Genomic DNA, 54,883 nt, shown 5'->3' with positions numbered 1-54,883 from the left:
CGCACTATTCGCTGGAGATCATCGACAAGGGCACTGCCGCGGGTCGGAATGTGGTCGGGACTTGCGAGGGCGGAACCAAGGAGATCGTCTACAAGCGTGGGTGATCTTTCGGGCCTCATCGCTGGCAAGCGGCGCTCCGCTTGCCAGCGATAGCGGTCTATTGCTCTAGCACGGTTTGCGCCAGCAACTCATACGACCGCACCCGGTCGGCATGCTCGTACAGGTCACAGGTGAAGATCAGCTCGTCGGCCTGAGTCTGCTCCAGCAACACCTCCAGCTTCGCTTTCACTTTCTGCGGGCTGCCAATCATCGCCAGGCCCAGGAAGTCGCCCACCGCCTCGCGTTCATGGGGCAGCCACAGGCCGCTCATGCTCTCCACCGGCGGTTTCTGCATCAGGCTCTGGCCACGCATCAGCGCGAGGATGCGCTGGTACACCGAAGTGGCCAGGTACTCGGCCTGTTCGTCGGTATCGGCCACGACCATCGGCACACCCAGCATCACGTACGGCTTGTCGAGCACCGCCGAGGGCTGGAAGTGGTTGCGGTAGACGCGGATCGCCTCGTGCATGTAGCGCGGTGCGAAGTGCGAGGCGAAGGCATAGGGCAAGCCGCGCTGGCCGGCGAGCTGGGCACTGAACAGGCTGGAGCCGAGCAGCCAGATCGGCACTTCGGTGCCATGGCCCGGTACGGCGATCACTTTTTGATCAGGTGTCCGTGGGCCCAGGTAGCGCACCAGTTCGGCGACGTCCTCGGGGAAGTCGTCGGCGCTGCCGGAACGCTCGCGGCGCAGGGCGCGGGCGGTCATCTGGTCGGAACCGGGGGCGCGGCCCAGGCCCAGGTCGATCCGGCCGGGATAGAGGCTGGCGAGGGTACCGAACTGTTCGGCGATCACCAGCGGCGCGTGGTTGGGCAGCATCACGCCGCCTGAGCCGACGCGGATGCTCGAGGTGCCGCCAGCAAGATAGGCCAGCAACACCGACGTCGCGGAACTGGCGATGCCGTCCATGTTGTGGTGCTCGGCCACCCAGAAGCGGTGATAACCGAAGCGCTCGACGTTCTGCGCCAGGTCCAGGGAGTTGCGCAGTGATTGTGCCGGGCCGCTGTCCTGGCGCACGGGCACCAGGTCGAGGGTGGAAATCTTGATATCCGCGAGTCGCGTCATGGGGTCTCCTGAGCAAGCGTGAGCCGCCGGGAAACGGCAGCCTTTGTTGCTCTGTTGGGGCGCTTGCCCCGGGAATCAATACCGGATGTGGCAAACGGTCTGAACTTGGCTGCAGGTGGGGCCTCTGAATTCAGTGACGGCGCAGCTCGCGCCGACCGACCACGGAGGCTCCATGAAAAAGACAGCATCGGCCGTTTGGCAAGGTGGCCTGAAGGATGGCAAAGGCCAGATCTCCACGGAAAGCGGCGCGCTCAAGGAGGCGCCCTATGGCTTCAATACCCGCTTCGAAGGTACGCCGGGCACCAACCCGGAAGAGCTGATCGGCGCTGCCCACGCCGGGTGTTTCTCCATGGCGTTGTCGATGATCCTCGGTGAAGCCGGGCTTACTCCCGAGCGCATCGACACCACCGCCGAAGTCACTCTCGACAAGCAGCCCGATGGCTTTGCCATCACCGCGGTGCACCTGATCCTCAAGGCCAAGGTGCCCGGCGCGAGCCAGCAGCAGTTCCTGGAGCTGGCGAGCAAGGCCAAGGCCGGTTGCCCGGTGTCGAAGGTGCTGAACGCGAACATCAGCCTGGACGCCACGCTGGTGCAGTGAGCGGCGGGTAGCAGAACCATGGCATGCTCCTTCCTGTCCAACGGATGTTGGCGCACAGGTCTTTTTGCCACGAGGAACTGCTCATGATCCGTATCGCAATCGCCACGCTGGCTTCGCTACTGGCCTTCAATGCCTCTGCCGCGATCAAGTCGTGCGAGGAATTGAAGGCCGAGATCGAAGCCAAGATCCAGGCCCGTGGGGTGACGTCCTACACCCTGGAAATCGTGCCCAACAGCGATGCCCACGACCAGAACATGGTCGTGGGCAGTTGCGAGGGCGGCACCAAGAAGATCATTTACCAGCGCAACGACAAATGATCCGTCAGGGAATGCAGTGGATCAGCCGCTCCTGCGCCACTTCCTTGCGCTCGGCGTCGTACAGCACGGCGCTGGGTTGCATGGCCATGGCGCGGGCTTCCAGCCGATAGCGCTGGCCTGCTTCGAAACCATCGTATTCGAGGGTCAGGTAGCAGGTGCGCTCGGTCGGGTCGGTGGTGAAGATGCCGGTCACGAGTTCGTAGTCAAAACGCACGACCAGTTCGTGCTTGCCAGGGGGCATCTGGAAGTAGCGGCCATCGTTGAGGCGTTTGCCGTCCAGCCTGTCGGCCATGATGACTCTGCCCGGCGTGGTGGTGTAGAGATCGACCCAGGCCTGCTTGTGATCCACCGGGGGCATGGGCGTGGTACAGGCGCCCAGGGTACTGAAAGCGAGGAACATCGCTGGCTGGCGCATGTTCGGCTCTCCAGAAAGGTAACAGAACGTAAGCATAGCGCCATCAGCGGGCTTCAGCTGCGCTGACAGCCCGCCGGTATGCCGTTTCCGACTACTTTCTGCTGTTCGTCATAGAGTTTTGCCCAGGGGCGCAAGCCAATGCTGCCGGCTTGCACACGGTATTTCTGACCGGCGCTGAAGTCCTTGAACTTGAGGTTGAGCTGGCAATCGCGCCACAGCGGTTCGGCGCCGGGGCCGATATTGGTCGGGTCTACCGCGAACAGATAGCGCACGGTGAGCTGGTGGTTACCGGGGCTGACCTGGAAATAGCGGGTGTCGTCCCAGGCCCGATCGTCCACTTCGAGGGCGTGCAGGGACTGGTCCTGAGCGGGCGCGAGATCCACCCAGGCCTGATTGGGATCAGGGTCGGGCAGACTGGCGCAACCGGTGAGCGCCAGAAGGGCGCTGGCAGCGAGCATCGTTCGCATGGCAAAACTCCGGGCGGGCAGGATAGTCTTGATGGCAATGGACTTGAGCGGGACCACCCCACGCATGATTCGAATTCTTCTTCTGCTGCGCTCAAGCTCCGGGCAACTCGACCGCGTTTTGCGCCGCTTGGTTCCCTTGTTGGCGTTTGGCCTGCTGAACGGTTGCGCCAGCGTCGGCTATTACGGGCAACTGGCCAGCGGCCAACTGCAGTTGCTGCAGGCCCGCGAGCCGGTGGCGCAGGTGATCGCCAACCCGGCCACCGACCCGAAGCTGCGCCAGCAGCTTGAACAGTCCCAGCGCGCCCGCACCTTCGCCGTCGAACGGCTGAAACTGCCGGACAATCGCAGCTACCGCGTGTACGCCGATATTGGCCGGCCCTATGTGGTGTGGAATGTGTTCGCCACCCCGGAGTTTTCCCTTGCGCCGCAAACCCATTGCTTCCCCATCGCCGGGTGCGTGGCCTATCGCGGTTATTACAGCCAGGGCGCTGCGCGCGGGGCCGCGGCGATCCAGAAGCTGGAGGGCATGGACGTCTACATCGGCGGCGTCGAGGCCTACTCGACGCTGGGCTGGTTCGACGATCCGATCCTCAATTCGATGATGAACTGGGGCGATGAGCGCCTGGCGACGGTGATCTTTCACGAACTGGCGCACCAGCGTTTCTATGTGAAGGACGACACCGCCTTCAACGAATCCTTCGCCACCTTCGTCGAGCAGGAAGGCACCCGGCAATGGCGCGCGGCTCGCGGCCTGGCGGCGGCTTCGCAGGAAACGGGCAAGCAGCGCGACCAGTTCGTGGCCCTGGTGCTGGCCTGCCGTGAACGGCTCAAGGTGCTGTACGCGAAACCACTGGCACCGCAGGCGATGCGAGCGGCCAAGCAGGCGGAGTTCGAGCGCTTGCGGCGCGAGTATCGGCAACTGCGGGACAGCGAATGGGGCGGGGTCGGCCGCTTCGATGCCTGGATCAATGCGCCGATGAACAACGCCAAGCTCCTGCCTTTCGGGCTGTACGACCAGTGGGTGCCGGCGTTTGCGGCGGTGTTTGCCGAGGTGGGTGGCGATTGGCAGCGGTTCTATCAGCGGGTGGAAGAGATTGGGCGGTTGCCGGCCGATGCGCGGCAGTTGGCTCTGCGAAAACTGGCCAAGCCCTGATGGCCTCATCGCTGCGTGGGTAGCTACTGCAATCTTCGTAGGAGCGGCTTCAGCCGCGATCGGCGGCGTAGCCGTCGTAGAACCTGAATCCGCGGTTTTTCTGGAGTATCGGGGATACAGATTTCATGGCCGCTGCGCGGCCAATCGCGGCTGAAGCCGCTCCTACCAGGGGCCCCCCTAATTCAGGGCCTCATGAAGGCCTCATGCATCTCCCGCACCGTCGTGAAGTGGTACTCCGGCGCCTGCGCCGTCAGTTCTTCATGGCTGCCAAACCCATACCCCACCGCCACCGCTTCCAGACCATTGCTCCGCGCCCCGATCAGGTCGTGCTTGCGGTCGCCGATCATCAGGGTCTGGGCCGGATCCAGCTGTTCTTCGGCCAGCAGGTGGGCGATCAGCTCGACCTTGTTGGTCCGCGTACCGTCCAGCTCGCTGCCGTAGATCACCTTGAAATGCTTGTCGAAGGCAAAGTGCCGGGCGATCTCGCGGGCAAATACCCACGGCTTGGACGTGGCGACGTAGAGCGTCCGGCCCTGCCCCTGCAACTCGCCGAGCAGGTCGACGACACCGTCGAACACGCGGTTCTCATACAGCCCGGTGACCTTGAAGCGCTCACGGTAGAAGTTCACCGCTTCCCAGGCCTTCGCCTCGTCGAAGGCGTAGAACTGCATGAACGCCTGCAGCAGCGGCGGGCCGATGAAGTGTTCCAGGCGGGTCAGGTCGGGCTCGTCGATGCCGAGTTTGGCCAGGGCGTACTGGATGGAGCGGGTGATGCCTTCGCGCGGGTCGGTCAGGGTGCCGTCGAGGTCGAAGAGGATGTTCTGCTGGTGCATGGTGGTCTCGGAAAAAGGGCTGTGGATAAGTTCACTCGGGCTGGTCGTAACCTTCGGCCAGGTGCTGATCCTTGAGCCGGACATAGTTGGCGGCGCTGTAGGGGAAGAATGCACGCTCCTTGTCGGTCAGGGGGCGGGCCTGTTTCACCGGGCTGCCGACGTAGAGAAACCCGCTTTCCAGACGCTTGCCCGGCGGTACCAGGCTGCCGGCACCGATGATCACCTCGTCTTCGACGATAGCGCCGTCCATGATGGTGCTGCCCATGCCCACCAGGATCCGGTTGCCGAGGGTGCAGCCGTGAAGCATGACCTTGTGGCCGATGGTCACGTCGTCGCCGATCAGCAGCGGGAAGCCGTCCGGGTTGAAGGGGCCGGCGTGGGTGATGTGCAGCACGCTGGCATCCTGCACGCTGGTGCGGGCGCCGATGCGGATACGGTGCATGTCGCCGCGGATCACCGTCAGCGGCCAGACCGAGCTGTCGTCGCCGATCTCGACGTCACCGATGACCACCGCGCTGCGGTCGACGAAGGCGCGTTCGCCCAGGCGGGGCGTTTGCTGCTGGTAAGTGCGGATGGCCATGGATAGGGATCCTCTCTTGGGCTAATTAGCTGCGGTCGGCGCCGATTGTAATTAAGATGGGCCGGTGTTTCTTCTGCCAAGGTGTCCAACCGTGAGTGCGAACAACCCGCTTCTGCAGTCCTACGACCTGCCGCCCTTCTCGGCGATCCGCGCCGAGCATGTGCTGCCGGCGATTGAACAGATCCTGGCCGACAACCGCAAAGCCATTGCTGCCATCCTCAAGGACCAGGGCCAGAACCCGAGCTGGGCCGGCCTGGTATTGGCCATGGACGAACTCAACGACCGCCTGGGCGCGGCGTGGAGCCCGGTCAGCCACCTCAATGCCGTGTGCAACAGCGCCGAACTGCGCGAAGCCTATGAAGCCTGCCTGCCCGCCCTGAGCGCCTACGCCACCGAGCTGGGCCAGAACCGCGAGCTGTTCCAGGCGTACGAGGCGCTGGCCGCCAGCCCCGAAGCCGCCGGCTTCGACGTGGCGCAAAAGACCATCATCGAGCATGCCCTGCGCGACTTCCGCCTGTCGGGCATCGACTTGCCGCCCGAGCAGCAGAAGCGCTATGCCGAGGTGCAGAGCAAGCTGTCCGAGCTGGGCAGCGGCTTCTCCAACCAGTTGCTCGACGCCACCCAGGCCTGGACCAAGCACGTCACCGACGAAGCGGCCCTCGCCGGCCTGACCGACTCGGCCAAGGCGCAGATGGCCGCTGCCGCCCAGGCCAAGGGCCTCGACGGCTGGCTGATCAGCCTGGAATTCCCCAGCTACTACGCGGTGATGACCTACGCCACCGACCGCGCCCTGCGTGAAGAAATCTACGCGGCCTACTGCACCCGTGCCTCCGATCAGGGCCCGAATGCCGGCCAGTTCGACAACGGCCCGGTGATGCGCGAGATCCTCGACCTGCGTCAGGAACTGGCCGGGCTGCTGGGCTTCGCCAACTTCGCCGAGCTGAGCCTGGCGACCAAGATGGCTGAGTCCAGCGACCAGGTGCTGAGCTTCCTGCGTGACCTGGCCAAGCGCAGCAAACCCTTCGCCGCCCAGGACCTGCAGCAGCTCAAGGCCTACGCCGCCGAGCAGGGCTGCCCGGACCTGAGCAGCTGGGACAGCGGCTACTACGGCGAGAAGCTGCGTGAGCAGCGCTACAGCGTGTCCCAGGAAACCCTGCGCGCCTACTTCCCGATCGACAAGGTGCTGTCGGGCCTGTTCGCCATCGTCCAGCGCCTGTACGGCATCGAGATCGCCGAGCAGAAGGGCTTCGATACCTGGCACCCGGACGTTCGCCTGTTCGAGATCAAGGAAAACGGCCAGCACGTGGGCCGCTTCTTCTTCGACCTTTATGCCCGCGCCAACAAGCGCGGCGGTGCCTGGATGGATGGCGCCCGCGACCGTCGTCGCACCGCCGACGGCGAGCTGCAGAGCCCTGTCGCCAACCTGGTGTGCAACTTCACCCCGGCCGCGCCCGGCAAGCCGGCGCTGCTGACCCACGATGAAGTCACCACCCTGTTCCACGAATTCGGTCACGGTTTGCACCACCTGCTGACCCGCATCGAGCATGCCGGCGTGTCCGGTATCAACGGCGTGGCGTGGGATGCGGTCGAGCTGCCGAGCCAGTTCATGGAGAACTGGTGCTGGGAGCCGGAAGGCCTGGCGCTGATCTCCGGTCACTACGAGAGCGGCGAGCCGCTGCCGAAGGACCTGCTGGACAAGATGCTGGCCGCCAAGAACTTCCAGTCGGGCCTGATGATGGTTCGCCAGTTGGAGTTCTCGCTGTTCGACTTCGAGCTGCATGCCCGCCACGGCGACGGTCGCAGCGTGCTGGAGGTGCTCGAAGGCGTGCGCGACGAGGTGTCGGTCATGCGTCCGCCGGCGTACAACCGCTTCCCCAACAGCTTCGCGCACATCTTCGCCGGTGGTTACGCGGCGGGTTACTACAGCTACAAGTGGGCTGAAGTGCTGTCGGCCGACGCCTTCTCGCGGTTTGAGGAAGAAGGTGTGCTCAACGCCGAGACCGGCCGCGCCTTCCGCGAGGCGATCCTGGCCCGTGGCGGTTCCCAGGCGCCGATGCTGCTGTTCGTCGATTTCCGTGGCCGCGAGCCGTCCATCGATGCGCTGCTGCGCCACAGCGGCCTGAGCGAGGACCTGGCAGCATGAGCACGACCAAGAAGCGCTTCATCGCCGGGGCCGTCTGCCCGGCGTGCAGCGAGCCGGACAAACTGATGATGTGGAGCGTCGATGGCACGCCGCATCGCGAGTGCGTCAACTGCGGTTTCTCCGACACCCTCAACGAGCAAGGGCTGTCAGTGCCGAAGGAATTGGGTACGCGGGTCAACCAGGCTGAGCCGAAAGCGGCGAAACCTGCGGTGCAGACGGTGCAGTTCTTCCCCAATCCGAAGCTGAAGAAACCGACGGAGTAAGCCGGCCCGCCAAGCGGCACTGGCAAATGCGCGTGCACCTCGATACTGTATGAATAAACAGTATCGAGGTGAACGCCATGGCCGCTCCAACGCCGGTGCGCGGTCGCGGGACCGCGCACAACCCGCACAACCGTTTCGCCCCGAACCGCTCGGTGGCCGAGGACGATGGCTGGTATCAGGAAGTGCCGATGACCCAAGGCACCGAGGTCCGTATCGAGACCGCCAAGACCATCATCACCCGCAACAACTCCCCCGACCTGCCCTTCGACCGCTCCATCAATCCCTATCGCGGTTGCGAGCACGGCTGCATCTACTGCTATGCGCGGCCCAGCCATGCCTACTGGGATATGTCTCCCGGTCTGGATTTCGAAACCCGGCTGATCGCCAAGACCAATGCGGCGGCGGTGCTGGAGCAGCAACTGTCCAGACCCGGTTATGTCTGCGCGCCGATCAACCTCGGCTCCAACACCGACCCTTACCAGCCGATCGAGCGCGAGCACCAGCTCACCCGGCGCCTGCTGGAAGTGCTGCTGCGCTATCGGCATCCGGTGACCATTGTCACCAAGGGCTCGCTGATCCTGCGTGATCTCGACCTGCTCAGCGAGCTGGCAAAGCAGCGCCTGGTGTCGGTGATGATCAGCCTCACCACCCTCGACGACGAACTCAAGCGCACCCTTGAGCCCCGCGCCGCCGCGCCCAAGGCGCGCCTGCGGGCGATCCGGGTGATGCGCGAAGCGGGAATTCCCGTGGGCGTGCTGTGCTCGCCGATGATCCCGATGATCAACGACATCGAGCTTGAGCGGTTGCTGGAAGCGGCCGGTGAGGCCGGTGCCCTGAGCGCGGCCTACATGCTGCTGCGCCTGCCGCTGGAGGTGGCGCCGCTGTTCGAGCAATGGCTGCACGACCATTACCCGCAGCGCGCTGCCCATGTGCTCAGCCTGGTTCGCCAGAGTCGCGGCGGCGAGCTGTACGACAGCCGTTTCGGCGCGCGGATGCGTGGCGAGGGCGTGTTCGCCGATCTGCTGGCGCAGCGTTTCGACAAGGCGATACGGCGTTACGGGCTCAATCGTCGCGGGGGCTATTCGCTGGACTGCACGGCCTTCTGTCCGCCGGGCGGTCAGATGTCTTTGTTGTAAAAACAATAATGGCCATTGGCAATCGATGTTTTTTTGATACTATCGAAGGCCCGCCAATATCATCTGGAACCCTTGTTCTAGAGCCTTCCGAATTCAGTTTCAGTTAAGTTTCGACACGTAGCGTAGGAATTCACGCAGCCAAATATGTGATTTGTTGACTACATCTGTAATCCAAGTGACGTATGCCTGCGTGAACCCCAACCCGGTAAACTGGACTTACCTTCGAACCTGTCAAAGAGGATCAATCAATGTCGAACAAGGAACCCTCTCCGACCGGCCCGGCTGCTTCTGAAGCCGAGACTGCCGATGGCGCCCTGAAACATATCGTCGATGGCTTCCTGCGTTTCCATCACGAGGTTTTCCCTGAACAGGAAGAGCTGTTCAAGAAGCTCGCCACGGCCCAGAAGCCGCGAGCGATGTTCATTACCTGCGCCGACTCGCGGATCGTTCCCGAACTGATTACCCAGAGCTCGCCCGGCGACCTGTTCGTTACCCGTAACGTCGGTAACGTGGTTCCGCCCTACGGCCAGATGAACGGTGGCGTGTCGACCGCCATCGAATATGCGGTGATGGCGCTGGGCGTCCACCACATCATCATCTGCGGCCACTCCGACTGTGGCGCGATGCGTGCGGTACTCAACCCGCACACCCTGGAGAAGATGCCGACCGTCAGGGCCTGGCTGCGCCACGCCGAAGTTGCCCGCACCGTTGTCGAAGACAACTGCCAGTGCGGCAGCGAGCACGAGAACATGCAGGTGTTGACCAAGGAAAACGTCATCGCCCAGCTGCACCACTTGCGTACCCATCCGTCGGTGGCCTCGCGTCTGGCGGCGGGCCAGTTGTATATCCACGGCTGGATCTACGACATCGAAACCAGCGAAATCTCCGCCTACGACGCAGCCAGCGACGCCTTCCTGCCGCTCAAGCGCGGCGAGCCGATTCCAAGCGCCACCCCCAAAGGCCGTTTCTAGGCCTTATCGCGACACGCACTCCTGCTGACTGCTCCACCACAGGCCGCCCGCGCGGCCCGTGGATGGGCGTCGGCTGCCTTTGAAAACGCTTTGATGCCTTGCCGCAGTGTCGGCGGCTTGCGGCTGCCCGGAATTCGGGCGGCAGGCCGGCGCCTGCGCAAAACCTGGCCAGAGGAATGGCCTGAAAAAGGAGAACAGGATGAATATGACGCAACTCAAAGCGGCCTTGCCGCGTGATCTGTTGGCCTCGGTGGTGGTGTTCCTGGTGGCGTTGCCGCTGTGCATGGGCATCGCCATCGCTTCGGGCATGCCGCCCGCCAAGGGACTGATCACCGGGATCGTCGGTGGCCTGCTGGTGGGCTGGCTGGCGGGTTCGCCCTTGCAGGTCAGCGGACCGGCGGCAGGTCTGGCTGTGCTGGTGTTCGAGCTGGTGCGCCAGCACGGCATGGCCATGCTCGGGCCGATCCTGCTGCTGGCCGGCCTGCTGCAACTGCTGGCCGGGCGCTTTCGCCTTGGCTGCTGGTTCAGGGTCACGGCGCCAGCGGTGGTCTACGGGATGCTCGCGGGTATCGGCGTGCTGATCGTGCTGTCCCAGGTGCATGTGATGTTCGACCGCTCGCCGCTGCCCTCGGGGCTGGAAAACCTGCTGGGCTTTCCTGCCGTGATCGGCGAGGCGTTACCGCTGGAGAACGCGGGCAACGGCTGGCACGCCGCGGCATTGGGCCTCGGCACCATCGCGGTGATGTGGGCCTGGGAACGCTGGAAGCCAGGCAAACTGCGCTTCGTGCCGGGTGCGCTGCTTGGGGTGAGCCTGATGACGCTGCTGAGCATCGGTCTGGGCCTGTCGGTGAACCGCGTGCAGGTGCCGGACGACCTCAGCCAGGCCATCGACTGGCTGCGCCCCGCCGACCTGCTGGCGTTGGCCGACCCGACGCTGCTGGTGGCGGCCTTCGCCCTCGCCTTCATCGCCAGTGCCGAAACCCTGCTGTCGGCGGCGGCGGTGGACCGCATGCACAGCGGTCAGCGTTCGGACTTCGACCGCGAACTGTCGGCGCAAGGCGTCGGCAACATGATCTGCGGCGTGCTGGGCGCACTGCCGATGACCGGGGTGATCGTGCGCAGTTCGGCCAACGTCCAGGCTGGCGCGAAGACGCGGCTGTCGGCGATCTTCCACGGCGTCTGGCTGCTGGCCTTCGTGGTGTTGCTGGGGAGCGTGCTGCAGCAGATTCCGGTGGCGAGCCTGGCCGGCGTGCTGGTGTTCACCGGCATCAAGCTGGTGGACCTGAAAGCCTTCCGCGGTTTGGGGCGCTACGGGCGGATGCCGATGTTCACCTATGCGGCCACTGCGCTGGCGATCGTCTTCACCGACCTGCTCACCGGCGTGCTGCTGGGCTTCGCCCTGACGCTGCTGAAACTGGCGTTCAAGGCCGCGCGGCTGAAGATCAGCGTCAGCAGCCTGCAACAGGATGGGCATATGGAGCTGCGCTTGAGCGGCGCGGCAACCTTCCTCAAGGTGCCGGCCCTGACCCAGGCGCTGGACAGCATTCCACCGGGCACCACCCTGCACGTGCCGCTGGCGAACCTGAGCTACATCGACCACTCCTGCCTGGAATTGCTGGAGGACTGGGCACGGGCGAACGCGGGCAACGATTCGACGCTGGTGATCGAGTCGCAACGCTTGAGGCGGCGGGTCGAGGGACGGGTGCGGACCACCGTGGGGCTCGGCGCGTAAGCCTGCTCTGAAGAAACGGCACCTGCTGCAAATGCAAGGGCACATTGCAGCGGGTGCCATCACTGCCCTACTATCAAGAATCAATACCATTTGCATCCTTGCATGCACGGATTCTCGATGCCTTCCCCTGCCCAGACCCTTTACGTTCGACACTCACCCTGGCTGTTGGTGTTTCTGCGCCGCCGCCTGGGCAACGGCTGGGATGCCGCGGACCTGTTGCATGACACCTTCCTGCGAGTACTGCGCCGACCTGTCGAGTTCGACAGCCAGACCGGCGAACGCTCTTATCTGGCCACCGTCGCCAAGGGCCTGTGCATCGATCACTGGCGGCGTGCGCAGATCGAGCGGGCCTGGCGCGAGACGCTGGCAGCCTGCCCGGAGCCGACCCAGCCCTCGGCGGAACACACGGCGCTGATCGTCGAGACCCTGCTCGAAGTCGATGCCATGCTCCTGCGCCTGCCGGCCAAGGTGCGCGAGGCGTTTCTCATGGCGCAGGTCGAGGGCATGACCTACGGAGTGATCGCCGCGCAGCTGGAGGTCAGCGAGCGCATGGTGAAGAAGTACATGGCGCAGGCGTTCCTGCACTGCGCGGTGCTCGAAGCCGAACTCGACGGCCTGCTGGTGGAGTGATGCGATGAGCGCAGCCCGGGAAACACTCAGCCACGCCAGCCTCGAACACGCCGCCCAGTGGTACGTGCGGCTGCTGGAAGACGGCGACCAGGCCGGGGTCCGCGAGCAGTGGCAGCGCTGGTTCGACCAGCACGCCGAGCATCAGGCCGCCTGGCGCTACATGGAGCGGGTGGGCGAACGCTTCGCGCCGCTGCGGGCCGAAGGCGAGCGGGCCGGGCGCCTCCTGCGTGAGCGGGTGCCGGTGCGTCTGGGGCGGCGCCAGACGGTCAAGTCGCTGCTGGTGCTGGCGGTCGGTTCGATGGCCGGCTTCGGCGGCTGGCAGGCGGCATCGCGCAGCGGCTGGACCGCCGACCTGCACACCGGCACCGGCGAAAACCGCGAGGTCGCCCTGGCCGATGGCAGTACCTTGTGGCTGGGCGCCCGTACCGCCGTCGATACCCGCTTCGATGAGCGGCAGCGCCGGCTCGACCTGCGGTTCGGCGAAATCCTTTTGCAGTCGTCGTTGCGGGACCGTCGCCCGCTGCTGCTGGAAACCGGTGCCGGGCTGCTGCAGATGGCCTCGACGCCGATCCGCCTGGCGCTGCGCTACAACGACGGCAATGCCCGGCTCAATGTGTATCAGGGACAGGTGGAGATCTTCACGCGTACCGGCAGTCGTGCCCTGATCGAGGCTGGCCAGCGTGTCGACTTCACATCACTGGCGGTGTCGGCACCGGCTCCGGCGCAGGTGGCGGGCGAGTCCTGGTTGCGCAACCGGCTGACTGCCGAAGCCATGCCCCTGGAAGAACTGATCGACGCACTGGGCCGGTATAGACCGGGGCATCTGGGCGTGCACCCGGACCTCGCGCATCTGGCGGTAATGGGCACGTTCCCCCTCGACGACACCGACCACGCCCTGCGTTTGCTGGAGGCGGCGCTGCCGGTACGGATCAAGCGGCTGACCGACTGGTGGGTGACGGTGGAGCCGGCCTGAAATTTTTTCAGCGAGCGCTTCCCCTTTCCGTTTCTCGCCCGGTTCAACAGCAGAACCCTCCCCTTGAACCCATGAAACAACAGGGACTGCCATGTCGTCGCCCCGCTCCTGCGTGTTGGCCCTCGTGCCGATGACCCTCCTCAGCTTCGCCCCGCTCGCGCTCCTGCCCGCCGCCGTCCAGGCCGCGCAGGCCAGTGCCCGGCTCCAGACCTTCCACGTCGCGGCCGGCAGTCTGAGCAGCGTGCTCAATGAATTCAGCAGCCAGGCCGGCATTTACCTGGCCGGCAGCGACAGCCTCGCCGCGGGCAAGCGCAGCGCCGGGCTGGACGGTGAATACAGCGTCGAGCAGGCGCTGGCGCTGTTGCTGGGCGGCACCGGCCTGGTCGCCATTCCACAGGGCGCAGGCGGTTATGTGCTGCAGCCCGCCGCCGAAGGTGGCGCGGTGCAACTGGATGCGACCTCGATCAACAGCCAGGGGCTCGCCAGCAGCAACGGCCAGGAAGACAAAGGTTACCGCGCCACCCATTCGGCGACGGCGAGCAAGACCAGTACCGCGCTGGCCGACACCCCGCGTTCGGTGTCGGTGGTCACCCGCCAACGCATGGAAGACCAGCAGTCCCAAAGCCTCACCGAGGTGCTGGGCTACGTTCCGGGCATCTTTGCCCCGCCCTTCGCCGCCGGCGATGGCCAGGCGGGCGACCTGTTCTTCATTCGCGGTTTCAACGCCACCGACTACGGTTACGGCCTGTTGCGCGACGGCCTGCGGGTGCAGGGCAACCGCTACGACACCAGCAGCGAGCCTTATGGCCTTGAGCGGATCGAAGTGTTCCGCGGGCCGACCTCGATCCTCTACGGCGAGAACGCGCCGGGCGGCGTGGTCAACCTGGTGAGCAAGCGTCCGACCGCCCAGCCTCGCGGTGAAATCCAGCTCAGCTATGGCTCCAACGACCGCCGCCAGCTTGGCATCGACGTTTCCGGTCCGCTGGCGGACAACCCCAAGGTGCTGGGCCGCCTGGTGGTGCTCGGACGCAAGTCGGGCACCCAGGTCGATCACCAGCCGGACGACCGGATGTACGTGGCGCCGTCGCTGACCCTGAACTTCGACGAGGCCAATGACCTGACCCTGCTGGCGTCCTACCAGCGCGACCGCACCCTGATGGAGCTGGGCTATCCGGCTGCCGGCACGCTGCTCCATAACCCCAACGGCAAGATCAGCAAGCACACGCTGCTGGGCAATCCGGACTGGGACAACTTCGAGCGTGAAACCTGGACCCTGGGCTACGAGTTCCACCACCAGTTCAATGATGGCTGGCAATACCGGCAGAACTCCCGCTACCTGCAGTCGCGCATCGACCGCCAGGAAATCTGGCCGGGCAACCTCAACAACGCAGGCTTCGGCACCACGCTGAACAATACCGCCTACGACCGTTACAACAAGTCCATCGCCTACTCGCTGGACAATCAGGTCGAAGGCCACTTCGCCTTCGGCGCGCTGGAAAACACCCTGCTGGTGGGCGCCAGCCTCGACCGCACCTCGTTCAACCAGGACTGGAACGCTGGCTTCGGCGGCACCGTCAACGTGTTCAACCCGGTCTACAGCGGCGACCCGGTGACCTCGACGCGGGTTCAGGATGCGCTGCTGGAGCAGACGATGTACGGCGTCTACAGCCAGATCCAGAGCCGTCTCGACAACTGGGTGCTGCTGCTGGGCGGGCGTTACGACCGGGTCAACAGCGAGTACCGTAACCGCCGTGGCACCCTCAATGCGGCGGCCGACCTCGACTATTGGGACGGCCAGTTCACCTGGCAGACCGGCTTGATGTACCAGTTCGACAATGGCGTCTCGCCGTATGTCAGCTACTCCACCGCCTACAACCCGACCCAGCAGGTGTCGAGCGCTTCCGGCCCGCTGGACCCGACCCTGAGCGAGCAATATGAAGTCGGTGTGAAGTACGAACCAAAGGGCTGGAACACACTGATCAGCGCATCGGTCTACGACCTGCGCAAGAAGGACGACTCGCTGTATGACAACGGCGATTACCGCAACGTCGGTCGCAGCCGTGCCAAGGGCGTGGAGCTGGAGCTCAACAGCGACATCACTGAAAACATCAACGTGACGGCGGCCTACACCTACACCGACTCGCGGGTGACCAAGGATGTGGCCGGCTCGCTGCTGGAAGACCACCAGATCACTGGCGTGCCGCGCAACCAGGCCTCGGTGTGGAGCAGCTACCGCTTCCTCGATGGCCAGTTGAAAGGGCTGCGGTTGGGGGCGGGTGTCCGGCATTTCGACAGCACCTTCGCGTACACCAGCCCGTCGCTGTACGGCAAGCTGGACACCGGCGACGTAACGCTGGTGGATGCGGCGATCGGTTATCAGCTGAATGCGCACTGGTCGGCCGAGGTCAACGCGCGCAACCTGTTCGACCAGGAATACGTGGCGGGCTGCAACAACGCCGGGCGTTGCTACTGGGGTGAAGAGCGGACGGTGCTGGGGACGGTGAGTTACAACTGGTAGGGCGTTTTTAGCAGGATCCGCCCTGCCGAGCCTGCCGGCCTCATCGCCGGCAAGCCGGCTCCCACTGGGTGGTGGGAGTCCAGGGCTTTTGTGGGCGCTGGCTTGTCGGGGCGCCGAACCGCAGCGATGAGGCCAGCAGCAATCAGGCCGTCTGCTGCTGGTTCAGCTCCAGGCCAACCCCCAACTGCCGCGACAGGCACGGCCAGCGCTTCCACGCCGCACCCGTCTCCGGGCTGCTCAGTTTGTCGCGGTAGGCTTCGACCGATTCCAGGGCGAAGCTCTCGTCGTCGAGCATCAGGTCCAGCGAGTGGTGCGCCACTTCGTCCAGCTGGTTGGCGAATGCCTCGCCGATCAACTGGTGCGCGATCAGGTTGGCGACCGTGGTATCCAGCGGGATCAGCGGCTGCTGGAAGTGCTTGATGTACAGGTCGTTGACTTCCTCCACCAGGCGATGCGCCAGGTAGGCTTCATCCAGCAGGCAATCCAGGCCCACCTGGCCGTCGACGATCTGCGGAGGGGTGATGAAATACTCCTCGGCGATTTTCAGCACCGGTTTGATCTGCGATTCGATCCCGGCTTCGCGGGCGACTTCGTTGGCGGCTTCCAGCAGTTCGGGGACTTGCTCGATGTAGGCGGTAACGAAACGGTTCAACGCACCCTGCGCGTCCTGCTCGGGCAACTGAATCAAGGGATGCAGATGAGGCAACTGCTGCTCGAGGCGCGCCTTCAACTGGCCGGTTTCGGCTTCGTGAAGGTGAGCTCGGGCTATCTGCTCGCGCAAAGCGGCAATCTTCATGACAACTCCAGGGACAAGCGGTGACAAACGGAAGACACTAAATTAGTCCTATTTTGCTATTGGCTAAGATCCATTTCTCATAACTATTATGCCCTTTTGCGGCGCAGGGTTATATCAAGGTGCCATCATTGTTGTAAGTCGATGTCCTACAAGGATTTTCGGCAATCGCTGAACGTCGCGAAGCGCTTTTCCGCCGCGTCATTGCGCGGTCCGGACCCCTGTCTATACTCCGCTGTGAAAGAGATTTGGCTGATGAGGCCCGCCTGATGTGCAGCGGGGGGCCGCCGTCGAAGTCCGCAGTCTTGACGCCGTGCCCCCTTCCGCAGGTCCCGCCTCCGGGATAACAAGAACGATAAGGGGAACCCGCAATGATGCGACATCCACACGTCTGGATGGGCCTCCTGTTGTGGTCGCTAATCACGCCAGCGCACGCCGCCTGGACCGTGAACATGGCGCCGGGGGCGACCGAAGTCAGCAATGCCGTGTTCGACCTGCACATGACCATCTTCTGGATCTGCGTGGTGATCGGCCTCGTGGTATTCGGCGCGATGTTCTGGTCGATGATCATCCACCGCCGCTCCACCGGCCAGCAGCCGGCGCATTTCCACGAACACACCTGGGTGGAAATCCTCTGGACCGTGGTGCCCTTCCTGATCCTCGTGGCCATGGCCATTCCCGCGACCAAGACCCTGATCGAGATCTACGACGCCAGTGAGTCGGACGTGGATATCCAGGTCACCGGCTACCAGTGGAAATGGCACTACAAGTACCTGGGCCAGGACGTCGAGTTCTTCAGCAACCTGGCAACCCCGGCGGACCAGATCCACAACAAGGCGCCCAAGGACGAACACTACCTGCTCGAAGTCGACCAGCCGCTGGTGCTGCCGGTAGGCGCGAAGGTGCGCTTTCTGGTCACTGCGGCCGACGTCATCCATTCCTGGTGGGTGCCGGCCTTCGCGGTCAAGCGCGACGCCATTCCCGGTTTCGTCAACGAAGCCTGGACCCGCATCGAGAAACCCGGCATCTACCGCGGCCAGTGCACCGAGCTGTGCGGCAAGGACCACGGCTTCATGCCGGTGGTGGTGGAGGTCAAGTCGAAAGAGGACTACGACGCCTGGCTTGGCGAGCGCAAGGCCGAGGCGGCCAAGCTCAAGGAACTGACCAGCAAGGAATGGACGCTGCAGGAACTGGTCGAGCGCGGCGACAAGGTCTACCACACCACCTGCGTGGCCTGTCACCAGGCCGAGGGCCAGGGCCTGCCGCCGATGTTCCCGGCGCTGAAGGGCTCGAAGATCGCCACGGGGCCAAAGGAAGATCACCTGAGCATCGTGTTCCACGGCAAGCCCGGCACCGCCATGGCCGCGTTCGGCAAGCAGCTCTCGGAAGTCGACATCGCTGCCGTCGTCACCTACGAACGCAACGCCTGGGGCAACAACAAGGGCGACATGGTCACGCCGAAAGACGTGCTGGCGATCAAACAGGCGGAAAGCAAATGAGCCGGTTTTCAGGAGACAGGACATGAGCACAGTGATCGACGACCACGGTCATGCCGGGCATGACCACGCCCATGGCCCGGCCAAGGGCCTGATGCGCTGGGTGCTGACGACCAACCATAAAGACATCGGCTCGATGTACCTGTGGTTCGCCTTCTGCGCCTTCCTGCTGGGCGGCTCGTTCGCCATGGTGATCCGCGCCGAGCTGTTCCAGCCCGGCCTGCAGATCGTCCAGCCGGAATTCTTCAACCAGATGACCACCATGCACGGCCTGGTGATGGTCTTCGGCGCGGTGATGCCGGCCTTCGTCGGCCTGGCCAACTGGATGATCCCGCTGATGATCGGCGCGCCGGACATGGCCCTGCCACGGATGAACAACTTCAGCTTCTGGCTGCTGCCGGCGGCCTTCCTGCTGCTGGTGTCCACCCTGTTCATGCCCGGTGGCGGGCCGAACTTCGGCTGGACCTTCTACGCCCCGCTGTCGACCACCTACGCGCCGGAAAGCGTGACCTTCTTTATCTTCGCCATTCACCTCATGGGCATCAGTTCGATCATGGGGGCGATCAACGTCATCGCCACCATCCTCAACCTGCGCGCCCCCGGCATGACCCTGATGAAGATGCCGCTGTTCGTCTGGACCTGGCTGATCACCGCGTTCCTGCTGATCGCGGTAATGCCGGTGCTGGCGGGCGTTGTGACCATGATGCTGATGGATATCCACTTCGGCACCAGCTTCTTCAGTGCCGCCGGCGGCGGTGACCCGGTGCTGTTCCAGCATGTGTTCTGGTTCTTCGGTCACCCCGAGGTGTACATCATGATCCTGCCGGCGTTCGGTGCGGTCAGCTCGATCATCCCGGCGTTCTCGCGCAAGCCGCTGTTCGGCTACACCTCGATGGTCTACGCCACCGGCGCCATCGCCTTCCTGTCGTTCATCGTCTGGGCGCACCACATGTTCGTGGTGGGCATCCCGGTGGTGGGCGAGCTGTTCTTCATGTACGCCACCATGCTGATTGCCGTGCCCACCGGGGTGAAGGTGTTCAACTGGGTGAGCACCATGTGGGAAGGCTCGCTGACCTTCGAGACGCCGATGCTGTTCGCCATTGCCTTCGTCATCCTGTTCACCATCGGTGGCTTCTCCGGGCTGATGCTGGCCATCGCCCCGGCGGACTTCCAGTACCACGACACCTATTTCGTGGTGGCGCACTTCCACTACGTGCTGGTGCCGGGGGCGATCTTCGGGATCTTCGCCTCGGCCTATTACTGGCTGCCGAAGTGGACCGGGCACATGTACGACGAAACACTCGGCAAGCTGCATTTCTGGCTGTCGTTCGTCGGCATGAACCTGGCCTTCTTCCCGATGCACTTCGTGGGCCTGGCAGGCATGCCGCGGCGGATTCCGGACTACAACCTGCAGTTCGCCGACTTCAACATGATCAGTTCCATCGGCGCCTTCATGTTCGGCACCACCCAGCTGCTTTTCCTGTTCATCGTCATCAAGTGCATCCGTGGCGGCGAGCCGGCACCGGCCAAGCCATGGGATGGCGCCGACGGGCTGGAGTGGACGATTCCGTCGCCGGCGCCGTACCACACCTTCCAGACACCGCCGGACGTGAAGTGAACGGGGGAGTGCGGTCATGAGCGAGGGCCTCTCGATCAAGCGCCTGGTCACCCGCCTGCTGATGCTGGCGGTGGTGATGTTCGCCTTCGGCTTTGCCCTGGTGCCGATCTACGACGTGATGTGCCGGGCCTTCGGCATCAACGGCAAGACCGGCGGCCAGTACGAGGGTAGCCAGATAGTGGACCCGGCGCGCTCGGTGAAGGTGCAGTTCCTGTCCACCAATGCCATCGACATGGTCTGGGACTTCTACTCCACCGCCGACCAGATCGACGTCAATCCGGGGGCGGTGAACCAGATGATCTTTGTCGCCCACAACCCCACCGACAAACCCATGACCGCCCAGGCCATCCCGAGCATTTCGCCGGCCGAGGCGGCGGCGTATTTCCACAAGACCGAATGCTTCTGCTTCAGCCAGCAGGTGCTGCAGCCGGGTGAGCGCATCGAAATGCCGGTGCGTTTCATCGTCGACCGCGACCTGCCCAGGGATGTGAAGCACCTGACGCTCGCCTACACGCTGTTCGACATCACCGCTCGCCAGCCGCCGGTCGCCCATGTGGCCAGCCAGAACCCGCAGAGCGCCCGATAAGGAGAACAATTCATGGCCTCTCACGAGCATTACTACGTACCGGCGCAAAGCAAGTGGCCGATCATCGCCACCCTCGGCATGTTCATCACGGTGTTCGGCCTCGGCACCTGGTTCAACGACCTCAAGGCCGGGCGCGACTCCCACGGGCCGCTGATCTTCTTCGTTGGCGCGCTGTTTCTGGCCTACATGCTGTTCGGCTGGTTCGGCGCGGTGATCAAGGAGAGCCGTGCCGGGCTCTACAGCCCGCAGATGGACCGCTCGTTCCGCTGGGGCATGTCGTGGTTCATTTTTTCCGAGGTGATGTTCTTCATCGCCTTCTTCGGTGCGCTGTTCTACGTGCGCCATCTGGCCGGGCCCTGGCTCGGTGGTGAAGGCGCCAAGGGCGTGGCGCACATGCTCTGGCCGAACTTCGAGTTCACCTGGCCGCTGCTGCACACGCCGGACCCGAAACTGTTCCCGCCGCCCAAGGAGGTCATCGATCCGTGGCACCTGCCGCTGATCAACACCATCCTGCTGGTCAGCTCCAGCGTGACCATCACCATCGCCCACCACGCGCTGCGCAAAAACCATCGCGGCCCGCTGAAATTCTGGCTGGCGCTGACTGTGGTGCTCGGCATCGCCTTCCTCATCCTGCAGGCCTACGAGTACCACGAGGCGTACACCAAGCTGGGCCTGACCCTGGGTTCGGGCATCTACGGCGCGACCTTCTTCATGCTCACGGGCTTCCACGGCGCCCACGTGACCATGGGCACCCTGATTCTGTTCGTGATGCTGATGCGGGTCCTGAAAGGGCATTTCAACGCCGACAAGCACTTCGGTTTCGAGGCGGCCAGCTGGTACTGGCACTTCGTCGATGTGGTCTGGGTCGGGCTGTTCATCTTCGTTTATGTGCTGTAGCGGGAGGGCTTACCAGGGGGCGTGAGAGACCAGCTGGCCGCTGTAGAAACCCCAGGTGATCAGGCCAAGGGTGAGGGCGGCCAGGCTGACGCGAACGGTCAGGGCCTTGAGCAGGCGGGTGGAGTGCTCGTCGTCCTTGACCAGAAACACCAGGCCGCTGAACAGACTGGCGATGGTAGCCAGCAACAACACGACGATCGCGGCTTTGAGCATGGCGAAAACTCCGGGGGACGTGATGACTTTGAGTATAGCGGGGGCCCGATGAGGCCCTTTCGTCCTGGCGTGGTGCCAACGCTGGTGGTGCTGATGCTGCTGCCGGTACTGGTCGGCCTGGGTCTCTGGCAGCTCGGCCGCGCCAATGAAAAGCGCGCGCTGCTTGAGGTTTATGCCGAGCGGGAAGTGGCGGCGCCGCTGACCGGCGAACGGATGCTCAACGAAACCGACCCCGCCTACCGTCGCGTGCAACTGCGCGGCCACTTCGATGCCGGGCACAGCCTGCTGGCCGACAGCCGCATGCGCGACGGCCACGCCGGCGTCGAAGTGTTGCAGCCGTTCTTCGACGAGCCGAGCCAGCGCTGGTGGCTGGTCAACCGTGGCTGGTTGCCATGGCCGGACCGCCGGGTGCCGGTGGCCTTCGACACTCCGCAGCAGACGCTGAACCTGACAGCCTGGGTCTACATCGCCCCTGGCGCCAGCTTCCTGCTGCGCGCCGATGCGCCGGGCGATGCCTGGCCGCAACTGGTCAACAGCATCGAGCCGGCCCACCTCTGGCAACAACTGGACCGTGACGGCTACGCCCACGAGCTGCGGCTGGAGCCGGGCCCGGCGAGTTTGCGGGTGGACTGGCCGGTGGTCGCCCTCGGCCCGGAAAAACATTTGGGCTATGCCGTGCAGTGGTTCGCCCTGGCGACGGCCCTGATCGCGCTTTATCTCTATTTCGGCTGGCATCGACACAATAAAAAGGAGAAAGACCATGGGAGTCGCCACAGGTCCGCTCGACATGTCTGAAGGCAAGGCGCCGCGGGGGCGCGCCAAAGGACGCCTGCAACTGATCCTGATCCTGCTGGTGGTGCTGGGGCCGATGATGCTCGCCACCGGCATGTACAAACTCAATTTCTGGGTGCCGGATGGGCGCAGCTACCACGGCGAGATGATCGGCGATGGCCGCAGCCTCGCCGACCTGGGCGTGCAGTCCGAGGAGCACCGCTGGCAACTGCTGGTCAGCGCGCCGAAGGACTGCGCGGTGGACTGTCAGCAACTGGTCTATCTGGCCCGGCAGATCAATATCGGTCTGGGCCGCGACGCCAGCCGCGCCGGGCACGCCGTGGCCAGCGTCGAGCCGTTGAGCGGCGCGTACCTGGACAAGGTCGAGCGCGAGTATCCGCAGCTCCAGCGCTATGGGCTGGACGCCATGCGCTACGGCGCAGTCAGCCCGAACCGCAGCGAGGCGCAACTGTGGATCGTCGACCCCCACGGCAACCTGGTGCTGCGCTACGACGCCCGGGTCAAGGGCAAGGACGTGCTCAACGACCTACGCCACCTGCTCAAGCTGTCCAATATCGGTTAGGAGCGCGCCATGACTCGTCCTGGATATCGCCTCGCCATTTTCGCCACCGGGCTGGCGCTGCTGGTGGTGCTGCTCGGCGCCTACACCCGCCTGACCCACGCCGGCCTCGGCTGCCCCGACTGGCCGGGTTGCTACGGCTTCATCAGCGTGCCCAAGACCGAAGCCCAGCTCGCCCATGCCGAGCTGCACTTCCCGGATTCGCCGGTGGAGGCGCACAAGGGCCGCAACGAGATGGTCCATCGCTATTTCGCCGGCACCCTGGCGCTGGTCATCGCCATGCTCGCGGTGCAGGCGCTGCGCCGCCACGGCCGTGACGGCCAGCCGTATCGCCTGCCGTTGCTGGTGCTGGGCGTGGTGTTCCTGCAGGCAGCGTTCGGCATGTGGACGGTGACCTTGCAGTTGTGGCCGCAGGTGGTCACGGCGCACCTGCTCGGCGGCTTCGCCACCTTGAGCCTGCTGTTTTTGCTCAGCTTGCGCCTGTCACGGGCCTACATGCCGTTGCCGGGACTGCCGCGACGGGTGCGCCGGCTGGCGGCGGTGGCGCTGTTGCTGGTGATCGGGCAGATCGCCCTGGGCGGTTGGGTCAGTGCCAACTATGCGGCGGTGGCCTGCATCGACCTGCCCACCTGCCACGGCGAGTGGTGGCCGCAAGCGGACTTCGCCAATGGTTTTCACCTCACCCAGCACATCGGCCCCAACTACCTCGGCGGCCAGCTCGACAGCGACGCCCGCACCGCCATCCACATGACCCACCGCCTCGGCGCGCTGATCGTCACCCTGGTGACGCTGACCCTGGCCTGGCAACTGCACCGGGTTGGCCTGCGGCGCCTGGCCAAGCTGGTGCTGGCGGCGCTGTGCCTGCAGATCGGCCTGGGCATCAGCAATGTGCTGTTCCATCTGCCGCTGGCGGTTGCCGTGGCGCACAACGCCGGCGGTGCCGGGCTGCTGCTGACCATGGTCCTGGTCAACTACCGTACCCGTCTGGCGATGCAGCCGCGGGCCCGTCGCGTCAGCCCTGGCTGGCGCCTCACGCCGCTGCGGCTGGCGGGTGATCTTCATTATCTGGGAGACAATCCATGGCAGCGCTTCTGAGCGAACGCGAGGTCCGCGCAGGCTGGCGGGACTATCTGGAACTGACCAAGCCGAAGGTGGTGGTGCTGATGCTCATCACCTCGTTGGTGGGCATGTTCCTCGCCACCCGCGCCGGCGTGCCCTGGACGGTGCTGGTGTTCGGCAACCTCGGCATCGGGCTCTGCGCGGGCGCGGCAGCGGCGGTCAATCATGTGGTGGACCGGCGCATCGACGCGCTGATGGCCCGTACCCACAAACGGCCGCTGGCCGAAGGCCGGGTCGGGCCGCTGCCGGCGCTGCTGTTCGCCCTGCTGCTGGCGCTGTCCGGGATGGCGCTGCTGCTGAGCTTCACCAACGCCCTCACCGCCTGGCTGACCCTGGCTTCGCTGCTGGGCTATGCGGTGATCTACACCGGCTTTCTCAAGCGCGCCACACCGCAGAACATCGTGATCGGCGGCCTGGCCGGTGCCGCGCCGCCGCTGCTGGGCTGGGTCGCGGTGAGCGGTCACCTGAGTGCCGAGCCGCTGCTGCTGGTGCTGATCATCTTCGCCTGGACCCCGCCGCACTTCTGGGCCCTGGCCATCCATCGCAAGGCCGAATACGCCAAGGCCGACATCCCCATGCTGCCGGTGACCCACGGCGAGCACTACACCAAGGTGCATATCCTGCTCTACACCTGTGTATTGCTCGCGGTGAGTCTGCTGCCCTACGCCATCCATATGAGTGGGCCGCTCTACCTCGCCTGCGCCGTGCTGCTGGGGGCGCGCTTCCTGCAGTGGGCCTGGGTGTTGTACCGTGGCGTTCGGCCGCACGCTGCGATCAAGACCTTCAAGTACTCTGTCTGGTACCTGTTCCTGCTCTTTATCGCGCTGCTTGTAGACCACTACCTGTTGTTGAATCTATGACTCGAACCCAGAAAACCGTCTTCATCCTCGTCGCCCTGGTCGCATTGATTCTCGGGCTTACCATCAACAAGGTGATCAATGGCCGCAGCCAGGGCAACCCGGCCGAGCTGATCGATGCCGGCATCATTCTGCTGCCCCAGAGCCGCACCGTGCCGGAACTGGAAATGAACGACGAGAACGGCCAGCCCGTGCGGGTCGACCAGCTCAAGGGCAAGTGGTCGCTGGTGTTCTTCGGCTACACCTTCTGCCCGGACATCTGCCCGACCACCCTGGCGCAGTTGCGTCAGGTGAAGAGCGAACTGCCGAAAGAGGCGATGGAGCGGATGCAAGTGGTGCTGGTCAGCGTCGACCCGAACCGCGACACGCCGGCGCAGCTCAAGCAGTACCTGGGGTATTTCGACAAGGACTTCCGCGGCCTGACCGGCTCGCTGGACGCTACCCAGAAACTGGCCAATGCCTTGAGCATTCCGTTCATTCCGGCCGATACCAGCAAGCCTGGCTACACCGTGGATCACAGCGGCAACCTGGCGTTGATCGGCCCGGACGGGGCGCAGCGGGGGTTCATTCGGGCGCCGTTCAACAACCAGAAGCTGGTGGCGCAATTGCCGGGGTTGGTGAAGCGGGATTGAGGCGGGGATTTGAGGGCCTCATCGCCGGCAACGCCGGCTCTCACAGATATCGAGGACACCCCGGAACCTTGTGGGAGCTGGCATTGCCAGCGATGAGGCCTTCAGCAGCGATAGAGAGCTATCAGAACGCCGGGATTACCGCGCCCTTGTACTTCTCGAGAATGAACTGCTTCACCTCTGGCGAGTGCAGGGCACCGACCAGTTTCTTCAGTGCGTCCATGTCCTTGTTGTCAGGACGGGCAACCAGGATGTTCACGTAAGGCGAGTCGCTGCCTTCGATGATCAGTGCGTCTTTCTCAGGGTTCAGCTTGGCTTCCAGCGCGTAGTTGGTGTTGATCAGCGCCAGGTCGACCTGGGTCAGTACGCGCGGCAGGGTGGCCGCTTCCAGCTCGCGGATTTTCAGGCCTTTCGGGTTTTCGGCGATGTCCTTGGGCGTCGACAGGATGTTGGCCTTGTCCTTCAGGGTGATCAGACCCGCCTTCTGCAGCAGCAACAGGGCGCGACCGCCGTTGGTGGCATCGTTCGGGATGACTACGTTGGCGCCCGACGGGATCTCTTCCAGGGTCTTGAACTTGCTCGAGTACGCGCCCAGTGGCTCCAGGTGCACGCCAGCGACGCTGACCAGGTTGGTGCCCTTGCCCTTGTTGAACTCATCCAGGTACGGCTGGTGCTGGAAGAAGTTGGCGTCCAGACGCTTTTCGGCAACCTGCACGTTCGGCTGGATGTAGTCGGTGAAGACCTTCACTTTCAGGTCCACGCCTTCCTTGGCCAGGGTTGGCTTGACGAATTCGAGGATCTCGGCGTGCGGCACGGCGGTGGCCGCGACGCTCAGGGTTTCCGCCGCGTTGGCGGAGAGGGCCGCGAAGGCGGCGACAGCAGCAAGCAGTTTTTTCATTCCATCACTCCTTGAGGGGGCCGTGGCAGACCCCCGATGTGTCGGTCACGCCGACCCTTACTTACGGGAAAAATGCACAACCAGTTTGTCGCCGACGCTCTGCAGAACTTGAACCAGGATCAGCAGCAGGACCACGGTGACGATCATCACGTCGGTCTGGAAACGCTGGTAGCCGAAGCGGATCGCCAGGTCGCCAAGGCCGCCGGCCCCGACCACACCGGCCATCGCGGTGTAGGACACCAGGGTGATGGCGGTGACGGTGATGGCGGCGAAGATGCCCGGCCGCGCTTCCGGCAGCAGGGCGTTCATGATGATCTGGCGGGTGGTGGCGCCCATCGACTGGGTCGCCTCGATGATGCCGCGGTCCACCTCGCGCAGCGCGGTTTCCACCAGGCGGGCGAAGAAAGGCGTGGCGCCGACCACCAGCGGCGGGATGGCACCGGCCACACCCAGCGAGGTGCCGGTGATCAACACGGTGATCGGGATCATCACGATCAGCAGGATGATGAACGGCAGCGAGCGCAGGATGTTCACCACCAGCGACAGCAGCGCGTAGACACCCTTCTGTTCGAACATCTGCCGTGGCCCGCAGAGGAACAGCAGCACGCCAAGCGGCAGGCCCAGCAATACGGTGAACAGCAGCGAGCCGAACAGCATGATCATGGTGTCGCCGGTGGCCAGCCAGATCTCGGACCAGTCGACGTTGGCGAAGAAATTCAGGGCGTCCATCAGCGCAATACCTCCATATGAACGTCAGCCGCGGTGAAGCGGGCGAAGGCCGCTTCCATGTCGCCGCCGGTGACGGCCAGGGTCAGTTGCCCGTACGGAGTGTCCTTGATGCGGTCGATGCGACCGGCCAGGATGCTGTAGTCCACGCCCGTCTCGCGGGCCACGGTGCCCAGCAGCGGCGCGTAGGTGGCATCGCCCTGGAAGGTCAGGCGCACGATGCGGCCTGGCACGTGGGCGAAGTCGTCGCGCTGCTCGGCTTCGTCGACCTGCTCGTCTTCCTGGACAAAGCGCTTGGTGGTCGGGTGCTTCGGATGCAGGAACACCTCGGCCACCGAGCCCTGCTCGACGATCTGCCCGGCGTCCATCACCGCGACCCGGTCGCAGACGCGGCGGATCACGTCCATTTCATGGGTGATGAGGACGATGGTCAGCTTCAGCTCGCGGTTGATTTCGGCCAGCAGTTGCAGCACCGAGGCGGTGGTCTGGGGGTCGAGGGCACTGGTGGCCTCGTCGCACAGCAGGATCTTCGGCTGGGTCGACAGGGCGCGGGCGATGCCGACGCGCTGCTTCTGCCCGCCGGAAAGCTGGGCCGGGTACTTTTTCGCGTGCTCGGACAGGCCGACCCGCGCCAGCAGCTCGCTGACCCGTGCGTCGATTTCCTTGCGCGACAGCTCGCCGGCCAGGGTCAGTGGCAGGGCGACGTTGTCGGCCACGGTCTTGGAGGCGAGCAGGTTGAAGTGCTGGAAGATCATCCCGACCTGCTGGCGGAAACGGCGCAGGTGGCTGGCATCGAAGGCGGTGACGTCTTCGCCATCGACGATGATCTTGCCGCCGCTGGGCTCTTCCAGGCGGTTGATCAGGCGCAGCAGCGTACTTTTGCCGGCACCGGAATGGCCGATCAGGCCGAACACCTGGCCGTTGTCGATGCAGAGGCTGGTGGGGTGCAGCGCGGGAATGTCCCTACCGGCGACGCGGTAGGTCTTGTGGACTTGTTGAAACTCGATCACGTAGCGAACCTTGTGGGGCGCATGAAATGGGGTCAGCGGTTAGCCGGTCGCGCATTTTAGCCTGTTCGTTTAGTTGTTCTTAGCATTTATTTCGTAATCGTCCAATGCCGTGGGAATAACGCGATCAGCGGTCGGCACATCCGATTGAACGCCCGTCTCGCCTGCTCAGTCACTAACAAAACAAGCCCGCAACGGGTAGCCCGTGAAGACTGATGAGGACTGCAGACCATGCCCAGCAAGAAAGACGCGCCCAACCAGAGCCAGCTCGCGGGTGTCGATACACCCGACCGCGCCAACACCAACGCCAAGCTGCAGAGCCTGGAAGCGGTGCGCAGCGACGCCACCGGTCAGGCCCTGCGCACCAACCAGGGCGTGAAGGTTGCCGATAACCAGAACAGCCTCAAGGCTGGCGCCCGCGGCCCCTCGCTGCTGGAAGACTTCATCATGCGCGAGAAGATCACGCATTTTGACCATGAGCGCATTCCGGAGCGCATCGTCCACGCCCGTGGTTGCGGCGCCCATGGTTACTTCCAGTCCTACGGCAATCACGCCGAACTGACCAAGGCCGGCTTCCTCCAGGACCCGGAGAAAATCACCCCGGTGTTCGTGCGTTTCTCCACTGTCCAGGGCCCGCGCGGCTCGGGTGATACGGTGCGCGACGTGCGGGGCTTCGCGGTGAAGTTCTTCACCGACGAAGGCAACTTCGACCTGGTGGGCAACAACATGCCGGTGTTCTTCATCCAGGACGCGGTGAAATTTCCCGACTTCGTTCATGCCGTGAAGCCCGAGCCCCACAACGAGATCCCCACCGGCGGCTCGGCCCATGACACGTTCTGGGACTTCGTCTCGCTGGTGCCTGAGTCGGCGCACATGGTGATCTGGGCCATGTCCGACCGGGCCATCCCGAAAAGCCTGCGGACCATGGAAGGCTTCGGTGTGCATACCTTCCGCCTGGTCAACGCCGAAGGCGTCGCCAGTTTCGTCAAATTCCACTGGAAGCCGAAACAGGGCGTGCTGTCGCTGCTTTGGGACGAAGCGCAGAAACTTGCCGGCAAGGACACCGACTACCATCGCCGCGACCTCTGGGAAGCCATCGAGACCGGCAACTATCCGGAGTGGGAGCTGGGCGTGCAGATCGTCCCCGAGGCCGACGAACACCAGTTCGAGTTCGATTTGCTCGACCCGACCAAGATCATTCCCGAAGAACTGGTGCCGGTGACGCCGCTGGGCAAGATGGTGCTCAACCGCAACCCGGACAACTTCTTCGCCGAAGTCGAGCAGGTCGCCTTCTGCCCGGGCCATATCGTGCCTGGCATCGACTTCAGCAACGACCCGCTGCTGCAAGGCCGGCTGTTCTCCTACACCGACACGCAGATCAGCCGCCTGGGTGGGCCGAACTTCCATGAAATCCCGATCAACCGCCCGGTTGCGCCCAACCACAACGGCCAGCGCGACGCCATGCACCGGGTCACGATCGACAAGGGCCGCGCGGCCTACGAGCCCAACTCCATCGATGGCGGCTGGCCCAAAGAGACACCGCCCGGCCCGCGTGATGGCGGCTTCGAGTCCTATCCGGAGCGCATCGAGGCGCACAAGATCCGCCAGCGCAGCGAGTCGTTCGGCGACCACTTCTCCCAGGCCCGGCTGTTCTTCCACAGCATGAGCCCCACCGAGCAACAGCACATCGTGGCGGCCTACAGCTTCGAACTGGGCAAAGTGGAGCGCGAGCATATCCGCGTGCGCGAGGTGAACGAGATTCTCGCCAACATCGACCTGGACCTGGCGGCCAAGGTGGCGGCCAATCTCGGTCTGCCGGCGCCGAAAGCCGGGACCGTGGACACCCCTGAGCTCTCGCTCAAGGCTTCACCGGCACTGAGCCAGATGAATCATCCGGGCGAAACCATCAAGGGCCGCAAGGTTGCCGTGCTGGTGGCCGATGGCGTCGATGCCGCGCAACTGGACAAGCTGGTCAAGGCACTGGAGGCCGAGAGCCTGCAGATCAAGCTCCTCGGCCCGACCTCGGCGCCGGTGCAGACCTCGGCGGGCAAGGCACAGGCAGTGGATGCGTCGATGGAGGGGCTGCCGTCGGTGGCCTTCGATGCGGTGTGGGTGGCCGGCAAGACGACCGACGCACTTAAGGGTGATGGCGTGGCGGTGCATTTCATTCTCGAGGCCTACAAGCACCTCAAGCCGATCGGCAGTCACGACGGGCAAGGCTGGTTCGACAGCCTGAACCTCAAGGCGGACGGCGGGCTGCTGACCGGTGGCGACGCCAAGGCGGTCAAGGCGTTCATCAACGCCATCGGCAAGCACCGGGTGTGGGAGCGGGAGGCGGCGGCCAAAGCCATTCCGGCCTGACGGCAGTTGCAAGTTGCAAGCTGCAAGTTTCAAGCGGCAAGAGAAAAGCGGTTCGGCGCCGACTGTTCTTGCTTGAAGCTTGCAGCTAGAAACTTGCGGCTGCCTTCAACGGCGGGGTGTGAGGACCACCTGAGCCGGCAGGCGGCGCTGGATCTCATGCTTCTGCTGCAGTTCGAAATCCGGATCGCGCTTGTTCACGCGCTTGGCCAGCAGGCCCGACAGCCACGGGTAGTCAGCGGTGCGCGGCACCTGGAACAGCACGTCGCACTGGTAATTGACCACGTCGGCGGCAATGTCGTCGAGCTGGCGACGCAGTTTGCCGATTTCGCGGATATCCAGGGCGATTACCGTGCTCGGGGCGGTGGGGTCGATCAAGCGGGCTTTGGGCTTGGCCTCGGCGGCTTTCAACGCGGCCTCGGCCTTGTCCAGCTCGGCCTTGCGCGCCTGGGCGATGGCACCGTTGACACCGCCGGTCAGCGCCGGCGCCTTGGGCATCAGCGCACGGGCACGGGCCAGAGCCGTGGCGGCGGCGTTCACATCACCTTTCTGCAGGACGATCTGACTGCGCTGCAGATACGCCTCGGCCAACTGGCGCTGGTACTGTTCGACGCGGCTGTCGTCGGGCGACTTGGCCTGCAGCGTGGCGAGCTGATCTTCGGCAGTGGCCAGTTCGTTGCTGGCGATGCTCTGTTGCAGTGCCTGCCAGGCATCCGGTGCGGCGGGCGCGGCCGGGGCCTCCACCGGCTTGCTGGCGCAGGCAGTGAGCATCAGCGAAAACGCGGCAAGGAGCAGATAACGGGAGGCGAACGGCTTCATTCCTACGACTCTCTATTTGCGCAAAAAACGAGCAAGTCTACACCCAGTCCATGGTGTCGAACATCATTCCTTCGAAGGCGCCCGTGTAAATCATGAGGCCGGACACGCCCGCCGGGGGGGCGATGTCCGGGCTGAGGTCAACGCTTGGGAATAGCCAGGCTCAGCAAGAATAGCACTGCGGCGCAGACCACGATCGACGGTCCGGCCGGGGTGTCCTTGAACCAGGACATCGCCAGCCCGCCGCACACCGCGACCACGCCCAGCAGGCTGGCGCCCAGGGCCATCTGCTCAGGCGAACGGGCGTGACGCTGGGCGGCGGCGGCGGGAATGATCAGCAGCGAGGTGATGAGCAGTACGCCGACGATTTTCATCGCTACGGCAATCACCACCGCGATCAGCAGCATCAAGGCCAGACGCAGGCCGGCCACTGGCAGGCCCTCGACCCGCGCCAGTTCCTCGTGCACGGTAACCGCCAGCAGCGGACGCCACAGCGCCACCATCAACAGCAGCACCGCCGCGCTGCCGCCGAGGATCCAGGCCAGGTCGCCGGGGCTGATGGCGAGCAGGTCGCCGAACAGGTAAGCCATCAGGTCGATGCGCACATCGTGCATGAAACTCAATACCACAAGGCCCAGCGACAGCGTGCTTGGGGCGAGGATCCCCAGCAGGGTGTCAGAGGCCAGGGGCTGGCGTTGTTGCAGGGTGACCAACAGCAACGCCAGCAACAGGCAGCCGACGGTGACCGCCAGGGCCGGGCTGATGTCGAGCATGAAGCCCAGGGCCACGCCCAGCAGCGCCGCGTGGGACAGGGTGTCGCCGAAATAGGCCATGCGCCGCCAGACCACGAACGACCCCAATGGGCCGGCCACCAGCGCCAGGGCCAGGCCTGCGAGCAGGGCGTAGAGCAGAAAATCAGCCATGCTTGCAGTTTTCTCCGTGAACGTGAGGCGTGACCACCGAGCCGTGCAGGTCGTGGCTGTGGTCGTGATGGTGGTGATAGATCGCCAGGCTCGGCGCGTTGTTACCGAACAGCTCGACGAAGGCCGGGTCGCCGCTGACTTGCTCCGGGTGGCCGGAGCAGCAGACGTGGCGGTTGAGGCAGACCACCTGGTCGGTGGTGCTCATTACCAGGTGCAGGTCGTGGGAAACCATCAGTACGCCGCAGCCGTGGCGGTCGCGCAGGCGGGTGATGAGGCTGTACAGCTCGGCCTGGCCGGCGACATCGACGCCTTGCACCGGCTCGTCCAGCACCAGCAGTTCGGGTTCGCGCAGCAGGGCACGAGCCAATAGAACGCGCTGCATCTCGCCGCCGGAGATGGTCTGGATCGGGCTGTCGATCACCTGTTCGGCGCCCACTTCTTCCAGCGCCGACAGCGCGGCGGCGCGGTCCACACCCGGCACCAGGCGCAGGAAACGCAGCACCGACAGCGGCAGGGTGGCGTCTACCTGGAGCTTTTGCGGCATGTAGCCGATGCGCAGCTTCGGCTTGCGCCAGACGCTGCCGTTGCCCGGCTTGAGCAGGCCGAGCACGGCGCGTACGAGGGTGGTCTTGCCGGCGCCGTTGGGGCCGATCAGGGTGACGATCTGGCCCGGTTCGACGGTGAGGTCGATGCTGTCGAGGATGGTCTGCCCGGCGAACGAGACGCCCACCTGCTGCAGGCGGATCAAGGCATTGCTCATCAGGCGCTCCGGCAGTTGCCGCACAGACCGACCACTTCGACGGTCTGCGCTTCCACGCTGAAGCCGACGTCGTTGGCGCTGTTGATGATGGCGTCGCTGATCGAGGCCTGCTCCAGCTCGATCGCCACATGGCATTCGCGGCAGATCAGGAACTGGCCCTGGTGGGCGTGCTCGGGGTGGTTGCAGCCGATGAAGGCGTTGAGCGAGGCGATGCGGTGCACCAGGCTGTTTTCCAGGAGGAAATCCAGCGCCCGATAAACGGTAGGCGGCGCGGCGCGGCGGCCATCCTGCTCGCTCAGCACTCCGAGGATGTCGTAGGCACCCAGTGGCTTGTGGCTCTGCCATACCAGTTCCAGGACGCGGCGGCGCAGGGCCGTCAGGCGCAGTCCCTGGCGGGCGCACAGCGCATCGGCTTCGGCCAGGGCGGTGTGAACGCAATGGGAATGATCGTGTGGGCGGTTGGCCAGCGGAGTATTGGGCATGGGCGGCGACGGTTTTGGTGAGAGACGTTATTATGTTACCCGTCTTTGCCGCGCCGAGTGCTCATCGTGTCCCGATTTTTTGCCCTTTTTGTCGCTTTTGTCTCAACCCTGGTCGTCCTGACCCCGGCCCATGCCGAGGTACGCGTGCTGACCAGCATCCAGCCCCTGCAACTGATCGCCGCTGCGGTGCAGGATGGCGTCGGCACGCCGCAAGTGCTGCTGCCGCCGGGGGCGTCACCGCACCACTACGCGCTGCGCCCGTCCGATGTGCGCAAGGTGGCCGAGGTGGACCTGCTGTACTGGATCGGCCCGGATATGGAAGGTTTCCTGCCACGGGTGCTGAACGGTCGTGGCAAGCCTACCGTCGCGGTACAGAGCCTGCCGGGCATGCACCTGCGCCACTTTGGCGAAGACAGCCATTCCCATGAAGAGCACGCTGACGATCCTGATGAGCATGATCACGATCACCGTCCCGGCAGCCTCGACGCCCACTTGTGGCTGTCGACGGTCAATGCCCGGGTGATTGCCGAGCGCATGAGTGCCGACCTCAGCGCCGCCGATCCGGCCAATGCTGCTCGCTACCAGAGCAACCTGAGCGCCTTCAAGCAGCGTCTCGATGCCCTCGACCAGCGTCTCGAGACCCGTCTGACCGGCATTGTCGGCAAGCCGTTCTTCGTCTTCCATGAAGCGTTCGATTACTTCGAGTCGGCCTATGGCCTGAAGCATGCCGGCGTCTTCAGCGTGGCTGCGGAAGTGCAGCCGGGCGCCCAGCATGTGGCGGCGATGCGCAAGCGGCTGCAGGAAGCGGGCAAGACCTGCGTGTTCAGCGAGCCGCCGCTGCGTCCGCGTCTGGCCGAGACCCTGACGGCGGGGCTGCCGGTGAAACTGGCGGAACTGGATGCGCTGGGCGGGACGCTGACGGTGACGGCTCAGGGGTATGAGCAGTTGCTGGATAACCTGGGCAACGGGTTGGCGGGTTGCCTGGAGAGTCTGTAGCGCCGTCATCGCTGGCAAGCCAGCTCCCACGGCGTCTGACCACCTGTGGGAGCAACTGTCTTGCTCAAAATCCGAAGGGTTGCATATCCCTCGTGGGAGCGGCTTCAGCCGCGAACGGCGGCGCAGCCGTCGTAAAGCCTGAGTCCCTGATCTGCCTGACACACCCGGGACACAGGTTTTGTGGCCGCTTTGCGCCCATTCGCGGCTGAAGCCGCTCCTACAAGGTTCACACAAGCTGGCCGGGCGGCGTTCCGCTTGCCAGCGATGACGGTTTAAAGGGCGAACGGCAACGCCAGCCCCACATCCTGCCGCGCCTTCAGGCGCACTTCGAACTCCGCCGGGTCATGGATCATCACGTCCATCCCCGCGAAGGACTCGGCGGCAATCAGCCGCGACAGCCAGAACCGCACGCACGCCACCCGCAACATCACCGGCCAGAGCTGGGCTTCGGCTGCAGTGAACGGACGCAGCGCCGCGTACGCCCCCAGGAACGCCCGTGCGCGGACCGGGTCGATCTCGCCGGCTTCGTCGCAGCACCAGTCGTTCAGGGTAATCGCCAGGTCGTAGAGCATCGGCCCCGAGCAGGCGTTGTAGAAGTCGATCACGCCGGTCAGGTGAGTGCCTTCGAACATCGCGTTGTCACGGAACAGGTCGGCGTGCAGGTTGGCCCGTGGCAGCGCCATGATCTGCGCGTGATGGGCGCTGATTTCGTCGAGGCTGGCCTTGAGCAGCGTCTGCTGGTCCGGGGTCAGGCGGTCCATCAGTTCATTGCCGGCGTCGAGCATCCAGTCCAGGCCGCGGTCGGTCTTGCGCACCAGCATCCTGTCGCGGGTGGCCAGGTGCACATGGGCGACGAATTCGGCGACCTGGATGCAATGCTGGTTGTTCGGCGCCTTGATGTGCTTGCCGGCCAGGCGCGGTTGCAGCAGTGCCGGCTTGCCGGCCAGCTCGCGCAGGGCCTGGCCGTCGGTGGTGCGCAGGGCATAGGGCACCGGCAGGTCGGCTTCGTGGAGCACATCGAGCAGTTCGATGAAGAACGGCATGTCTTGCACAGGGCCGCGTTCCACCAATGTCAGTACGAACTCCCCCTGTTCGAGGCTGATGAAGAAGTTGCTGTTCTCGGTGCCCGCGGCGATGCCCTGGAAATCTCGCAGGCGGCCCAGTCCGTAAGGGGCCAGAAAGGTTTCCAGCTCGGGCCGGGTCAGGGGAGTGAACACAGACATGGTCAAAAACTGCTCATACAGGCACGCCGTCTCGGCGTGCCGGGTGGATGTTGAAGGTCGGCGTTACCACTCGAAGATTTTCCACGAGGGGATCAGCATGTCGGGCTGGTCGGACCGGATGAAGTTGGCATCGGTACCGTCCGCACGCACCAGAAAATACGGCTTGCCGTTCTTCGGGGTGACCTTGATTGCGTACAGGAAACCGTTCTGTCGGTATTCCTGGATGGTTTTGTCGCCTTCCGTGCGAATGGTTACTTCCGGGTCGGCAGAGGGCGCGTCATCCGCTGCCAGTGCCGCGACAGGCGTGCCGACCAGCAGGCCGAGCAACAACAGGCGATTCAATGTACCCATGATAACCTTGTCCCTTTGTCGTCAATGATCCGGACATTCTAGCGCCGGGCCCGTCGAAAAGGTTGATTCCGCTCATGAGCCAAACCCCTCTCGTCCTGGTAGACGGTTCGTCGTACCTCTACCGCGCCTTCCACGCGCTGCCGCCGCTGACCACGTCCAAGGGCCTGCCGACCGGCGCGGTGAAGGGGGTGTTGAACATGCTCCGCAGCCTGCGCAAGCAGTACCCGCAGAGTCCGTTCGCCGTGGTGTTCGACGCCAAGGGCGGCACGTTCCGCGACGAGCTGTTCGCCGACTACAAGGCCAATCGCCCGAGCATGCCCGACGACATGCGCGTGCAGATCGAGCCGCTGCACGCCGCCGTGCGCGCCCTGGGCTTCCCGCTGCTGTGCGTGGAGGGGGTCGAGGCTGACGACGTGATCGGTACCCTGGCCTGCCGCAGTGCGGCGGCGGCCCGTCCGGTGGTGGTGTCCACCGGCGACAAGGACATGGCGCAACTGGTCGACGAGCACATTACGCTGGTCAACACCATGACCGGAACCGTGCTCGACATCGAGGGCGTAAAAGGGAAATTCGGTGTCGCCCCCGGGCAGATCATCGACCTGCTGGCGCTGATGGGCGATACCGCCGACAACATCCCGGGCGTGAAAGGGGTGGGCGAAAAGACCGCCGTGGGGCTGCTGGTAGGGGTCAACGGTGGCTTGAAAGAGCTCTACGAGAACCTCGACCAGGTTCCGGCCCTGCCGATCCGCGGCGCCAAGACCCTGCCGGCGAAGCTGCTGGAGCACAAGGAGATGGCGTTTCTCTCCTACCAGCTGGCCACTATCAAGTGCGACGTGGAACTGGACGTCGGCCTGGATGACCTGCACCTGGGCGAACCGGACCGCGAAAAGCTGCTGGAGCTGTACACCCTGCTGGAGTTCAAGGGCTGGATCGACGAACTGGAGCGCGAGGCCCGCCGTGCCGCCCAGCCGGCACCGGTGGCCGAACTGGACCTGACCATCGCCGTGGCCACGCCCGAGGCGGTGGTGGCGGCCGAAGTGGTAGTGCCGGTGGACCCGGTCTACGAGACCATCCTCGACCAGGCACGTTTCGACGTCTGGCTGCAGAAGCTCAAGGACGCCCCGCTGTTCGCCTTCGATACCGAAACCACCGGGATCGATGCCCATCAGGCGCAACTGGTTGGTGTTTCCTTCGCAGTGCAGGCTTATGAAGGAGCGTACATCCCGCTGACCCATAACTACCCCGACGCGCCGAAGCAACTGGATCGCGATACGGTGCTGCGGGCGCTCAAGCCGCTGCTGGAAGACCCGGACAAGCTCAAGGTCGGCCAGCACGCCAAGTTCGACATGAACATCCTCGCCAACTGCGCCATCGACGGCGACCAGGACAACGGCATCACCGTGCGCGGCGTGGCCTTCGACACCATGCTCGAGTCCTACGTGCTCAACTCCACGGCCACCCGTCATGACATGGACAGCCTGGCCAAGAAGTACCTGGAGTACACCACGGTCAAGTTCGAGGACATCGCCGGCAAGGGCGCCAAGCAACTGACCTTCGACCAGATCACTCTGGACAAGGCCGGCCCGTATGCCGCCGAAGACGCCGACGTGACCCTGCGCCTGCACCAGGCGCTGTTCCCGCAACTGCAGGCGATTCCGAGCCTGACCCCGGTGCTGACCGAGATCGAGATGCCACTGGTGCCAGTGCTGGCGCGTATCGAGCGCCAGGGCGCGCTGGTGGATGCCGAGTTGCTGAAGATCCAGAGCCAGGAGCTGGGCGACAAGATGGCCGAACTGGAACGCCAGGCCATCGAGCTGGCGGGCGAGGAATTCAACCTCGGCTCGCCGCGCCAGTTGGGCGCGATCCTCTACGACAAGTTCGGTCTGCCAGTGCTGAAGAAGACCGCCAAGGGTCAGCCGTCCACCGCCGAGGAGGTGCTGGATGAACTGGCCGAGGAGGGGTATCCGCTGCCGCGGGTACTGATGCAGTACCGCTCGCTGAGCAAGCTGAAAAGTACCTACACCGACCGCCTGCCGGAGCAGATCAACCCGCGCACCGGGCGTATCCATACCTCCTACGGCCAGGCGATCGCCGCGACCGGCCGTCTGTCGTCGAGCGACCCGAATCTGCAGAACATTCCGGTGCGTACCGCCGAGGGGAGGCGCATTCGTCAGGCGTTCGTCGCGCCTCAGGGCTACAAGCTGCTGGCGGCGGACTACTCGCAGATCGAGCTGCGCATCATGGCCCACCTGTCTCGCGACGAGGGCCTGATGAATGCCTTCCGCAACGGCCTGGACGTGCACACCGCCACCGCCGCCGAAGTGTTCAACGTGGCGCTGGATGCCGTCACCTCCGATCAGCGGCGCAGTGCCAAGGCGATCAACTTCGGTCTGATCTACGGCATGGGCGCGAAGAAACTGGGCAAGGACATCGGCGTCGAGACCAAGCAAGCCAAGACCTACATCGACGCCTACTTCGCCCGCTATCCCGGTGTGCGCGAATATATGGAGCGCACCCGCAAGCAGGCAGCGGAGCAGGGTTACGTGGAAACCCTGTTCGGTCGCCGCCTGTACCTGCCGGCGATCAACTCCAGCCGCCCGCAGGAGCGCGCCGGCGCCGAGCGCACCGCGATCAACGCCCCGATGCAAGGTACGGCGGCAGACATCATCAAGCGCGCCATGGTGGCGGTGGACAACTGGCTGCAGAGCTCGGGGCTGGATGCCCGGGTGATTCTCCAGGTACACGACGAACTGGTGCTGGAGGTGCGCGAAGACCTGGTCGAGCAGGTTCGCGACGAGATTCGTCCCTTCATGAGCGGTGCCGCTCAACTGGATGTTCCGCTGCTGGTGGATGTGGGAATTGGCGCGAACTGGGACGAAGCGCACTGAAAATGACGGTAAATGCTGCGGCATAAGGTCGCGGCATCGGCGCGTCGGGCGGGGGTGGGATTAAGAAATTTCCCACTTATCGCAAATAGTTTTCACCGCTCAGGAACTAAACCGGTGAACCACCACTCAGAGGTACTGAATGGCTGGTGAAGCCCTTCAATGCTCCTATGTTGTGTTAAGTGTTGGCAGATATCCGGACCCCGCCCTAGCGGTTCGGAACTTGAACCCCGAACTTCCCCCTCCCCATACGAAGTCCGGGGTTTTTTTTGCCCGGAATTTACCGGGCAAAAAACGCCAAAGCCTTATTCTGCGGGCTTGTCGGCCAGTTCCATCCAGCGTGCCAGCACGCCGTAGGCCTCTTCCAGGCCTTGGCGTTTCGGTGCCGAGAACAGCTGGATGGTGATGCTGTCACCCCATCCCTTGCGAATCTCCGACTGCACCTTCAGCAGGGTGTTCTTGGCTGCGCCGAAGGTCAGTTTGTCGGCCTTGGTCAGCAGGACATGCATCGGCATGCCGCTGGCTTTGGCCCAGTCCAGCAGCATCTGGTCGAAGTCGGTCATGGGATGGCGCACGTCCATCATCAGGATCAAACCCTTCAGGCTCTCGCGGCTGCCCAGGTAGGCCTCCAGGTGGCGCACCCAGTGCTGCTTGAGCGGAATCGGCACTTTTGCATATCCGTAGCCCGGCAGGTCGACCAGACGCCGATCGTCGTCCAGACTGAAGAAGTTCAACAACTGGGTGCGACCCGGGGTTTTCGAGGTACGGGCCAGGCTGGCATGGGTCAGGGTGTTGAGGGCGCTGGACTTGCCGGCATTGGACCGGCCGGCGAAGGCGACTTCATAGCCTGCGTCGGGCGGGCATTGTTCGACTTTGGCGGCACTGATGGCGAATTTTGCCGTCTGGCAAAGTCCGAGGATGGGGTTTTTGACTTGCATGGGATGTCCGGTGTGAGCGTTGCCTGGAGTGGGGTGCGGCAGGTGGTGTCGTTTCCGTTTCGGCAACGGAAGTATATAATGCCCTAGATTTTGTGTGCGCATTATCCCAGCGTAGGACGATGTGCACGGGGGCCTAAAACTAACGCTTGCGCAAAAGAACGCAAAGCAACCCCCAACCCTGAAGGGTCGTTCGCATGACGAAATGGCTGCTTGTGATCGGTGTCTTTCTACCGTTTTTAAGCGCTCAGGCTACACAGGATCCCGAGGCGTTGTACAACCGCACGTGTGCGGCCTGTCACGCCGGGCAGCTGCCACAGGCCCCCAGAGCGGGTGACCGTGCAGCCTGGGAGCCAAGGCTGGCGCAGGGTATGGAGATATTGGTCGGGCATGTAACCCAGGGTTTCAAGGCTATGCCACCGCGTGGATTGTGCATGGACTGCAGTGCCGAGGACTACCAGGCAATCATCCACTGGATGAGCGGTAGACCCGATACATAACTCTTTCACCCTTAGCCGTAGTTGGATTAGCTGATGAACAAACTTATCGTGAGTCTGCTGTTGACCCTGGGCGTTACAGGCGGCGCCAATGCCGCTGGCACTATCGTCGGCGATGCCGCTGCCGGTCAGGCAAAAACCGCTGTATGTGGCGCTTGTCACAATCCGGACGGCAACAGCCTGGCACCGAACTTCCCCAAACTTGCAGGCCAGGGCGAGCGTTACCTGACCAAGCAGCTCCACGACATCAAGGACGGCAAGCGCACGGTGCTGGAAATGACCGGCCTGCTGACCAACCTCAACGATCAGGATCTCGCTGACATCGCTGCTTACTTCGCCAGCCAGAAAGGCAGCGTCGGCGCGGCGGACCCTGCCCTGGTCGAACGGGGCCGCGCCCTGTTCAATGGGGGTGACCTGCAAAGCGGCCTGCCGGCCTGCACCGGTTGCCACTCGCCCAACGGCGCTGGCATCGCTGCCGCCGGCTTCCCGCACCTGGGCGGCCAGCACGCGCAGTACATTACCAAGCAACTGACCGACTTCCGCGAAGGCGACCGCACCAACGATGGTGACACCACCACCATGCGCTCCATCGCGTCGAAGCTGAGCAACAAGGACATTCAGGCGCTGGCCAGCTACATCCAGGGCCTGCACTGATCCTCGGGCACCCGTTAACGCTGGGTTAATGGTGCGTCCCGAACATGAAAAGGGTGGCCTCGGCCGCCCTTTTTTCGTTCTTCTGCCGTTACACTTACGAACTCGCACCCGCCTTGGCCTGTCAGAAGACATGTCGTTTCAGGGCGACCCATGACTGCTCAGGAGTAAAGCATGCGTAATCTGATTCTCAGCGCCGCGCTGGTGGCTGCCAGCGTTTTCGGTATGACTGCCCAGGCCGCCGAGCCAGTGGCGGGCAAGGAATATATCGAGCTGAGCAACCCGGTGCCGGTGTCCCAGCCAGGCAAGATCGAGGTGGTCGAGCTGTTCTGGTACGGCTGCCCGCACTGCTACAACTTCGAACCGACCATCAACCCGTGGATCGACAAGCTGCCTGCCGACGTCAACTTCAAGCGCGTCCCTGCCATGTTCGGTGGCCCATGGGATGCCCACGGCCAGATGTTCCTGACCCTCGAAGCCATGGGCGTCGAGCACAGTGTGCACGCTGCCGTCTTCGACGCTATCCAGAATCAGCGCAAGCGCCTGACCGACCCTAACGACATGGCTGACTTCCTCGCCACCCAGGGTGTCGACAAGGACAAGTTCCTCGCCACCTTCAACTCGTTCGCCATCAAGGGCCAGGTCAACCAGGCCAAGGAACTGGCGAAGAAGTATGAAATCACCGGTGTGCCGAGCATGGTGGTCAACGGCAAGTACCGCTTCGACCTCGGCACCGCCGGTGGCCCGGAAGGCGTGCTGAACGTGGCCGACCAACTGATCGCCAAGGAGCGCGCCGCGAAGTAAGCGGCGCAGACCATGAGACGCTGGAGAAGCGAGCGTGTCGCAAACCTGTGTGATCCACGGGTCAACGAGCATCATCTGGTCGAAAGCAGCCTTCCGGAGGATGGTCGCCTGCGACTGCTCAGCTTCAACATCCAGGTCGGCATCAGCACCGAGCGTTACCGGCACTACCTGACCCGCGGCTGGCAACACCTGCTGCCGCATACCGGGCGTGCCGGCAACCTGCAGAAGATCGGCGACCTGCTCGGTGATTTCGACCTGGTGGCCCTGCAGGAAGCCGATGGCGGCAGCCTGCGCTCCGGCTACGTCAACCAGGTCGAATACCTTGCGCAGCTCGGCGCCTTTCCCTACTGGTACCAACAGCTCAACCGCAACCTCGGGCGCTTCGCCCAGCATAGCAATGGCGTGCTCAGCCGCCTGAAACCGCAATTGCTGGAGGATCATCCGCTGCCCGGGCCGGCCGGTCGCGGAGCGATCCTGGTGCGTTTCGGCGAAGGCGAGGACGCGCTCGTCGTGGTGATGATGCACCTGGCCCTCGGTTCCAAGACCCGGGTGCGGCAACTGGCCTATATCCGCGAGCTGATCGGCGGTTATCGCCACCAGGTGCTGATGGGCGACATGAACACCCACGCCACCGACCTGCTGCAGCACTCGCCCCTGCGGGACCTGGGGCTGATTGCACCGCAAGTCGAGGCCACCTTCCCCAGCTGGCGCCCGCAGCGCTGCCTGGATCACATCCTGCTCAGTCCCAGCTTGACCCTGGAACGGGTCGAAGTCCTTTCCCAGCCGATCTCCGATCATTTGCCGGTCGCGGTTGAGATTCGTTTGCCTGATTCCCTGACTGTGGATACGCTTCCGGTTTTGCGTTAGTCCCCTTCTTTGCGGACCCAGGCATGACCGACGAAGCCCAGCGCTGGAAAGAGAAATACCTCAAGAGTATCGAGCAGCAAGAGAAGCTGGAGCGCCGTTGGGAAGCCCGCCTCGACTTGCTGCGTCGCGGTCTCGTGCGCAGCACCCTGGCCGCCGAAGGCAGCGACCGTGTGGTAGACGAGTGCATGAAGGAAATGCGCGACGTCATCCGCACCGACAACATGGACGCCGCCCTTGCCGGCCTGATTCCCCGTCTTGAAAAAGCCGTGCTCGACTCCGAGCAGCGTCGCGCTACCCGTGTTTCGCAGGTCACCACCGCGCTGTCTTCGCTGGTTGGCCAGTTGCAGGCGTTGTCGCTGCCCAGTGAAGTGCGCCGGCCGTTGAAGAAGCTCGGCAAGCAGGTGGAGATCCGCGCCGGTCAGTCCCGCGAAGTCCCCTTGTTGCTCAGCGAACTGAGCAAACTGCAGGGCCAGGCCCTGGAACTGCTGAGCCACCCGGAAGACCAGCAGAAGCAGGGCTTCCTGCAGCGCTTGTTCGGCAGCCGCGACGCTGCTGGCGAGGCGGGAGAACCGCAACCGGCGCACGAGCCGACGCCTCAGCCGGCACCGACACCCCCTGCGGCCGTACGTGACGACGATGACGATAGCGCAGCCGTGCAGCCGGCCCGTCAGGCCCTGCCCGTGGTGTCAGGTGATGTGGATGAGTTGCGTCCGCTGGCAACCGCTGTGGACGTGCCGGCCCCGGTTGTCAACGGGCCAGCGCTGGTGTCTGACCACCCGCTGGAGCCCGCTGCCGAGGTCGGCGCCGAGCCGACCGCGAAGGCCGAGCCTGAGGACAGCGCCGAAGTCGTTTCGGAGCCCGAGCCGGAACAGCCGGACGCGCAACCTGACCCCGAGCCGGTTGTCAGCCCCGCGGCTGAGGAATCGGTCGGCTCCGTCGATGATGCCGCCGAAGCTCCCGACCAGGAGCTGACCCCGGAACAACTGCTCTATTCCCTTCCCGACGGCACCGAGCCTACGTACAGCTCGGTGGCCAACCATATCGAGGACACCCTCCTCGGCCTGCTCGACGACCTGACCCTGCCCGAGCGGCATCGTCCGCAGGCACAGTCGGTGCGTGACCGCCTGGAGCACGGCCTGAACTGGTACGAACTGCTGCCGGTGCTGGACGACCTCGCGGTGCTGATGCTGGCCATCACCGACAGCGGCCAGCATGAGTTCGAGGCTTATCTGCAACAGCTCAACGAGCGCCTGGAGTCGTTCCAGAGTCACTTGCAGGAAGCCAGCGAAGGGCACGCCGACAATCAGTCCGCCGAGCGCGACCTCAACAGCCAATTGCGCGAGCAGGTCGATGGTCTGCAGAGCAGCGTCAAGGGCGCGGTAGACGTCGACAGCCTCAAGCACATCCTGGAAAACCGCCTCGAAGGCCTGCTCGGCACCATGGACGAGCACCAGCATCAGCGGGACCTGCGCGAAGAAGAGATGGCGACCCGGCTCAAGGGCCTGGCCGAGCGCGTCGCGCACATGGAGCAGGAAGCCCAGGGGTATCGCGAGCACCTGGAAGAGCAGCGGCAAAAGGCGCTGGTCGATCCGCTGACCGGCCTGCCGAACCGTGCGGCCTGGTCCGAGCGGCTGGACCTGGAAGTGGCTGACTGGCAGGAAAAAGGCGGCCATCTGTTGATGGCGATCCTCGACCTCGATCACTTCAAGCGCATCAACGACAGCTACGGTCACCTGGCCGGCGACAAAGTGTTGAAGATCGTTGCCAATGAACTGCGCAAGCGCTTGCGCAGCCGCGACTTCATCGCCCGCTTCGGCGGTGAGGAGTTCGTCATGCTGGTGCCGCAGACGGCGCTGGCCGGTGGTCTACAGTTGGCGGAGAGCCTGCGTGCGGCGGTGGAGGCCTGCCCGTTCCACTTCAAGGGCGAGCGCGTGACCATTACCCTGTCCGTCGGCATCACGGCATTCCGCCCCGGCGAGCGCAGCGACCTGGTGCTCAAGCGCGCCGACGAAGCCCTTTACCGGGCGAAACATTTGGGCCGCAACCGCGTCGAACAGGGGTGAGCGACCTTCAGTGAGGTACGTTATGCTATTGCATTACAGACTTCCCAGGCATCGCCCCTTGTCCATGAAAGCGCTTTTTTCCGGCCTCTTCTTCGCCCTGTTGGCGGGTTGCAGCAGCGGCCCGCAACTGCGGATCGACCGCAGCCACGTCTCGGCCAACCAGGACAGCCGCATCCAGTTCGTCGTCGTGCATTACACCAACGCTTCGCTGGAGCGCTCGCTGGCATTGCTGACCCACGGCGAAGTCAGCAGCCATTACCTGATCGGCGACGACAGCAATGCCACGATCTACCAGCTCGTCGACGAAAACCGTCGCGCCTGGCACGCCGGCGACAGCCAGTGGGAAGGACGAACCTGGCTGAACTCCACCTCCATCGGTATCGAGATCGTCAATCCGGGCTTCACCGATACGCCGACCGGGCGCATCTGGCATCCCTACAGCGAGGCGCAAATACAGGCGCTGATCCTGCTGCTCAAGGACATCGCCCAGCGCAACAACATCCAGCCGCGTCACATCATCGGCCACAGCGACATTGCGCCATTGCGCAAGCTCGACCCAGGCCCGCTGTTCCCCTGGAAGCGGCTGGCAGACGAAGGCCTGGGCATCTGGCCCGATGCCCGCGCGGTGGCTCAGGTGCAGGCGCGCTTTGCGGTCAATCCACCGAGCGTCACCTGGTACCAGCAGCAACTGGCACGCTTCGGTTACGCCATCGAGCAGACCGGCGAGTGGGACGTGGCGACCCGGCACGTCATTGCGGCGTTCCAGATGCGCTTCCGCCCGCAGCGCTTCGACGGCCAGCCGGATGCGCAGACGGCGGCGATGCTGCAGGTGCTGAACAACACCCGCTGATGGTCAGGGCCGCCGCCCAACGGCCAGGCTGACTCGCCCGCCAGTTGCTATACCTCTTGGTATTCAACGGGATATTTCCGATGTCATCTGCCTTCCTGATGGTGCGCAGCCTGCTTTACCGTCCCTGGCTTTTGGCCACGCTAGCGGCCTCGGCGAGTGCGGTCCTGCTGTTGCTCGCCAGCCTGGGCGTGGCGATGCACCAGTTGCAGGCAAACGAAAGCGAACAGATGAACGCCCGTGGCGAGCGCTTTCTGGAGCGGCTCGAGCAGATCTTCGGCCAGTTGCGCGAGGGGGTCGATCAACTCCAGGCGCAGCCCTTGCGCGGCTGTGGCCCCGAGATGCTTGCCGCGCTGCAACAGGTGGCTTTCAACAACCGTTTCGTGTTCGAGGCGGCCTACATGGGCGAGGGACAGATCTGTTCCAATCGCCTCGGCGATCGCACCTTCGAATCCTTGCCGCCGCCGGATATCCAGGGCCCCACCTACAGCTACTGGCTCAACACCAGCACCGAACCCGACGACAACCGTGCCGCGCTGGTCCTGGGGCGCGGGCCTTTCCGGGTATCCACTTCCCGGGGGCACCTCACCGATGTGGTCGATCTGCCGGCGGGTGGCAGCCTGCTGGTGATACTGGATCGGGGCGCCCGGGCAGTCCCGGTGCTGGGGCCGGTGCAGGACTGGCCGCCGCCCGGCGACGTCTGGCCTCCGGTTTCCACGGACGCCCTGCTGGAGCTGCCGGACCGCCTGCTCTACCGCATGCCCACCAAGTCCCCGGACTATCAACTGGTGCTGATCGCGCCACGGGCCAGCCTGCCTCTGAAGATGAACGGGGTTCTGTGGTTGCTCTTCCCCGGCAGCCTGCTGCTGGCCTGGTGCATCGGCTGGGCGGTGCTGCAACTGGTGCGCCAGGGCAACTCCATGAGCTCCGAGTTGCAAGGCGCCCTGCGGCGCGGCGAATTGCAGGTGCTGTATCAACCGATCTTCGAGCTGACCAGCCGCCGCTGTGTCGGCGCCGAGGCGCTGGTGCGCTGGCGACGACCGGACGGCACCCTGACCAGCCCCGACCTGTTCATTCCGTTGGCGGAAAACACCGGACAGATCCGCCAGATCACCGATTTCGTTCTGCAGCGGGTCTTTGACCAGCTCGGCCAACTGTTGCGGGCCAACCCGCAGCTTTATATCTCGGTCAACCTGGCGGCCTGCGACGTCATGGTGCCGCGCATCGGCCGGGTCGCAGCGCGGTTGCTGGCGACCCACCATGTGGCGGCAAGCCAGATCGCCTTCGAAGTCACCGAGCGTGGGCTGATCGATGTCGTCGTGGCCCGCGACAACCTGCAGGCGCTGCGTGCGGTGGGCCACCAGGTGTTGATCGACGACTTCGGTACAGGCTATTGCAGCCTCGCTTACCTGCAGACCTTGCCGGTGGATTGCCTGAAGATCGACAAGGCCTTCATTGATGCGCTCGGCCACGATGCCGCCAGCAGTGGCGTCGCGCCGCACATCATTCGCATGGCCCATGCCCTGCAATTGCGAGTGATCGCCGAGGGGATCGAATATGAGGACCAGGCACTGCTACTCAACAGCGAGGGCGTGAATTACGGCCAGGGCTGGCTGTTCGCGCATCCGCTGAGCGCACGCCAACTGGTCGAGCTGATCACCCGCGGGCGACGCCTGGGGCCGCGGCGGATCGACGATGAAGCCTGAGTCGACTCAGACTGGCAGCGCCATGTAGAACTGGCTGCCCTGCCCGGGCCGTGAGTACAGCCCCATCCGGCCGCCGTGCAGCTGGACGATTTCCTTGCACAGCGCCAGACCGAGGCCGGCGCCGCCTTTCTTGCGTCCGACCTGGACGAAGGGCTCAAAGATCCTTCCCTGCTGGCTGTAGGCGATACCCTCGCCGCTGTCTTCGACGCTGATAATCACCCGCTCGCCGTGGCGACGTGCCTGCAGGCGAATGCGGCCACCGCTGGCGGTGTGGCGGATGGCGTTGTCCAGCAGGTTGTCCAGAACCCTGTCGAGCTGGGCTACGTCGGCCTGTATGCGCGGCAATGGGCTGTCCAGTTCCAGCACCAGCTCGACCTGCTTGTTGCCTGCCGCATCGGCGTAACGGCCCCTGGCCCGTTCCAGCAGATCGTCGAGCACGCAAATGCTGCGTTCCAGTTTCTGCTGGCCGCTCTGGTAGCGGGAGAAGTTCAGCAGGTCGTTGATCAGTTGGGTCAGGCGCTGCATCTCTTCGCCGATGGTGTCGAGCAGGTCGCCTTCACGGGATTGTTCGGGGAACCTGACCCGCTCGCGCAGCAGGCCGAAGGCCATGTGCATGCCGGTCACCGGTGTGCGCAGCTCGTGCGACGCCCGCAGCACGAATTCGCTGCGTACCCGCTCGAACGCACGTTGCTCGGTAACGTCGTGCAGCACCATCACCGCGCCGAGGATATGCCCGTCGGAACGGCACACCGGGGTCAGGCTGTAGGTCAGGACGCGGGCTTCCTTGTCGATCTCCACGTGCAGGTCTTCCGGCACCCGCTCCAGGCTGCCGCCACGCAGCACCAGGTGCAGCTGCTGATCCAGCTCCGGTCGCTGCAGGGCTTCGCCAAGCCGGCTGCCGGCGCGGGACCGATCCCAGCCCAGTTGACGCTGGGCCACCGGATTGAGGTGTTCCAGGCGTCCCTGGCGGTCGATGATCAGCAGGCCATCGTCGATGCTGTCGAGCACCGCCTGCAGGCGCTGCTGGCCGGCGAGCAGTTCGTCCACATTGGTGGCCTGGTGCTTGCGCAAGGCTTCGGCCATCAGGCCGAAGCGACGGGTGAGCTGGTTGATCTCCAGCGCCGAGGTCACCGGCAAGGTGACCTCGAAGTCGCCACGACCGACCTGATCGGCCGCCGTCGCCAAGGCTTCGATCGGCTGGCCGAAACGCCGGGCGATGCCGTGGGCGGTCAGGAACCCCAGGGTCAGCACCGCCAGGCCGATGAAACCGAGCACTGCCGACATCAGGATCGCCTTTTCGCGAGAGATGTCTTCAGCGGCGCGGATATGCTCGACGGCCTGCTTGTGCGACTCGATCAGGCTGCTGCGCAAGTCGGTGAAGGCCTTGCCTAGCGGCAGATCGATACTGAGGCTCCGGGCGGGCGCGTCGGCGTCACGCAAGGTTTGCAGAAAAACTCGATATTCGTTGTTTGCCCGGGAAAAATCGTCGAAGCCGCCGGCTTCCCGCTCATGCTGCATGCCTTCATCGAGCAGTTCCTGGAATTGCGCCTGCAGTTGATTCAGCTGCGCGGCATCCCCGTCCTCATCGAGAATCCGGGTCAGTTGCTCACCCAGGTTCTGCCGCAGCTTCAGGCCCATGTCGAGGACATAGGTGTTGTTGCGGATCAGCGCCTGCTGCGAGCTGGCCATCTGCTGCACGCTGACCAGGCTCAACAGCAGACCGAGCAGGGCCACCGTAATCAGCGCCGAGATGCTGAGGAAGAGTCGGGTGCGCAGCTTCATCGCCCACTTCATAGGTTGTATTGCTTGCGTTTGCGATACAGCGTCGAAGCGTCGATGCCCAGGGTCTTGGCGGCCTGGTCAAGGGTGTCGCTGGTGGCCAGCACTGCACCGATATGGGCCCGCTCCAGCTCGTCGAGGCTGAGTGCGGCGCCGATCCGCGGCGCGTTGCTGACGGGCTGCTCGGCCATGCCCAGGTGGATGATTTCGACCTTTTCCTGCGGGCAGATGATGCTGGCCCGTTCGATCACGTTGCGCAGCTCGCGGATGTTGCCCGGCCAGCGATAGTTGAGCAGCGCAGCGCGCGCTTCCTCGCTGAAGGCCCGCGCCGGCCGTGAGTACTCCTTGACGAAGCGGGCGAGGAACCGCTCGGCCAGGGTGAGGATATCTTCGCTGCGCTCGCGCAGGGGCGGCAGGTGCAGGGTAATGACGTTGAGGCGGTAGAGCAGGTCTTCGCGGAAGCGGCCTTCGCGGACCATGTCCTCGAGGTTGAGGTTGGTGGCGGCGAGGATACGCACATCGGCACGGCGGGTGACCGGGTCGCCGACGCGTTCGTATTCCTTGTCCTGGATGAAACGCAGCAGCTTGGGCTGCAAGGCCAGCGGGAAATCGCCGATTTCATCGAGGAACAAGGTACCGCCGTCGGCCTGGTTGACCCGGCCAAGGGTACTTTCACTGGCACCGGTGAAGGCGCCCCGGCTGTGGCCGAACAGTTCGCTTTCCATCAGCTCGGCAGTCAGCGAGGGGCAGTTGATGGTGACGCAGGCCTTGCGTGCCCGCTTGCTCCAGCCGTGGATGGCGCGGGCCAGCTCACCTTTACCGGTCCCGGACTCGCCGAGGATGAGAATGTTGGCATCGGTGGTCGCCACCTGACGCGCCGTCTCCAGCACCACCATCATGGCCGGGCTGTGGGAATCCAGACCGTCCTTGGGTTTGCGGATTTCGTCTTCCAGCGCTTCGAGACGAGCCGAGAGCTGACGCACCTCCAGTTGTTTGGCGGTGGCCAGGCGCAACTGGTCGGGGCTGCAGGGTTTGACCAGGTAATCGGCAGCGCCGGCCTGGATCGCATCGACCGCAGTGTCCACCGCCGAATGGGCGGTGACGATGACCACACGCATCCAGGGTGCCTGAACCCGCATCTGCGCCAGCACGTCGAGGCCGTTGTCTTCGCCAAGGCGAAGGTCGAGGAAGCACAGGTCGAACACTTGGCGTTGCAGGAGGGCTTCGGCTTGTGCCGCGCTATTGGCGGTAGCAACGGTGTAGCCCTCGTCCTCCAGGCAATAACGGAAGGTGCGCAAAATGGCGGATTCATCGTCCACCAATAGAATGCGGCCTTGAGACTCCGGGGCTGACTCCATTTTCCACGCGCTCCTTAGGAATTATCTTGGTTAGTGTCGGAAAAATCGGGCAAGTTGCATGGTCAATTCTGATTCATTCATCTGTTTGCAGGCTAGCTCTGCGTTGACATGCCGCTTGTCGGGAAAATTGACGCGAAAAATCTGTCGCGCACCATGCAAAACGCACGACGCCGGCAGGCGGCATCGTGCAGGATGCTTCCTACATGAGTTTGGGTGATATTTTAACTCATTGATTTTTAAGGAAAAAATCTATCACGCAAGGCTGGCATGCAGGCTGCAATAACCCTCTCAAGTCAACAACAAGCTGCAGCGAGAGGAGCCCGGCACATGAAACCCGTCACCGCCGCCCTGATGCACCTGTCACCTCTACACCTGCGCCAGCTGCTGTTTCTCGGCATGGCGCTGCTGCTGACACTGCTTGCCAGCCAGGTCATTCACCTGTGGCAGGCCCGGCAGGCCGACAATCAACTGGCCGCCCAGATCGTCCGAATTCATGAGAGCCGCGCCGTCAGTATGGCCGCCCCTCTGCAAGCCGCTCCCCTGATGCGCTCCAAAGCGCTACCCGCCGCTACCGCTGACGCCATCGCTCCACTAGAGCGCTGGGTGTTCTAGGTATCGGCCGCCCGGGATCTTTTCCAAAACAGAAGGAGAATCACCATGTTGAGTTGGGCCATTACCTTCCTGATTATCGCCATTGTCGCTGCCGTGCTGGGCTTCGGTGGTATCGCCGGCGCCGCTACCGGTATCGCGAAGATCCTCTTCATTATCTTCCTGGTGCTGTTCGTGGCTTCCTTCTTCTTTGGTCGTCGCGGTCGAGGCTGAGTCAATGAAAGGCGTGATACGCAACGCCCTGGTTGCCGCCCTGTTGCTGGGCGGCAGCACGGCGGCAATGGCGGCCAATGACGGCCAGGTCCGGGCCACCGACATCCTAGGCTCGGACCCCGAGTATCGGGAAACCTGGCAGGACACGGTGAAGAAAGAGGAGCGGCTGCCCGAATGGGTGCTCAACCTCAGTGGCGTTTCCGAGCAGCAGATGTCGGCAGTCGAAGAAGATGGTGACAAGTACCTGGTGGGGCCGTTGTGCGAAAGCGCTGGCAAATGCCTGAACAAGCGCCTGATCGTCGCCTTCCGCTGGGACAAGGAAAAAGCCTACGCAATGCTGGTCGAGGTGCCCGAAGGGATGCCGAGCGACAAGTCGCCGACCCGCCATGCCGACTACCGGTGGATCGGGGACCCTGACGAAGGCATGCAAGCCATGCTCAGGGAACAACTCAAGCGTGATCCGAACTGGTACTGAGGCGCCGCCGGGCGCCTCGGTACAGGGAACGGAAGCTGAACCTTTCTTGCGTTCAGGCTTCTATGTTGCGCCCGCCCGAGGAGGGTGAGCGCATGACCAGGGGGCCGGGCTGCTCTGATTGCTTCAGGATCGGAGGGGCCTAGGGGTACAAGGAGTACCTCCGAAGAGGGCCGGGTCAGGAAGATACGCCGGGAGCGGTCTGTGGGGGCATCCTGAAACCGAGGGTGCCTTGCACGGACTTTCCCGGCCGCATCCCTTCCGGGTTCTTTCCTTTCACCCGACAGGTGGCAAATCGGCCACCCGCTCGTCTGTCCGACAAAATTTTTTTGACGGTTTTCCTACGTGTGAAAGGTGCTTTTCCACCCATTCGGATTATCGAACGCTGATAGCTTACGCTGCTTTATCGCCTGCTTAATCTGCCGGAATTTGGCGGATCGGTCGTATTCGGGATTCCGAACGACTTCTGGAAAACCCCTTCCGACGCCCGTTTTTCCGACAAAAACTCATGCCGATTCGGCATAGGCTACTCGTTTCCGGCATTAGACTGAGCCTCCCTCCAGCTGAATAGTTGCGCCTTTTTTCGCCAGCCAGCGGTCGATCACCCTGGCCGGCGAGGACCTTCTGCGGTGCCCTTGAACTGCTGCCGAAGAAGTCTTCCAGAAGGCTATAAGCCGCTCTGGAATGCCGGTTACAGCGTAAAGCCCGTGTCCACTTCAAGAAAAAGGTAATGACATGAAGAAGGCAAGACTGAGCCTCGCCTGGCAGATCCTCATCGGTCTGGTACTGGGTATCGCCATCGGTGCCGTGCTGAATCACTTCAGTGCGGAAAAGGCATGGTGGATCAGCAACGTGCTGCAGCCAGCCGGTGACATCTTCATTCGCCTGATCAAGATGATCGTCATCCCGATCGTGATCTCGTCGCTGATCGTGGGTATCGCCGGGGTTGGCGATGCGAAGAAACTTGGCAGTATCGGCCTCAAGACCATCATCTACTTCGAGGTGGTGACCACCATCGCCATCGTCGTCGGCCTGGTTCTGGCCAACCTGTTCCACCCGGGCGCCGGCATCGACATGAGCACCCTGGGCACGGTGGACATCTCCAAGTACCAGGCCACTGCGGCCGAGGTGCAGCATGAGCATGCGTTCATCGAAACCATCCTCAACTTGATTCCGTCGAACATCTTCGCGGCGCTGATGCGCGGTGAAATGCTGCCGATCATCTTCTTCTCGGTACTGTTCGGCCTGGGCCTGTCCAGCCTCAATGCGGAAATCCGCGATCCGCTGGTCAAGACCTTCCAGGGCGTGTCCGAAGCCATGTTCAAGGTCACCCACATGATCATGAACTACGCCCCGATCGGCGTATTCGCCCTGATTGCCGTGACCGTCGCCAACTTCGGTTTCGCCTCGCTGCTGCCGCTGGCCAAGCTGGTGCTGCTGGTGTACTTCGCCATCGCCTTCTTCGCCTTCATGGTACTGGGCCTGGTAGCGCGCCTGTTCGGGTTCTCCATCCTGAAGCTGATGCGCATCTTCAAGGATGAGCTGGTCCTGGCCTACTCCACTGCCAGCTCCGAAACCGTGCTGCCGCGGGTGATCGAGAAGATGGAAGCCTACGGCGCGCCGAAGGCCATCTGCAGCTTCGTGGTGCCGACCGGGTACTCGTTCAACCTCGACGGTTCGACCCTGTACCAGAGCATCGCCGCGATCTTCATTGCCCAGCTGTATGGCATCGACCTGTCCATCAGCCAGCAACTGCTGCTGGTACTGACCCTGATGGTCACCTCCAAGGGCATCGCTGGTGTGCCAGGCGTTTCCTTCGTGGTGCTGCTGGCGACCCTGGGCAGCGTGGGCATCCCGCTGGAAGGTCTGGCGTTCATTGCCGGTGTCGACCGCATCATGGACATGGCGCGTACCGCCCTGAACGTGATCGGCAACGCCCTGGCGGTCCTGGTCATTGCCCGTTGGGAAGGCATGTACGACGACGCCAAAGGCAAGAAGTACTGGGATTCGCTGCCGCACTGGCGCAGCAAGGAAGCGGCGGTGGCTGGCAAGGCCGTCAACTCCTGAGCCCTGTACCGAGCTGAATGAAGAAGCCCCGCACTGTCGGGGCTTTTTTTGAGCTGCTGTCCCGTCCTGAATAAGGTTTACACCTCCCATCCCGAATTTCCGGAGAGTCAGATGGAGCAAGGTGTAAAGCGCACACAGCGGGATTACTCACTGTCTTTTAAATTGGCGGTGGTTGATCAGATTGAAAAAGGCGAGCTGACCTACAAGCAGGCCCAGGTGCGGTATGGCATCCAGGGTCGGTCAACGGTTCTGGTATGGTTGCGTAAGCACGGTCGCCAGGATTGGAGCCAGGGGGCCTCGATCCGAGACGAGAGGAGCTGCGCGATGTCTGACCCCAAAACGCTCACTCCCGAGCAGCGGATCAAAGAGCTTGAGCAACAGCTTGAGCTGATGAGCCAGAAGGCCCAGTTCTTTGAGACGGTCGTTGATGTTCTGAAAAATGACTATGGTGTCTCGGTCGTAAAAAAGCGATCCGGCAAGTCCTCTCGCAAGGTCAAGTCTCAGGACTGAGCATTGCCAGGGCTTGTCAGTTTCTAGGCATCAGTCGACAGGCTTACTACAAGCGCAACCGAGCGGCTGATGGCAAAGAGCATCAGGCAGACCGGGTGGTTGAGTTTGTTCAGCAAGTCCGGATGCGCCAGCCTCGTTTGGGTACACGCAAGCTGCACTATCTGCTGCATTGCCAACCTGACAAACGATTCCAAGTCGGCCGAGATAGGCTGTTCCAGGTCTTGGGAGAGCGCCGTTTGCTGGTGCTGCCCAAGCGGGCCTACCACAAGACAACACAGAGCTTTCATCGCTTCTACCGCCATCCCAATTTACTCAAGCCCGGTCCAAGCCAAGTCGTTCCGACAAGGCCGGAGCACGTCTGGGTTGCCGACATTACTTACCTGCCCGCACGTAACGGCCCGCTGTACCTGAGCCTGGTAACGGATGCGTACTCCAGGAAAATTGTTGGCCACCACGTTCATGAAAGCCTGCATGCCGAGTCAGTGGCGCAAGCCTTCAAGCAGGCATTACGAACGCGACGTCGTCGCCAGCCATTAGTCCACCATTCGGATCGAGGCATCCAATATTGCTCAGCGCTGTACCAGTCACTGCACCAACGGCACGATGTTCAGTGCTCCATGACTGATGGGT

Annotated in this window: 55 protein-coding genes (2 of these 55 only partly in view); 36 read left to right on the top strand and 19 right to left on the bottom strand. The window is 63.7% G+C overall.

Going from position 1 to position 54,883, the window contains the following annotated elements:
• Positions 1-104, top strand: the 3' portion of a protein-coding gene (locus tag AC05QJ_RS00490; protein ID WP_476745119.1) for a DUF1161 domain-containing protein. The gene continues 121 nt to the left of window position 1, outside the view; 104 of the gene's 225 nt are visible here — the last part of the coding sequence; the start codon falls outside the window, past its left edge; its stop codon occupies positions 102-104.
• A 53-nt stretch (positions 105-157) separates the two neighbouring features.
• Here AC05QJ_RS00490 and AC05QJ_RS00485 read toward each other — a convergent pair whose 3' ends face one another.
• A complete protein-coding gene (locus AC05QJ_RS00485) occupies positions 158-1,162 on the bottom strand; it encodes an LLM class flavin-dependent oxidoreductase (protein WP_476745118.1) in 1,005 nt (334 codons plus the stop codon).
• Between the two features lie 172 nt (positions 1,163-1,334).
• Here AC05QJ_RS00485 and AC05QJ_RS00480 point away from each other — a divergent pair, with 172 nt between their 5' ends.
• Together AC05QJ_RS00480 and AC05QJ_RS00475 are read left to right on the top strand one after the other, a co-directional pair.
• Entirely contained in the window at positions 1,335-1,760 is a 426-nt protein-coding gene (locus AC05QJ_RS00480) for an OsmC family protein (RefSeq protein ID WP_476745117.1), read from the top strand.
• Between the two features lie 83 nt (positions 1,761-1,843).
• On the top strand, positions 1,844-2,077 hold the full coding sequence (locus tag AC05QJ_RS00475; RefSeq protein ID WP_476745116.1) for a DUF1161 domain-containing protein: 234 nt from the start codon (positions 1,844-1,846) through the stop codon (positions 2,075-2,077).
• 4 nt (positions 2,078-2,081) lie between these two features.
• On the opposite strand, the gene AC05QJ_RS00470 is transcribed toward AC05QJ_RS00475, so the two are convergent.
• Positions 2,082-2,492, bottom strand: coding sequence for a PA0061/PA0062 family lipoprotein (locus AC05QJ_RS00470; protein ID WP_476745115.1), 411 nt, complete (start codon positions 2,490-2,492; stop codon positions 2,082-2,084).
• A gap of 53 nt (positions 2,493-2,545) precedes the next feature.
• Positions 2,546-2,959, bottom strand: a complete 414-nt coding sequence (locus AC05QJ_RS00465; RefSeq protein ID WP_476745114.1) for a PA0061/PA0062 family lipoprotein — start codon at positions 2,957-2,959, stop codon at positions 2,546-2,548.
• An 82-nt stretch (positions 2,960-3,041) separates the two neighbouring features.
• On the opposite strand from AC05QJ_RS00465, the gene AC05QJ_RS00460 reads away from it, so the two are divergent.
• Positions 3,042-4,112 carry an aminopeptidase gene (locus AC05QJ_RS00460; RefSeq protein ID WP_476747842.1) on the top strand — a complete coding sequence of 357 codons (1,071 nt, stop codon included), beginning with the start codon at positions 3,042-3,044 and terminating at the stop codon, positions 4,110-4,112.
• 182 nt (positions 4,113-4,294) lie between these two features.
• Here AC05QJ_RS00460 and AC05QJ_RS00455 read toward each other — a convergent pair whose 3' ends face one another.
• Complete coding sequence (locus tag AC05QJ_RS00455) at positions 4,295-4,945, bottom strand: HAD family hydrolase (RefSeq protein WP_476745113.1); 651 nt, start codon at positions 4,943-4,945, stop codon at positions 4,295-4,297.
• A 31-nt stretch (positions 4,946-4,976) separates the two neighbouring features.
• Complete coding sequence (locus tag AC05QJ_RS00450) at positions 4,977-5,525, bottom strand: gamma carbonic anhydrase family protein (protein ID WP_476745112.1); 549 nt, start codon at positions 5,523-5,525, stop codon at positions 4,977-4,979.
• 91 nt (positions 5,526-5,616) lie between these two features.
• Here AC05QJ_RS00450 and prlC point away from each other — a divergent pair, with 91 nt between their 5' ends.
• The 8 genes from prlC (at position 5,617) to AC05QJ_RS00410 (ending at position 15,891) form a co-directional block, all read left to right on the top strand.
• Entirely contained in the window at positions 5,617-7,668 is a 2,052-nt protein-coding gene (gene prlC / locus AC05QJ_RS00445) for an oligopeptidase A (RefSeq protein ID WP_476745111.1), read from the top strand.
• A complete protein-coding gene (locus AC05QJ_RS00440) occupies positions 7,665-7,931 on the top strand; it encodes a YheV family putative zinc ribbon protein (protein ID WP_476745110.1) in 267 nt (88 codons plus the stop codon). The genes prlC and AC05QJ_RS00440 overlap by 4 nt, the downstream gene beginning before the upstream one ends.
• A 77-nt stretch (positions 7,932-8,008) precedes the next feature.
• Positions 8,009-9,067, top strand: coding sequence for a PA0069 family radical SAM protein (locus AC05QJ_RS00435; RefSeq protein WP_476745109.1), 1,059 nt, complete (start codon positions 8,009-8,011; stop codon positions 9,065-9,067).
• Between the two features lie 248 nt (positions 9,068-9,315).
• A complete protein-coding gene (locus tag AC05QJ_RS00430) occupies positions 9,316-10,038 on the top strand; it encodes a carbonic anhydrase (RefSeq protein WP_476745108.1) in 723 nt (240 codons plus the stop codon).
• A gap of 199 nt (positions 10,039-10,237) precedes the next feature.
• Positions 10,238-11,770 (top strand): SulP family inorganic anion transporter, encoded by a 1,533-nt coding sequence (locus AC05QJ_RS00425; RefSeq protein WP_476745107.1) that lies wholly within the window; start codon positions 10,238-10,240, stop codon positions 11,768-11,770.
• 117 nt (positions 11,771-11,887) lie between these two features.
• Positions 11,888-12,400 (top strand): sigma-70 family RNA polymerase sigma factor, encoded by a 513-nt coding sequence (locus AC05QJ_RS00420; protein ID WP_476745106.1) that lies wholly within the window; start codon positions 11,888-11,890, stop codon positions 12,398-12,400.
• Between the two features lie 4 nt (positions 12,401-12,404).
• Positions 12,405-13,373, top strand: a complete 969-nt coding sequence (locus AC05QJ_RS00415; protein ID WP_476745105.1) for a FecR domain-containing protein — start codon at positions 12,405-12,407, stop codon at positions 13,371-13,373.
• Between the two features lie 130 nt (positions 13,374-13,503).
• Entirely contained in the window at positions 13,504-15,891 is a 2,388-nt protein-coding gene (locus tag AC05QJ_RS00410) for a TonB-dependent siderophore receptor (RefSeq protein ID WP_476747841.1), read from the top strand.
• Positions 15,892-16,033: 142 nt separating this feature from the next.
• On the opposite strand, the gene AC05QJ_RS00405 is transcribed toward AC05QJ_RS00410, so the two are convergent.
• Positions 16,034-16,687: a hypothetical protein gene (locus AC05QJ_RS00405; protein ID WP_476745104.1), complete on the bottom strand. Its 654-nt coding sequence runs from the start codon at positions 16,685-16,687 to the stop codon at positions 16,034-16,036.
• Between the two features lie 368 nt (positions 16,688-17,055).
• Between AC05QJ_RS00405 and coxB the strand changes: the two genes are divergently transcribed.
• Genes coxB through AC05QJ_RS00385 form a run of 4 tightly spaced genes read left to right on the top strand, consistent with a single transcriptional unit; the run spans position 17,056 to position 21,281 of the window.
• A complete protein-coding gene (gene coxB / locus AC05QJ_RS00400) occupies positions 17,056-18,183 on the top strand; it encodes a cytochrome c oxidase subunit II (RefSeq protein ID WP_476745103.1) in 1,128 nt (375 codons plus the stop codon).
• A 22-nt stretch (positions 18,184-18,205) separates the two neighbouring features.
• Positions 18,206-19,798 carry a cytochrome c oxidase subunit I gene (ctaD, locus tag AC05QJ_RS00395; RefSeq protein ID WP_476745102.1) on the top strand — a complete coding sequence of 531 codons (1,593 nt, stop codon included), beginning with the start codon at positions 18,206-18,208 and terminating at the stop codon, positions 19,796-19,798.
• Between the two features lie 16 nt (positions 19,799-19,814).
• Positions 19,815-20,384, top strand: coding sequence for a cytochrome c oxidase assembly protein (locus AC05QJ_RS00390; RefSeq protein WP_476745101.1), 570 nt, complete (start codon positions 19,815-19,817; stop codon positions 20,382-20,384).
• 12 nt (positions 20,385-20,396) lie between these two features.
• The gene (locus tag AC05QJ_RS00385) at positions 20,397-21,281 is read left to right on the top strand and encodes a cytochrome c oxidase subunit 3 (RefSeq protein ID WP_476745100.1); all 885 of its coding nucleotides are present in this window, start codon (positions 20,397-20,399) and stop codon (positions 21,279-21,281) included.
• 9 nt (positions 21,282-21,290) lie between these two features.
• On the opposite strand, the gene AC05QJ_RS00380 is transcribed toward AC05QJ_RS00385, so the two are convergent.
• Positions 21,291-21,494, bottom strand: coding sequence for a twin transmembrane helix small protein (locus AC05QJ_RS00380; RefSeq protein WP_476745099.1), 204 nt, complete (start codon positions 21,492-21,494; stop codon positions 21,291-21,293).
• Positions 21,495-21,542: 48 nt separating this feature from the next.
• Here AC05QJ_RS00380 and AC05QJ_RS00375 point away from each other — a divergent pair, with 48 nt between their 5' ends.
• The 5 genes from AC05QJ_RS00375 to AC05QJ_RS00355 are packed head-to-tail and all read left to right on the top strand — an operon-like array spanning position 21,543 to position 25,453.
• A complete protein-coding gene (locus tag AC05QJ_RS00375; RefSeq protein WP_476745098.1) occupies positions 21,543-22,289 on the top strand; it encodes an SURF1 family protein in 747 nt (248 codons plus the stop codon).
• The gene (locus tag AC05QJ_RS00370) at positions 22,255-22,848 is read left to right on the top strand and encodes a hypothetical protein (protein WP_476745097.1); all 594 of its coding nucleotides are present in this window, start codon (positions 22,255-22,257) and stop codon (positions 22,846-22,848) included. The genes AC05QJ_RS00375 and AC05QJ_RS00370 overlap by 35 nt, the downstream gene beginning before the upstream one ends.
• A 9-nt stretch (positions 22,849-22,857) precedes the next feature.
• Entirely contained in the window at positions 22,858-23,940 is a 1,083-nt protein-coding gene (locus AC05QJ_RS00365; protein WP_476745096.1) for a COX15/CtaA family protein, read from the top strand.
• Entirely contained in the window at positions 23,925-24,824 is a 900-nt protein-coding gene (gene cyoE / locus AC05QJ_RS00360) for a heme o synthase (RefSeq protein ID WP_476745095.1), read from the top strand. The genes AC05QJ_RS00365 and cyoE overlap by 16 nt, the downstream gene beginning before the upstream one ends.
• Positions 24,821-25,453: an SCO family protein gene (locus AC05QJ_RS00355; protein WP_476745094.1), complete on the top strand. Its 633-nt coding sequence runs from the start codon at positions 24,821-24,823 to the stop codon at positions 25,451-25,453. Before cyoE ends, AC05QJ_RS00355 begins: the two co-directional genes overlap by 4 nt.
• A gap of 121 nt (positions 25,454-25,574) precedes the next feature.
• Here AC05QJ_RS00355 and AC05QJ_RS00350 read toward each other — a convergent pair whose 3' ends face one another.
• From AC05QJ_RS00350 to AC05QJ_RS00340, 3 genes are read right to left on the bottom strand one after another with little or no spacing between them, the layout of a single operon-like run.
• Complete coding sequence (locus AC05QJ_RS00350) at positions 25,575-26,348, bottom strand: MetQ/NlpA family ABC transporter substrate-binding protein (protein ID WP_476745093.1); 774 nt, start codon at positions 26,346-26,348, stop codon at positions 25,575-25,577.
• Positions 26,349-26,405: 57 nt separating this feature from the next.
• The gene (locus AC05QJ_RS00345) at positions 26,406-27,077 is read right to left on the bottom strand and encodes a methionine ABC transporter permease (protein WP_476745092.1); all 672 of its coding nucleotides are present in this window, start codon (positions 27,075-27,077) and stop codon (positions 26,406-26,408) included.
• On the bottom strand, positions 27,077-28,084 hold the full coding sequence (locus AC05QJ_RS00340) for a methionine ABC transporter ATP-binding protein (protein ID WP_476745091.1): 1,008 nt from the start codon (positions 28,082-28,084) through the stop codon (positions 27,077-27,079). The genes AC05QJ_RS00345 and AC05QJ_RS00340 overlap by 1 nt, the downstream gene beginning before the upstream one ends.
• A gap of 228 nt (positions 28,085-28,312) precedes the next feature.
• Here AC05QJ_RS00340 and katE point away from each other — a divergent pair, with 228 nt between their 5' ends.
• Positions 28,313-30,442, top strand: coding sequence for a catalase HPII (gene katE, locus AC05QJ_RS00335; protein WP_476745090.1), 2,130 nt, complete (start codon positions 28,313-28,315; stop codon positions 30,440-30,442).
• Positions 30,443-30,547: 105 nt separating this feature from the next.
• Here katE and AC05QJ_RS00330 read toward each other — a convergent pair whose 3' ends face one another.
• The 4 genes from AC05QJ_RS00330 to zur all read right to left on the bottom strand — a co-directional run bounded on the left by AC05QJ_RS00330 (position 30,548) and on the right by zur (position 33,420).
• On the bottom strand, positions 30,548-31,258 hold the full coding sequence (locus AC05QJ_RS00330; RefSeq protein WP_476745089.1) for a PA5502 family lipoprotein: 711 nt from the start codon (positions 31,256-31,258) through the stop codon (positions 30,548-30,550).
• Positions 31,259-31,395: 137 nt separating this feature from the next.
• Positions 31,396-32,178, bottom strand: a complete 783-nt coding sequence (gene znuB / locus AC05QJ_RS00325; protein WP_476745088.1) for a zinc ABC transporter permease subunit ZnuB — start codon at positions 32,176-32,178, stop codon at positions 31,396-31,398.
• A complete protein-coding gene (znuC, locus tag AC05QJ_RS00320; RefSeq protein WP_476745087.1) occupies positions 32,171-32,938 on the bottom strand; it encodes a zinc ABC transporter ATP-binding protein ZnuC in 768 nt (255 codons plus the stop codon). The genes znuB and znuC overlap by 8 nt, the downstream gene beginning before the upstream one ends.
• A complete protein-coding gene (zur, locus tag AC05QJ_RS00315; protein ID WP_476745086.1) occupies positions 32,938-33,420 on the bottom strand; it encodes a zinc uptake transcriptional repressor Zur in 483 nt (160 codons plus the stop codon). Before zur ends, znuC begins: the two co-directional genes overlap by 1 nt.
• Positions 33,421-33,477: 57 nt before the next feature.
• Between zur and AC05QJ_RS00310 the strand changes: the two genes are divergently transcribed.
• Positions 33,478-34,416 (top strand): zinc ABC transporter substrate-binding protein, encoded by a 939-nt coding sequence (locus tag AC05QJ_RS00310; protein ID WP_476745085.1) that lies wholly within the window; start codon positions 33,478-33,480, stop codon positions 34,414-34,416.
• A 272-nt stretch (positions 34,417-34,688) separates the two neighbouring features.
• Here AC05QJ_RS00310 and AC05QJ_RS00305 read toward each other — a convergent pair whose 3' ends face one another.
• Positions 34,689-35,639 (bottom strand): homoserine kinase, encoded by a 951-nt coding sequence (locus AC05QJ_RS00305; protein WP_476745084.1) that lies wholly within the window; start codon positions 35,637-35,639, stop codon positions 34,689-34,691.
• Positions 35,640-35,702: 63 nt separating this feature from the next.
• Positions 35,703-35,990 carry a DUF2782 domain-containing protein gene (locus tag AC05QJ_RS00300; RefSeq protein WP_476745083.1) on the bottom strand — a complete coding sequence of 96 codons (288 nt, stop codon included), beginning with the start codon at positions 35,988-35,990 and terminating at the stop codon, positions 35,703-35,705.
• 74 nt (positions 35,991-36,064) lie between these two features.
• Between AC05QJ_RS00300 and polA the strand changes: the two genes are divergently transcribed.
• Positions 36,065-38,878 (top strand): DNA polymerase I, encoded by a 2,814-nt coding sequence (gene polA, locus AC05QJ_RS00295; protein ID WP_476745082.1) that lies wholly within the window; start codon positions 36,065-36,067, stop codon positions 38,876-38,878.
• A gap of 302 nt (positions 38,879-39,180) precedes the next feature.
• Here polA and yihA read toward each other — a convergent pair whose 3' ends face one another.
• The gene (yihA, locus tag AC05QJ_RS00290) at positions 39,181-39,813 is read right to left on the bottom strand and encodes a ribosome biogenesis GTP-binding protein YihA/YsxC (RefSeq protein WP_476745081.1); all 633 of its coding nucleotides are present in this window, start codon (positions 39,811-39,813) and stop codon (positions 39,181-39,183) included.
• Positions 39,814-40,007: 194 nt separating this feature from the next.
• Here yihA and AC05QJ_RS00285 point away from each other — a divergent pair, with 194 nt between their 5' ends.
• The 7 genes from AC05QJ_RS00285 (at position 40,008) to AC05QJ_RS00255 (ending at position 47,245) form a co-directional block, all read left to right on the top strand.
• A complete protein-coding gene (locus AC05QJ_RS00285; RefSeq protein WP_476745080.1) occupies positions 40,008-40,310 on the top strand; it encodes a c-type cytochrome in 303 nt (100 codons plus the stop codon).
• 33 nt (positions 40,311-40,343) lie between these two features.
• Positions 40,344-40,961 (top strand): c-type cytochrome, encoded by a 618-nt coding sequence (locus AC05QJ_RS00280; protein ID WP_476745079.1) that lies wholly within the window; start codon positions 40,344-40,346, stop codon positions 40,959-40,961.
• 171 nt (positions 40,962-41,132) lie between these two features.
• Positions 41,133-41,762: a thiol:disulfide interchange protein DsbA gene (gene dsbA, locus AC05QJ_RS00275; RefSeq protein WP_476745078.1), complete on the top strand. Its 630-nt coding sequence runs from the start codon at positions 41,133-41,135 to the stop codon at positions 41,760-41,762.
• 12 nt (positions 41,763-41,774) lie between these two features.
• Positions 41,775-42,629 carry an endonuclease/exonuclease/phosphatase family protein gene (locus AC05QJ_RS00270; RefSeq protein ID WP_476745077.1) on the top strand — a complete coding sequence of 285 codons (855 nt, stop codon included), beginning with the start codon at positions 41,775-41,777 and terminating at the stop codon, positions 42,627-42,629.
• 23 nt (positions 42,630-42,652) lie between these two features.
• On the top strand, positions 42,653-44,692 hold the full coding sequence (locus AC05QJ_RS00265; protein ID WP_476745076.1) for a diguanylate cyclase: 2,040 nt from the start codon (positions 42,653-42,655) through the stop codon (positions 44,690-44,692).
• A 64-nt stretch (positions 44,693-44,756) separates the two neighbouring features.
• The gene (locus AC05QJ_RS00260; RefSeq protein ID WP_476745075.1) at positions 44,757-45,542 is read left to right on the top strand and encodes an N-acetylmuramoyl-L-alanine amidase; all 786 of its coding nucleotides are present in this window, start codon (positions 44,757-44,759) and stop codon (positions 45,540-45,542) included.
• 80 nt (positions 45,543-45,622) lie between these two features.
• Positions 45,623-47,245, top strand: coding sequence for an EAL domain-containing protein (locus AC05QJ_RS00255; RefSeq protein ID WP_476745074.1), 1,623 nt, complete (start codon positions 45,623-45,625; stop codon positions 47,243-47,245).
• A 6-nt stretch (positions 47,246-47,251) separates the two neighbouring features.
• Here AC05QJ_RS00255 and AC05QJ_RS00250 read toward each other — a convergent pair whose 3' ends face one another.
• On the bottom strand, positions 47,252-49,039 hold the full coding sequence (locus AC05QJ_RS00250) for a KinB sensor domain-containing domain (protein WP_476745073.1): 1,788 nt from the start codon (positions 49,037-49,039) through the stop codon (positions 47,252-47,254).
• On the bottom strand, positions 49,036-50,382 hold the full coding sequence (gene algB / locus AC05QJ_RS00245) for a sigma-54-dependent response regulator transcription factor AlgB (RefSeq protein WP_476745072.1): 1,347 nt from the start codon (positions 50,380-50,382) through the stop codon (positions 49,036-49,038). Before algB ends, AC05QJ_RS00250 begins: the two co-directional genes overlap by 4 nt.
• A gap of 327 nt (positions 50,383-50,709) precedes the next feature.
• On the opposite strand from algB, the gene AC05QJ_RS00240 reads away from it, so the two are divergent.
• From AC05QJ_RS00240 to AC05QJ_RS00220, 5 genes are all read left to right on the top strand, one after another.
• Positions 50,710-50,994, top strand: a complete 285-nt coding sequence (locus AC05QJ_RS00240) for a hypothetical protein (RefSeq protein ID WP_476745071.1) — start codon at positions 50,710-50,712, stop codon at positions 50,992-50,994.
• Between the two features lie 45 nt (positions 50,995-51,039).
• Complete coding sequence (locus tag AC05QJ_RS00235) at positions 51,040-51,204, top strand: DUF1328 domain-containing protein (RefSeq protein ID WP_042127667.1); 165 nt, start codon at positions 51,040-51,042, stop codon at positions 51,202-51,204.
• Positions 51,205-51,208: 4 nt separating this feature from the next.
• Positions 51,209-51,679 carry an inhibitor of vertebrate lysozyme family protein gene (locus AC05QJ_RS00230; RefSeq protein ID WP_476745070.1) on the top strand — a complete coding sequence of 157 codons (471 nt, stop codon included), beginning with the start codon at positions 51,209-51,211 and terminating at the stop codon, positions 51,677-51,679.
• A gap of 732 nt (positions 51,680-52,411) precedes the next feature.
• Complete coding sequence (gene gltP / locus AC05QJ_RS00225) at positions 52,412-53,743, top strand: glutamate/aspartate:proton symporter GltP (RefSeq protein WP_476745069.1); 1,332 nt, start codon at positions 52,412-52,414, stop codon at positions 53,741-53,743.
• Between the two features lie 111 nt (positions 53,744-53,854).
• A protein-coding gene (locus AC05QJ_RS00220; RefSeq protein WP_476745068.1) for an IS3 family transposase occupies positions 53,855-54,883 on the top strand; the annotation gives its coding sequence in 2 pieces (ribosomal slippage) (positions 53,855-54,203 and positions 54,203-54,883; 1,221 coding nt in all); it runs 191 nt beyond the window's last position.

Source organism: Pseudomonas sp. TUM25319 (assembly GCF_056388475.1).
The sequence above is the reverse complement of the archived record's forward strand: the minus strand, read 5'-3'. Positions and strand labels throughout refer to the sequence as shown.

Excerpts from the sequence above, each read along its gene's own strand:
- AC05QJ_RS00485 (WP_476745118.1), bottom strand. The coding sequence starts at position 1,162 with ATGACGCGACTCGCGGATATCAAGATTTCCACCCTCGACCTGGTGCCC.
- AC05QJ_RS00480 (WP_476745117.1), top strand. The coding sequence starts at position 1,335 with ATGAAAAAGACAGCATCGGCCGTTTGGCAAGGTGGCCTGAAGGATGGC.
- AC05QJ_RS00475 (WP_476745116.1), top strand. The coding sequence starts at position 1,844 with ATGATCCGTATCGCAATCGCCACGCTGGCTTCGCTACTGGCCTTCAAT.
- AC05QJ_RS00470 (WP_476745115.1), bottom strand. The coding sequence starts at position 2,492 with ATGCGCCAGCCAGCGATGTTCCTCGCTTTCAGTACCCTGGGCGCCTGT.
- AC05QJ_RS00465 (WP_476745114.1), bottom strand. The coding sequence starts at position 2,959 with ATGCGAACGATGCTCGCTGCCAGCGCCCTTCTGGCGCTCACCGGTTGC.
- AC05QJ_RS00455 (WP_476745113.1), bottom strand. The coding sequence starts at position 4,945 with ATGCACCAGCAGAACATCCTCTTCGACCTCGACGGCACCCTGACCGAC.
- AC05QJ_RS00450 (WP_476745112.1), bottom strand. The coding sequence starts at position 5,525 with ATGGCCATCCGCACTTACCAGCAGCAAACGCCCCGCCTGGGCGAACGC.
- AC05QJ_RS00440 (WP_476745110.1), top strand. The coding sequence starts at position 7,665 with ATGAGCACGACCAAGAAGCGCTTCATCGCCGGGGCCGTCTGCCCGGCG.
- AC05QJ_RS00435 (WP_476745109.1), top strand. The coding sequence starts at position 8,009 with ATGGCCGCTCCAACGCCGGTGCGCGGTCGCGGGACCGCGCACAACCCG.
- AC05QJ_RS00430 (WP_476745108.1), top strand. The coding sequence starts at position 9,316 with ATGTCGAACAAGGAACCCTCTCCGACCGGCCCGGCTGCTTCTGAAGCC.
- AC05QJ_RS00425 (WP_476745107.1), top strand. The coding sequence starts at position 10,238 with ATGAATATGACGCAACTCAAAGCGGCCTTGCCGCGTGATCTGTTGGCC.
- AC05QJ_RS00420 (WP_476745106.1), top strand. The coding sequence starts at position 11,888 with ATGCCTTCCCCTGCCCAGACCCTTTACGTTCGACACTCACCCTGGCTG.
- AC05QJ_RS00415 (WP_476745105.1), top strand. The coding sequence starts at position 12,405 with ATGAGCGCAGCCCGGGAAACACTCAGCCACGCCAGCCTCGAACACGCC.
- AC05QJ_RS00410 (WP_476747841.1), top strand. The coding sequence starts at position 13,504 with ATGACCCTCCTCAGCTTCGCCCCGCTCGCGCTCCTGCCCGCCGCCGTC.
- AC05QJ_RS00405 (WP_476745104.1), bottom strand. The coding sequence starts at position 16,687 with ATGAAGATTGCCGCTTTGCGCGAGCAGATAGCCCGAGCTCACCTTCAC.
- coxB (WP_476745103.1), top strand. The coding sequence starts at position 17,056 with ATGATGCGACATCCACACGTCTGGATGGGCCTCCTGTTGTGGTCGCTA.
- ctaD (WP_476745102.1), top strand. The coding sequence starts at position 18,206 with ATGAGCACAGTGATCGACGACCACGGTCATGCCGGGCATGACCACGCC.
- AC05QJ_RS00390 (WP_476745101.1), top strand. The coding sequence starts at position 19,815 with ATGAGCGAGGGCCTCTCGATCAAGCGCCTGGTCACCCGCCTGCTGATG.
- AC05QJ_RS00385 (WP_476745100.1), top strand. The coding sequence starts at position 20,397 with ATGGCCTCTCACGAGCATTACTACGTACCGGCGCAAAGCAAGTGGCCG.
- AC05QJ_RS00380 (WP_476745099.1), bottom strand. The coding sequence starts at position 21,494 with ATGCTCAAAGCCGCGATCGTCGTGTTGTTGCTGGCTACCATCGCCAGT.
- AC05QJ_RS00375 (WP_476745098.1), top strand. The coding sequence starts at position 21,543 with ATGAGGCCCTTTCGTCCTGGCGTGGTGCCAACGCTGGTGGTGCTGATG.
- AC05QJ_RS00370 (WP_476745097.1), top strand. The coding sequence starts at position 22,255 with ATGGGAGTCGCCACAGGTCCGCTCGACATGTCTGAAGGCAAGGCGCCG.
- AC05QJ_RS00365 (WP_476745096.1), top strand. The coding sequence starts at position 22,858 with ATGACTCGTCCTGGATATCGCCTCGCCATTTTCGCCACCGGGCTGGCG.
- cyoE (WP_476745095.1), top strand. The coding sequence starts at position 23,925 with ATGGCAGCGCTTCTGAGCGAACGCGAGGTCCGCGCAGGCTGGCGGGAC.
- AC05QJ_RS00355 (WP_476745094.1), top strand. The coding sequence starts at position 24,821 with ATGACTCGAACCCAGAAAACCGTCTTCATCCTCGTCGCCCTGGTCGCA.
- AC05QJ_RS00350 (WP_476745093.1), bottom strand. The coding sequence starts at position 26,348 with ATGAAAAAACTGCTTGCTGCTGTCGCCGCCTTCGCGGCCCTCTCCGCC.
- AC05QJ_RS00345 (WP_476745092.1), bottom strand. The coding sequence starts at position 27,077 with ATGGACGCCCTGAATTTCTTCGCCAACGTCGACTGGTCCGAGATCTGG.
- katE (WP_476745090.1), top strand. The coding sequence starts at position 28,313 with ATGCCCAGCAAGAAAGACGCGCCCAACCAGAGCCAGCTCGCGGGTGTC.
- AC05QJ_RS00330 (WP_476745089.1), bottom strand. The coding sequence starts at position 31,258 with ATGAAGCCGTTCGCCTCCCGTTATCTGCTCCTTGCCGCGTTTTCGCTG.
- znuB (WP_476745088.1), bottom strand. The coding sequence starts at position 32,178 with ATGGCTGATTTTCTGCTCTACGCCCTGCTCGCAGGCCTGGCCCTGGCG.
- znuC (WP_476745087.1), bottom strand. The coding sequence starts at position 32,938 with ATGAGCAATGCCTTGATCCGCCTGCAGCAGGTGGGCGTCTCGTTCGCC.
- zur (WP_476745086.1), bottom strand. The coding sequence starts at position 33,420 with ATGCCCAATACTCCGCTGGCCAACCGCCCACACGATCATTCCCATTGC.
- AC05QJ_RS00305 (WP_476745084.1), bottom strand. The coding sequence starts at position 35,639 with ATGTCTGTGTTCACTCCCCTGACCCGGCCCGAGCTGGAAACCTTTCTG.
- AC05QJ_RS00300 (WP_476745083.1), bottom strand. The coding sequence starts at position 35,990 with ATGGGTACATTGAATCGCCTGTTGTTGCTCGGCCTGCTGGTCGGCACG.
- polA (WP_476745082.1), top strand. The coding sequence starts at position 36,065 with ATGAGCCAAACCCCTCTCGTCCTGGTAGACGGTTCGTCGTACCTCTAC.
- yihA (WP_476745081.1), bottom strand. The coding sequence starts at position 39,813 with ATGCAAGTCAAAAACCCCATCCTCGGACTTTGCCAGACGGCAAAATTC.
- AC05QJ_RS00285 (WP_476745080.1), top strand. The coding sequence starts at position 40,008 with ATGACGAAATGGCTGCTTGTGATCGGTGTCTTTCTACCGTTTTTAAGC.
- AC05QJ_RS00280 (WP_476745079.1), top strand. The coding sequence starts at position 40,344 with ATGAACAAACTTATCGTGAGTCTGCTGTTGACCCTGGGCGTTACAGGC.
- dsbA (WP_476745078.1), top strand. The coding sequence starts at position 41,133 with ATGCGTAATCTGATTCTCAGCGCCGCGCTGGTGGCTGCCAGCGTTTTC.
- AC05QJ_RS00270 (WP_476745077.1), top strand. The coding sequence starts at position 41,775 with ATGAGACGCTGGAGAAGCGAGCGTGTCGCAAACCTGTGTGATCCACGG.
- AC05QJ_RS00265 (WP_476745076.1), top strand. The coding sequence starts at position 42,653 with ATGACCGACGAAGCCCAGCGCTGGAAAGAGAAATACCTCAAGAGTATC.
- AC05QJ_RS00260 (WP_476745075.1), top strand. The coding sequence starts at position 44,757 with ATGAAAGCGCTTTTTTCCGGCCTCTTCTTCGCCCTGTTGGCGGGTTGC.
- AC05QJ_RS00255 (WP_476745074.1), top strand. The coding sequence starts at position 45,623 with ATGTCATCTGCCTTCCTGATGGTGCGCAGCCTGCTTTACCGTCCCTGG.
- AC05QJ_RS00250 (WP_476745073.1), bottom strand. The coding sequence starts at position 49,039 with ATGAAGTGGGCGATGAAGCTGCGCACCCGACTCTTCCTCAGCATCTCG.
- algB (WP_476745072.1), bottom strand. The coding sequence starts at position 50,382 with ATGGAGTCAGCCCCGGAGTCTCAAGGCCGCATTCTATTGGTGGACGAT.
- AC05QJ_RS00240 (WP_476745071.1), top strand. The coding sequence starts at position 50,710 with ATGAAACCCGTCACCGCCGCCCTGATGCACCTGTCACCTCTACACCTG.
- AC05QJ_RS00235 (WP_042127667.1), top strand. The coding sequence starts at position 51,040 with ATGTTGAGTTGGGCCATTACCTTCCTGATTATCGCCATTGTCGCTGCC.
- AC05QJ_RS00230 (WP_476745070.1), top strand. The coding sequence starts at position 51,209 with ATGAAAGGCGTGATACGCAACGCCCTGGTTGCCGCCCTGTTGCTGGGC.
- gltP (WP_476745069.1), top strand. The coding sequence starts at position 52,412 with ATGAAGAAGGCAAGACTGAGCCTCGCCTGGCAGATCCTCATCGGTCTG.